The sequence below is a fragment of the Corynebacterium sp. UMB4614 genome (genome assembly GCF_030217065.1).
Taxonomy (GTDB): domain Bacteria; phylum Actinomycetota; class Actinomycetes; order Mycobacteriales; family Mycobacteriaceae; genus Corynebacterium.
Genome location: NZ_JASONC010000006.1, coordinates 1 through 57,671, shown reverse-complemented (window position 1 = coordinate 57,671; position 57,671 = coordinate 1). Strand labels below are relative to the sequence as shown.

The following is a 57,671-nucleotide window of genomic DNA, read 5'->3' as shown; positions in this document are numbered from 1 at the left end:
GCCGAAGCCACCGAAGTCTGCCGGTGAGAAGATCACCGATGAGGGCGACGGCGGCAAGAAGCTCGTCGAGTTCCTCGCTAAGGAAAAGCTGATCTAGCTCACCGCTTTTCACGTTCCATAACCCGACATTCCCTGCCACATTAGGAAAGAGGAAAATCCATGACCAACGTATTGGTACTGGTTGATCACGTTGAAGGTGAGCTGCAGAACTCCACTCGCGAGCTCATCACCGCTGGTCGCGTATTCGGCCAGGTCGGCGCCGTCGTTGTTGGCAAGCCGGGCACCGCTGAGGGCCTGAAGTCCGAGCTGGCTGCTGCTGGCGCGGAGACCATCTACGCTGCCGAGTCCGACGAGGCTGACTCCCTGCTCATCACCCCATCCGTCGACGCCCTCTCCGGGCTCGCCGCTCACCTGCAGGTTCCGGTCCTGGTCTCTGCTTCCGCTACCGGCAACGAGGTTGCTGGCCGCGTGTCCGCACGCGTGGGCTCCGGTGCGGTCTACGGCATCACCGAGATCGACGCCGAGCGCAACGCTAAGAAGCCGGTCTTCGGTGGCGAGTACATCGTCGACTCCGGTGCCGCAGGCGTGGCCCCGGTCTTCACCTGGCAGGCCGGCTCCATCGATCCGGAGCCGCAGGACGCTGCCGGTGAGATCCAGGCAGTCGAGCTGCCGGGCGCTGGCCCGACCGCTGTGAAGATCACCAGCTTCGCTCCGGCTGAGGCCGGCGACCGTCCGGACCTGGCTGAGGCGAAGATCGTCGTCTCCGGTGGTCGTGGCGTGGGCGGCTCCGAGGGCTTCACCGACGTTGTCGAGCCACTGGCCGACGCGCTCGGCGGTGCCGTTGGTGCATCCCGTGCCGCAGTCGACGCGGACTACTACCCGGGCAAGTTCCAGGTCGGCCAGACCGGTGTCACCGTGTCCCCGAACCTGTACATCGCACTGGGCATTTCCGGTGCTATCCAGCACAAGGCTGGTATGCAGACCTCCAAGACCATCGTTGCGGTCAACAAGGATGACGAGGCATCGATCTTCGAGATCGCAGACTTCGGTATCGTTGGTGACCTCTTCGACGTTGCCCCGCAGGCAACCGAGGAGATCAAGAACCGCTAAGGTTCCCGAATCCAATCAGCTGCCCTGAGCGCAGCTAAAAATAAAAAGCCGGTGTTTCCCGTTATGACGGAGCACCGGCTTTTTTATATCCGTCCATAGTGTGCCTAAGAGCTTTGGGAAGCAGTAAATACCACTTCGAGTTGAGGGGACTTTTTAAGATGTGGGCACGACGTTCAGTTGGGGCCATTCTGGCGTTTGTGGTGGGGACGATCCTCGCTGTAGCGGTTCCCGTTGGGGTAGCCAACGCCGATATCGACAAGCCAAAGAAGCAGCGAGTACACCTGGTCATGGACTCATCCGGGTCGATGGCGGAGAAGATCGACGGCGGGAAAACCCGGATTGATGCAGCCAAGGACGCCCTGAACTCCCTGGTCGATTCAACACCGGAGGAGACCGAGCTGGGGTTGCGGGTGTACGGCGCGAATGACAAGAACAAAGGCAGCGAAGAATCCTGCCGTGATTCCGAGCTGGTGGTCCCGATTGCGACGGAGAATCGCGAGGACCTCTCGAAGGCCATCGAGGGGTACAGCCCAGCCGGGTGGACCCCGATCTCTTATGCCCTGAAGGAAGCCGGCAAGGACATCGACAAGCCAGGGGAGGATGAAGAAAACACCATCGTCCTGGTCTCCGACGGCGAGGAAACCTGCGTCCCGGACCCCTGCGATGTCGTCGATGAACTTCAGAAGCAGGGCATCAACGTGACCATCAACGTGGTGGGCATGAACGTGGATGGCAAGGCGCGCAATCAGCTGCAGTGCATCGCGAAGAAGGGCAACGGAAAGTACTACTCGGCGGATAACGCCGATGAGATCAAGACAGCCATCGAGGAAGCTGCGATGCGCACGGGCCAGGCCTTCCAACTGGACGGGGACCCCATCACTGGCGGGGACTCCCGATCTGAGGCCCCCGACATGAGGCCGGGAACCTACCTGGACAAGTTCGGTTTCAACGAGACGCGCTGGTACCGCGTGCCGAAGCAGGCCAAGGATTCCGTGGTGTGGGCAGGTGCCGCGATGAGCCTGGCGGAAACTGACAAAGAACACGGCTCCATCGCCGTCGAACTGGTCGATCCCACCAGCGAAGAAAAATGTGCCCAAGAATCCGACTATGGGCACAGCAGCGGCCCCGAGGGGCTGCTGGCCACCAGCCTATCTAGCAGGGAGTGCGAAGACGCCGAAAACCTGCTGCTGAAAGTCACCACGGACGTCAAGGGCGAAGGCGAGCTCCCGGTGCGGATCCACTTGGAGGAGCGTGGCACGGTCCAAAGCCTCGACGAGCTGCCAGAGGCTGCCAAGAATCCCGAGTGGGAGGAAATGGAGGCAGCAAAGGCGCCGGAAGGCGTGTCCTACGGCGGTGACTCATTCGGGAACGCCAAGGTGATCGAGCCTGGTGCCCACAACATCGCGGTGACGATGGGTGAAAGCCAGGTATTCGCCGTGGACCTGGACTGGGGGCAGCACGTACAGGTGCAGACCGACCTGGAAACGGTGCAGAAGCGCTTCATGGCATGGAACACGAGGGTGCTTTCTCCCTTCGGAAGCGATGCCCTCGTTAACGACACTGATAGCTCGGACTTCGGCAGCTCCAAGAGCGTCAGCCTCCAGGCCCGGACATTCCCCATCCGCTACAAGAACAGCGGCGAGATCTACCCGAACGAGAACTCGGTGCCGGGCCGCTACTACATCATCGTCTCTGGCGGCGATCGGGAGGACACAGCCGATAAGCAGGGGGAGGCCAAAGGCACGATGACCGTGGAGGTCCTGGGCAAGGCTGGCGAGGGGGCGCCGGAGTTTGCTTCCCTCGAGAAGGATCTGGACCAAGAGCAGGATGACGGCGCTGCCGATGCCGATGCCAAGAATGTGGCCGCAGAGCAGGAAGACACCGGGATGAGCTGGCCGATGATCGGAGCCGCCGGGGTCGGGATTATCGCCCTGCTGGCAGCCATTGTGTTGGCGGTGACGGGCCGGAAGAAGTCCTAACCCAGCTTTTTATATCGAGCGCAAAAATACTCGTACGCTCGATGATTGTGCTCCAGTTTGGGGTGTCTGTCACAATGTGACGCACGACATAGGCGCGCTGAAGGCGCGCCACCCCTCACTGGAAAGGACGTGGGCATGCAGTCAGCCCTCGGGCTCACCATCGCTGGGCTCGCCATCATCTTTCTCACCGTCGCAATTCTGATTCGCGGCAAGGTGAGTCCGATCGTGCCCATGGCCCTCATCCCAGCGATCGGCGCCCTGATCCTGGGCTATAGCTTTGAGGAACTCTCGGACTTCTTCAGCGACGGGCTGAAATCCGTCATGAGTGTGGTCGTGATGTTCATCTTCGCGATCATCTTCTTCGGAATCATGCAGGACGTCGGGCTGTTCACGCCCGTGATTCGAGCGCTGATCAAGGGCACCAGGGGCAATCCTGTCTTCATCACGCTGGGAACCGCGGCCATTGGCGTGGTCGCCCACCTCGACGGCTCGGGCTCGACGACCTTCCTGCTGACGATCCCCGCGCTGCTCCCGCTGTATAAGGCGATGCACATGAGCCGCTACACCCTACTGATGATCGTCGCACTGGCAGCGTCGGTGATGAACATGGTGCCGTGGGCAGGCCCGGTGGGGCGAGCGGGCTCGGTCATCGCGCAGGACCCGCACGATATCTGGATCCACCTGCTGCCGGCCCAGGGGATCGCGCTGCTCGGCGTGTTCGCAGTAGCTGCGGCCCTCGGTGTTCTCGAGCTACGCCGTGCCCGCAAGCGCAGCGCGCAGAAGGTGGGAGCCGGGGCAGACACCCCAGGCCCGGCTAACGTCGATGTCGAGAAGATGGCCGCCAACTTCGCAGAGAACCAGCGCCAACAGCAGGCGGAGATCGGCCTGTCCTTCCGCACTGGCAGGGCGGTGACGGTGATTAACGTCGTGCTGATCCTCGCGGTGCTGGTCGTGCTGCTGGCGGGCCTGCTGCCACCGGCTCCGGCCTTCCTCATCGCCACCACCGTGGCCATGCTGGTGAACTGCCAGGGCAAGGAGGCTCAGACCGGGGTGCTTAACCGGCACGCACCGAATGCGCTCTCCATGGCCGGTGTGATCATCGCGGCCGCCATGTTCCTGGGAGTGCTCAACGGCAGCGGCATGCTCGAGGAGATCGCCCTGCAGCTCATCGCGATCATGCCTGAGGGAGTGGGGCAGTACCTGCACATCATTGTCGCGTTCTTCGGCGTCCCACTGGACCTTCTCACGTCCACCGACGCCTACTACTTCTCGGTGCTGCCCATCGTTCAGGAGACTGCTGCGAACTTCGGTGTGAGCGGCATGGGGGCTGCCGCAGCGCTCATCGTGGGTAATGTCATCGGCACCTTCGTCTCCCCGTTCTCGCCGGCGCTCTGGCTGGCGCTCGGCCTCGCCGAGGGGCAGATGGGCCACTATCTCAAGCGCGCACTGCCGGTGGTCTGGGCATTCTCCATCGTGCTGGTTGCCATCTGCTGGGGCATGGGGATGTTCGCTTAGCTTGCCAGGTGCTATGCCACACTAGAAACCATGACAAGCCAGCCCCGCATCTACGCCGACCACGCCGCCTCGAGCCCGTTGCGCCCGGAGGCAGCCGAGGCGATGCGGGAGGCAGAATCCGCGCTCAATCCGGCCGGTCAGTACCGCACCGGCCGGGACGCCCGGCGGGTGCTGGAGGAGTCCCGCGAGCAGATCGCCGAGTTCCTCGGCGCCGAACCCGTGGAGGTGATCTTCACCGCCTCGGGCACGGAGGCCGACAACATCGCCGTGCAGGGGCTGGCCTTCGGCTCCCGGAAGCTGCACCCGACTGCGGGCGACATTATCGCTCCTGGCATCGAGCACCCGGCGGTGGGGGAATCCATCGATTGGCTGTGCACCGGCCCGCTTGACTTGGGGTACCGCCGGGTCGAGCTGCCCGTGGACGAACACGGAGTCGTTGATCTTGAAGCGGCCGAGGAGATCGGCGTCCTAAAAAACATGGCTCCCGAGCAGACGGCGCTGATCACCTGCATGTGGGCGAATAACGAGACCGGGAACATCCAGCCGGTCGGCGAACTTGCCACAATCGCAGCGGACAAGGGAGTGCCCATGCACGTGGATGCCGTGCAGGCAGCGGGGAGGGTGCCGATCGACTTCCACGGCCTCGGGGTCGCCACCCTCGCAGCGAGCGCGCACAAGTTCGGCGGGCCGCGCTCGACCGGGGTGTTGCTCGCGCGCCGGGATGCGAAGATCCTCTCGCCGTTGAAGGGCGGGAACCAGGAACGCGGGCTGCGCTCTGGGACCGTCAACGTCCACGGGGCGGTGGGCACCGCAGCAGCACTGGCGGCGGCACATCGGGATATGGCTGCGGAGAACGAGCGGCTACGGAACATCCGCGAGCGGGTGCTGGAGGCCGTCCGTGGCATCGAGGGGATAAAAGTGTGGACCCACGAACCCTCGTTGCCCAGCCACCTGCACCTGAGCATCCCCGGTGCGGAGGGGGATAGCCTCATCATGCTGCTGGACGCTGCGGGGGTGGATGCCTCCACGGGTTCGGCGTGCGCGGCCGGGGTGAACCGCGCCAGCCACGTGCTCGCTGCGATGGGTGTGGACGTGGAGGTGGCCCGAGGTGCCCTGCGGCTGACCTTCGGCGCGGAGACCACGATGGCGGACGCTGAACGCATCGCCGAATTGTTGCCGCGCGTGGCCGAGCAGGCTCGCGCCGCCGGAATGGCCTAAGCCCGCTAAACCCGAGTAGGGTGCCACCCATGCGAGTAGTAGCAGCAATGAGCGGTGGTGTGGATTCGGCGGTCGCGGCCGCCCGGGCACTCGAAGCAGGCCACGAGGTTATCGGCGTGCACCTGGCGCTGTCCCAATCCCCGGAGGCCGTGCGCGCCGGTTCCCGCGGCTGCTGCTCCCTGGAGGATTCCGCCGACGCCCGGCGGGTCGCCGACAAGCTCGGCATCCCCTTCTACGTCTGGGACTTCTCCGACCGCTTCAAGGCCGATGTGATCGATAACTTCGTGGACTCCTACGCCATCGGCGAGACCCCGAATCCGTGCCTGCGCTGCAACGAGAAGATCAAGTTCGAAGCCCTGCTGGACCGCTCCATCGCGCTCGGCTTCGACGCCGTGGTCACCGGCCACTACGCGCAGCTCCACGACGGCGTGCTGCGCCGGGGCGTGGACGCGGACAAGGACCAGTCTTATGTCCTCGGCGTGCTAACCGACGAACAGCTGGCACACTGCATGTTCCCGGTCGGGGACACCGTCAAGCCCGAGATCCGCGAGGAGGCCGCCGACGCCGGCTTCGGGGTCGCCAATAAGCCAGATAGCCACGACATCTGCTTTATCCCGGATGGCCGAACTCAGGCATTCCTGGGCTCGAAGATCGGCTTGCGTCCCGGCCTGGTGCGGGACACCGGCGGGGAGACCGTGGCGGAGCACGACGGCGTGTACGGCTTCACCGTTGGTCAGCGCAAGGGGCTTGGCCTGCCGCGCGAAACCCTGGACGGCCGCCCACGCTATGTCACGGATATCGACGCCCACACGGGTACCGTCACCGTTGGCACCCGGGAGGACCTGCGGGTCGGCGGGATCATCGCCGACCGCCTCAAGCGCCTCGACCCGGAGGTACACGGCCGCGAATTCGACTGCGAGGTGCAGGTGCGCGCCCACGGCGGGGTGGTTCCTGCCCGCGCCCGGCTCGTCGACGACCCAGCCCCGGTCACCCCGGCGGGTCGCGTGAAGGAGGCCGACGAGCTGCCGTGGCGCCTGGAGCTGGAGCTGCTGCAGCCCCTGGAGGGCGTGGCGCGCGGCCAGGCCGCCGTGGTCTATCGCCCCGACGAGGACGGAGACATCCTGCTGGGCTCCGGCACCATCCGCGCGACCACCGCCCTCGGCGCCCCGATTGAGGAGCAGCCCGCACCCGGCACCGTCGGCGCGGTGGACGCCGACGCCATCGAACAGGGCGAGGACGCCCAGGGATGACACGTCTCGGCTGGTGGGAATCCTTCGCCACGACCCACCCGGACCAGAACAGTGCCCTGGAGGCCGCGCTTCTCCGCGGCGTCGATGTGGATGAGGATACCGGCGCGCCAGGCGGGATCTCCCTGCCCCGTATCCAGCCTGCAGGCGAGCCCGGGGTGAAAGACGTCGCCCTGGACGTCACCGCCCTGACCGCCGGTTTCGCACAGCTCAGCCTCGCCGCGAACCCGCGGGGCTGGGAGATTAGCCACGGGGCCAGTCTGATCGGCCGCCAGACCCGGTCTTATCTCTCGGAGCTCCGAGACCTGGTGCCCGCGGTGCTTGCCGAACGTCGGGCCCCACGGATCATGCTGAACGTCGCCGGGCCCTGGAGCTTTGGCGCCACTGTGGAGCTGGCGGGGCATCCCATCGTGGCCGACCGGCCCGCATTCCGGGACATCGCCCTCACGTTGGGGGCGGGGCTGGCGGAGACCGCCGAATGGCTGGCCAGCGCGACCGGCTCGGAGGTGCTCATTGGTCTCCACGAGCCCGCCGTGCCGCAACTGTTGGCCGGGCTGGCCGGGGCCACGCGCTGGGATCGGCTGGCCCCGGTGGATCCCGAGCACATCTTGGGCGTGTGGCAGCGGCTGCTCGGCCAGTTGCCCGAGGGTGTGGGGGCTGTGCTGCACGAGTGCCCGCCCGAGCTATTCCGCGACATCCCGCAGGTGGGCTTTGATCGCGTCGGGGTGGCCGCCGGGCACCTCTTCGGCGAGCAGTCCACCTCGGAGCTCAAGGACGCCATTGGATCCAGCGTCGGGGCGGGCCAGGGGATCGGCATCTGCGTGCCGCGCCCCACAGAGCCGCAGGGAGCCGCGGCGATCGAGGACAGTGCCGCCACGTACGCGGGTGCCGTCCAACGCCTGTGGCAGCAGTGGAGCTTCCCCGCGGAGCAGCTGGTGCAGCAGGTTGACCTCTGCGCGATCACCCCGGGGCTGGACGAGGTCGCTGTGAGCCCTGCTGTTGCAGCCACCTGGTCGGCGACCGCGCGGATCGCCGCACGCAACCTCGCTGCAGGCTAAGCCTCACCCAGCAGGGCAGCCCAGGAATGACCAGGCTCGCAGCAGCGAAGTGTTGACCCCAGCGCTCCGGGACTAGTCCTCCTCGGCGTCGCCCTCGCCCGGCCCCTCGCTCAGCAGCTTGTGGAAGCCGGCCTCATCGAGCACCGGGATGCCCAGCTCCTCGGCCTTCGTGAGCTTCGAGCCGGCTTTGGCCCCGGCGACCAGATAATCCGTCTTCTTCGACACGCTGCCGGTCGCCTTCCCGCCGCGGGACTCGATGGCCTCCTTCGCGCTGGAACGGTCGAAATCCTCCAGCGTGCCCGTGACAACGATGCTCAACCCGGCCAGCAGGTCGGCCTGAATAGACCCGGCCGCGTCGGCAGAAGGCTGCTCGGTGACGTCCTGCTCCATCCGCACCCCAGCGGCCGCCCAGGCGTCGACGATCTCCTTATGCCAGGAGACCGCAAACCAGTCGCGGACAGATTCGGCGATGATGGGCCCCACCCCATCGACAGTGGACATCGTCTCCACATCGGCGGCGGCGACGTCCGGAATGGAACCGTAGTGATTGGCCAGGGCCTTCGCCGCGGTCGGGCCGACGTGCCGGATGGACAGAGCGACGATGACCCGCCACAGGTCGACCTCCTTGGCCGCCGCGAGCGTCGTCAGCAACGTCTCACCTTGCTTATTCAGCGCGCCGGACTTCGTCGTATACGCGTCCGTGCGGCGCAGATCCTCCTCCGTGAGCGAGAACAGCTCCGTCTCGTCGGGTAGCACGCCGGAATGGATGAGGTCATAGGCGGCCTTCTCGCCGAGCGCGTCGATATCGAAGGCCCCGCGGCCGGCGATGTAGGTCAGGCGGGTGTGCAGCTGGCCGGGGCAGTAGCGGGTATTCGGGCAGCGCCAGTCCGCATCGTCTCCGCGGGCCGGGGCCAGGGGAGTGCCGCACTCCGGGCACAGGCTGCTGAAGAGGAACTCGCGCTCCGCACCATTTCGGGCGTCCTCCACCGGGCCCAGGACCTCCGGGATGACCTCCCCGGCCTTGCGGATCATGATCTCATCACCCAGGCGCACGCCCTTGCGGTGGGCCTCGGAAGGGTTGTGCAGGGTCGCCATGGTCACGGTGGAGCCCGCGACGTACTTCGGCTCCATCACCGCATACGGGGTCGCCCGGCCGGTGCGCCCGATCCCTAGGCGGATGTCGTGCAGCCGGGTGCGGGCCTCTTCCGGCGGATACTTATAGGCGATCGCCCAGCGCGGGGCGCGGCTGGTTGTTCCGAGCCGCTGCTGGGACTCCGTGTCGTCGACCTTGATGACGAGGCCGTCCATCTCGTGATCCGCATCGTGGCGGTGGTCCGCCCAGTAGGCGACCTGTTCCAGGACCTCCTTGGCGCTGTGCACCTGCTTGGTATACGGGCTCACCGGCAGGCCCCAGGCTGCCAGCGCCTCGTAGGCCGCGTGCTGGGAAGCGGGGGTGAAGCCCTCGCGGGCACCGATGCCGTGACAGATCAGGCGCAGCGGGCGGCGTGCGGTCTCCGCCGGGTCTTTCTGGCGCATCGCGCCGGCCGCGGCATTGCGCGGATTCGCAAACATTTTCTGCCCCTCCGCCTGGCGCTGGGCGTTCATCTTCGCGAAGTCCTCGACGCGGATGAACACCTCGCCGCGGATCTCCACGATCTCCGGCACTGGGAAGTCCTCGGAAGGTTGCAGGCGCGCCGGGATGTCGGAGAGGGTACGGGCGTTGTGGGTGATGTCCTCGCCGGTCGTGCCGTCGCCGCGGGTGAGCGCGAGTTCCAGGACGCCGTTACGGTAAAGCAGGTTGATCGACGCGCCGTCGATCTTCAGCTCGGTGAGGTAGGTCTTGGCCGGGGTGCGCTCCAGCCAGGAGCTCAGCTGCTCGGTGTCGAAGACGTTATCGAGCGAGAGCATCGGCTCCTGGTGGTCCACGTTGCGAAACGGGCTGGACTCCGGAGGGGCCGGGGCGACCTCGGTGGTGGGGCTGGGGCCGGTTACCGCCTCGGGGTGGGCGTCCTCGAACTCCTGAAGTTGGGTGAGCAGGGCGTCGAACTCGGCGTCCGAGATCTCAGGATTGCCGTAGTAGTAGACCTCGCGGTGGTGCCTGACCTGGTCCGCGAGGGACTGCCACTGTTGGCTCAGTTCTGCAAGCGCAGGATCGGAGGTCCCGGGATTGGCGGCGGGCGAGGAATCGGAATCGTATTGAGTGCTCACGGGATCCAAGTCTATCGAGGATCCGCTCTGGCCTGTCTGGTGCTCCGGTTAGAGTAAGGATCATGACCGCAGCGCATTTCAATCCGGCTCACATGTTGAGCTTCGACCTAGAGACCACCGGCACCAATCCACTGTCCGCCCGCATCGTGACCAGCGCCATGGTGCGCATCCGTGGCAGCCAGGTGGAAGACGTCGAGCTGCTCGCCGACCCGGGCGTCGAGATCCCCGAGCAGGCCAGCGCGGTGCACGGCATCACCACCGAATACGCCCGGGAGAACGGTCAGCCGCACGACGAGGTCCTGGCAGAGACGATCCGGGCGATCCGGCAGGGTTGGGAGGAAGGCGCGACCCTCGTGGTCTTCAATGCGCCCTATGACCTGACGGTGCTGCGCAGCCAAGACCCGAGCTTCACCGTGGACGGACCAGTCATCGACCCGCTGCTGCTGGACCGCCACTTCGATCAGTACCGCAAGGGCAAGCGCACCCTGGGGGCGGTGTGCGAGCACTACGAGGTGGCGCTCGACAATGCGCACGAGGCCACCGCCGATGCGATCGCCGCGGCCCGCGTGGCGTGGAAGATCGCCCGTGAGCACCCGGAGCTGACCCAGATGAGTGCCGATGAGCTCATGTTGAACCAGTCAACCTGGTACTACGAGCAACAGTCCAGCCTGGCTGAGTACTTCCGCTCCAAGGGGCGCGACGCCAACGTGAACACCAGCTGGCCGCTGCAGTAGGCCGGTTGCCTATAATTTCTAAACATGTCTTCCTCACCACAGCGCACCGCAGCCGATTACCTCAAGGACATCGTCGCCGCCCCCGTCTACCGGGCCGCGAAGCACACGCCCACCGACGCGATGCCCGTGCTGTCCAAGCGCCTGAACAACCGCGTGCTCGTCAAGCGCGAGGACCTGCAGCCGGTGCACAGCTTCAAGATTCGCGGTGCTTTCAACCGCATGGCTCAGCTGAGCTCCGAGGAGCGCAATCGGGGCGTGGTCGCCGCGTCCGCTGGTAACCACGCGCAGGGCGTGGCTCTGTCCGGCCGAGAACTGGGTATCCAGACCACCATCGTGATGCCGGAGATCACCCCGCAGATCAAGGTCGCCGCGGTACAGGGCCTGGGCGGTGGCGTGCTGCTGCACGGCGCCAACTTCGACGAGGCCAAGGCGAAGGCCATCGAGCTCTCCGAGACCGAGGGCATGGTCTTCGTCGCCCCCTTCGACGACGAGGCGGTCGTTGCCGGTCAGGGAACCATCGGCCTGGAGATTTTCCAGGACGTCCCCGAGATCGACCGCGTCTTCGTCCCCATCGGGGGCGGTGGCCTGGCTGCCGGGGTGGCGATCCTGCTCAAGCAGCTGAACCCCACAATCCAGGTCATTGGCGTGGAGCCGGAGGAATCCGCCTGCTTCGTCGCCGCGAAGAAGGCGGGCGGTCCGGTGGACCTGGCCTACACCAGCCTCTTCGCCGAGGGCGTGGCGGTCAAGCGCATCGGGGATGAGAACTTCCGCATCCTGAACGAGTGGCTGGATGACGTCGTGACCGTCACCTCCGACGAGATCAGTGCGGCGATCAAGGACATCTTCGACGACACCCGCGCAATCGCCGAGCCCGCCGGCGCGGTGGCGCTGGCGGGGCTCAAGCGCTACTGCGCCGAGAACGAGATCGCCGATGAAACGCTCGTCCACGTGCTCTCGGGCGCCAACGTCAACTTCCACTCCCTGCGCTATGTCTCCGAGCGCGCGGAGCTCGGCGAGGGCAGCGAGGCCCTGTTCGGCGTGACGATCCCCGAGGCCAAGGGTGCCTTCCTGGACTTCTGCACCGTGTTGGGTAGCCGCGCGGTCACCGAGTTCAGCTACCGCGTGGGGGAGACCGACGAACCAGCGAAGATCTTCGTCGGTGTGCAGCTCAAGGGAGGCCACCAGGAGCGGGAGTCCATCCTCACCGACCTGGCTGCTGCTGACTATGGGGTGGTCGACCTCTCCGAGGACGAGGTGGCCAAGGAGCACGTTCGGTACATGATTGGCGGTCAGCCACCACACGCCGTGACCGAGAGCGTGTTTGCTTTCGAGTTCCCGGAGCACCCGGGCGCCCTCATCCGCTTCCTCGAGGTGCTGGGAACCCGGTGGAATGTGTCGGCCTTCCACTACCGCAGCATCGGCATGGACTATGGCCGCGTGCTCGCCGCGTTCGAGAACGTGGAGGGTGACCCGGAGTTCGCCGAGCACCTGGAGAAGCTGGGTTATCACGCCACGGAGGTCAGTTCCAGCCCGGCTTATCAGTTCTTCCTGAAGGCCTAAAACACCTCAGCCCCCGACGGTCGCCCGCCCGGCCGCGGGGCGTTGTATTTCGCCGGCGAGGGATCAGTCGGCGAAGAACGCGCCCAGGATGCTGCCCAGCTGCCGCAGGTGCTCCACCTCGGAGAGCAGGAAGTCCGGGCCGCCCGGGCGACCCACGATGAGGATCAGCGAGGAACCCTCGATGGGGGTGGCGGCAAGCGAGGAGTCCATGACCGCCCAGGGCTCGGGGATCCAGTCCTCCTGCTCGGGGTTGAGAACCCGCGCCTCGAGTACGGGCGCGGAATCCAGCTCCTGGCCGTTGTCCTCAGGAGCAGCGCTCGAGGCCGCGATGCGATGGGTGCGGGGCGCGGTATCCAACACGATGGCCCAGCCCGCGGACATGGAGCGCGGCAGATCCGCCATCAGCGTCTCCAGGGCCTCAGCGCGGCGGGAGCGCAGCGCCGCGATGGAGGCCAACATCTGCACCTGGCCGCGGCGGTCGATCGAGCCGGAGAACGGGCGGATGGAGTCGACGAACACGCCCTCGACTTCCTGGGCTGCGGTGATCAAGACGTCCGGCAACGTGCCGTGGGGCAGGTCCACGACGATGTCGTCAACGACGACGATCTCGTTGTTCAGGGAGTCGTCTTCGTCGTAGCCGACGATGTCGACGCCTTGGATGTTGCCGTCGACGTTGCCGAGCGCCTGGGCGATCTTGCCAAGGGCGCCGGGCGAATCGGGTACGCGCACGCGCATCAAATAAGACATGCCTAAAGTGTAGCGATCCGTGCGAAAAACTTAAGGAGCTCTTTTCCGGCCGGGGCATGCTAGGTGAACGTGCACGGCCTTGACTAGAGTTATGGGCATGTCTGAAATTTCCCGCGAAAATGTTGCCCACTTGGCCAAGCTGGCACGCCTCGAGATCCCGGAGGAGGAGCTGCAGAGCTACGCCGACCAGATCGACGACATCATCGAGCACGTCGCCGCGATCTCCAAGGTCGATACCGAGGGCGTTGAGCCGCTGAGCCACCCGACTCAGAACGTCGACGGTGCCGTCTCCGTGATGCGCGAGGACGTCGTCATGCCCGTGCTAACCGCCGAGCAGGCCCTGGATCAGGCACCGGCAGTGCAGGATCAGCGCTTCCAGGTTCCGCAGATCCTCGCCGATTAACCTGCCTTAGCTTTGTGCCTGGCTGGCACGCCGGAATAACAACACCAACTCCACGCAGCGCACCCACGCTGCCGATGATTACAGCTCAAAGGATTATTGATGACTGAAGCTCAGCGCCTGACGGTCGGGGAGCGTACGGACTCCGACTTCACGACCTGGACCGCCGCCGAACTGGCAGAGAAGATTCACTCGCGGGACATCAGCTCTGTCGAGGTGACCCAGGCTCACCTGGACCGCATTAGCGACGTTGATGGGGAGATCAACGCTTTCATTCACGTCAGCGCCGACGAGGCACTGGCTGCCGCCCACAACGTCGACGCCGCCATCGCCGCTGGTGATACGCCGACCTCGAGCCTGGCCGGTGTGCCGCTCGCGCTGAAGGATGCCTTCGTCACCACCGACGCGCCCACCACCTCCGGTTCGAAGATGCTCGAGGGGTACATGAGCCCCTACGACGCGACGCTGACCCTGCGTCTGCGCAGCGCTGGCATCCCGATCCTGGGTAAGACCAACATGGACGAGTTCGCGATGGGGTCCTCCACCGAGAACTCCGCTTATGGCGTGACCCGCAACCCGTGGGATCTGGAGCGTACCCCGGGTGGCTCCGGCGGTGGCTCCTCCGCCGCGCTGGCTGCGGGCATGGCGCCGCTGGCCATCGGCACCGACACGGGCGGCTCCATCCGCCAGCCGGCTGCACTGACCAACACCGTGGGTGTGAAGCCGACTTACGGCACCGTCTCCCGCTATGGCCTTATCGCCTGCGCCTCCTCCCTGGACCAGGGTGGCCCGGCGGCCCGTACGGTCGAGGACACCGCCCGCCTGCACCAGGTGATTGCGGGCTTCGACCAGAACGACGCCACGTCCTCCCGCCACGAGATCGCCGACGTGGTCGCAGCCGCCAAGCAGGGTGCGAACGGTGACCTCAAGGGCGTGAAGGTTGGTGTGATCAAGCAGTTCCAGCAGGCAGAAGCCCTGCAGGCGGGCGTGCGCGAGCGCTACGAGGCCAACCTGGAGCAGCTGAAGTCCCAGGGCGCGGAGCTCGTGGAGGTCGACTGCCCGAACTTCGACCACGCGCTGAATGCCTACTACCTGATCCAGTTCTCCGAGATCTCCTCCAACCTCGCCCGCTTTGACGGGATGCGTTACGGCCTGCGCGCCGGTGACGACGGCACCCGCAGCGCCGATGAGGTCATGAGCCTGAGTCGCGCGCAGGGCTTTGGTCCGGAGGTGAAGCGCCGCATCATGTTGGGCACCTACGCGCTCTCCGTTGGTTACTACGACGCCTACTACCTGCAGGCACAGCGCGTGCGTAACCTCGTCGCGCAGGACTACGCCAAGGCCTTCGAGCAGGTGGACGTCATCGCCGCGCCGACGACCCCAACCACCGCGTTCAAGCTCGGCGAACTGGTCGACGATCCGCTGCAGATGTACCTCTTCGATCTGTTCACCCTCCCGCTGAACCTCGCCGGTGTCTGCGGCATGTCCGTTCCGGGCGGACTGAGCAGCGATACCCAGCTGCCAACCGGTCTGCAGCTGATGGGCCCGGCCCATGGTGAGGAGAGCATCTACCGCGTCGGCTCCGCCTTCGAGGCAGGCCGCGAGAACTAAGGCTCCTTGAACTAGGCATACCGAGCGGCCCCGCACCCAGATTCGATTTGGGTGCGGGGCCGCTGGCGTACAGTAGACCCTATGGTTACTACGGGTGATGGCTGGGCAATTGGCGTCGATGGCTCCCGCAGGTGGGGGACCCTGGGGGCAGCCGGGCTGTTCCTGTGCGCCCCGGCCGAGGACTCCGCCGAGCCGGTCGTCCTCATGCAGCACCGTGCCTGGTGGACCAACCGCGGGGATACCTGGGCGTTGCCGGGTGGGGCGATCGACCACGGTGAATCCCCCGAGCAGGGCGCGCTGCGCGAGACTCAGGAGGAGACTGGGATCGACCCCGCGGACGTCACCGTCCTGGACACGCTGGTCACCTCTCGCGTCGAGCTGAACCACGTGCTGCGCCGCGAAGCCGTCCTCCCGGAGGAGGAACACCTGTTGGATCCTGTGCGCGCCATGATCGAGCGCGACGGCGATGTCCGCCAGGCACTGCAGGAGCAGCCCATTTACCACCCAGAACACGGGGGACGGGCGGTCTTCGGGCTCGGCGCCAAGTTCTGGTGGGAGGTGCTCGATGAGACCGTGACTGAATGGCGGTATAGCACCGTCATTGCGCGCGCTGAGCACCCGCTGGAGTTCGTCCTCACCGAGGAATCCACGGACCTGCGATGGCAGCCGCTCTCGAAACTGGAGGAGCTCAACCTCATGCCCGAATTCCGGGCCACGCTGCCGGAGGTGCGGCAGCGGGTGGCGCAGCTCTGGGGCTAAAACAGCTCTTGGACTAAGACACAGAGCCCGCTCCACAACTATTCCCGGCGGAGGCTGGTAACTGACCCGGCCTTCCCGCCCGGCGTGGCCCGGGGAGGGGAGAGCGGACCGGGGAGGTGATTAGATGGTGCCTGTGACTGAGCACAAGTATCCGACCCTCCCGCTGAACAGCGTGGCGGCCTGGCGGGCGCTGACCGCCCTCTGCATCGGTTTCTTCATGATCCTGCTGGATCAATCGATCGTGGCCGTTGCCACCCCGGATCTGCAGGCACAGCTGGACGCCACCTATAACCAGGTCATCTGGGTGACCTCGGTGTACTTGCTCTTCTTCGCCGTCCCGCTGCTGGTCACCGGGCGGCTGGGGGACCGCTACGGGCCGAAGAACGTCTACATCGTGGGCATGGTGATCTTCACGCTGGCCTCACTGGCGTGCAGCTACTCCGCGACGATCGAGTGGCTGATGATCTCCCGGGCGGTGCAGGGGCTCGGCGCCGCACTGCTGACCCCGCAGACCATGTCGGTGATCAACCGGGTCTTTCCGCGAGAGAAGCGGGGTGCGGCCATGGGGGTGTGGGGTGCCGTGGCAGGCCTATCCACCATGATGGGGCCGATCCTGGGAGGGGTCATCACCTCCACGCTCTCGTGGCACTGGATCTTCTTGGTCAACGTTCCCATCGGCATCCTGTCCATCGGAATGGTCGCAGCCTGGGTGCCGCCCTTCGAGCCCACCGATAAGCCCATCGACGGGATCTCGATGGCCCAGTCCATGCTCGCGGTCAGCTGCCTCATTTTCGCGATTCAGCAGGGCGAGACCGTGGCCTGGGCTTGGTGGATCTGGGCCGTGATGGCTGCGGGTATCGCCATCGGCGTGCTCTTCTTCCGCCGCCAGGCCCGGCTCACGCACGGCGCGGAAGGCAAGGATCCCGTCTTGCCCACCACGCTGTTTTCCCGCCGCAGCTTCTCGATGGGAAACCTCGCGATCTTCACGATGGGCTTTGCCACCGCGAGCATGATGCTGCCGCTGATGATGTACTTGCAGCAGGTCCACGGACTCTCCGCGATGACGGCCGTGGCCTATGTGCTGCCCATGTCCGTCCTGGCGCTGCCGCTGTCGCCCTGGATCGGTTGGCTCATCGACCGGAAGGACGCCCGGCCCATCGCCGTGGCCGGTTTCGTGTTCATGATCGCCGGGATTCTCGGGTTGTTTTTCTGCCTTCGCCCGGGAGGATCGGCCGGGGCGATCATCGTGCCCATGCTGCTGATGGGGGCGGGTAACGCTGCCTTCTGGTCGCCCAACTCCGCGATGACGCTGCGGGATTTGCCGCCCCACCTGGCCGGTGCCGGATCGGGGGCATATAACACGATCCGCCAGGTCGGTGCGGTCACCGGCGTGGCCGTGGTGGGCGCCGTCCTCCAGGTGCGCTTGAGCCACTACGGCGACGGTGCGGGGGAGCAGCTTGCTTATGCCTTCGGCCAGTCCTTCCTCCCGATCGCCGCTGCGCTGCTGGTCGGGCTAGTAGCCACGGCCGTCTCGGGAAGTGCTAAGCCAGGACCTGCCCCGCGCAACTAGTGTTGCTGGCGTAAGGCTGCAACGGAAGCACACGTGCCGGTGGCACAGCTCGGGAGGAGAGCTTAAGGATATGCGTATCGCGATTTTGACCAGTGGTGGGGATTGCCCCGGCTTGAATGCAGTGATTCGTGGTGTCGTGCGCACCGCGGGTGCCGCCGGTGTCGAGGTTATTGGCTTCGAGGATGGTTACCAGGGGCTGGTGGAAAACCGCGTGGTCCCGCTCTACGACGACGCCTATATCGACCGCATCATTCGTTACGGCGGCACGATTCTCGGCACTGGTCGGCTGCACCCGGATAAGTTCAAGGCGCAGATCGACACAATCAAGGCCAACCTTGCGGAGCACGAGGTCGACGCGTTGATCCCGATCGGCGGCGACGGCACCCTGCGGGGTGCACAGTTCTTGCACGACAACGGCATCCCGGTCGTCGGCATTCCGCAGACCATCGACAACGACGTCGACGGCATGGATTACACCTTCGGCTTCGACTCCGCCGTCGCCGTGGCCACCGAGGCCATCGACCGCCTGCACACCACGGCGGAGTCCCACAAGCGTGTCATGATCGTTGAGGTCATGGGGCGCCACACCGGTTGGATCGCGCTGCATGCGGGCATGGCCGGTGGTGCCCACGACGTGCTGCTGCCGGAGTTCCCCTTCGACATCGACGAGGTCTGCGCCCGCATGGAGAAGCGCTTCGAGCAGGGCGAGCGCTACGGGATCATCTGCGTGGCAGAAGGCGCGGAACCGAAGGGCGGCAGCCTGGACGGCCAGGGCGACGGGGAAGAGGAGCTCGACGAGTTCGGGCACGTCAAGCTCCAGGGCATGGGCTACCAGGTGGCTCGAGCTGTGGAGAAGCGCCTGGGAGTGGAGGTACGTTCCTCGGTGCTGGGGCACATGCAGCGCGGCGGGACCCCGACTGCCTTCGACCGGGTGCTGGCCACCCGCTGCGGGGTCAACGCGACCAAGGCAGTGCTGGAAGGAAAGACCGGAAAAGTGGCCGCCCTGCACGGCGAGAAAATCGACCTCATCGACTTCGAGCAGGCCGTCGGGCGGGTGAAGTCCGTGCCGGACTACCGCTACCAAAACCTCCAGGGCCTGCTGGGCTAAAAGCACCCGAGCCGATTACAGATGCCCGGTGGCAAAGGTACTAAGATGGGCGCCATGACTGCGCAGTTGTATGACTATTCCGACGATGTGATGGATTTCGACGAAGTGCTGGAGCGCTTCGAACCCGTGATGGGAATGGAGGTCCACGTCGAGCTGTCCACGAACACCAAGATGTTCTCCACCTCGACCGCTGCCTTCGGCGGGGATCCGAATACCCACGTGGACCCGTGCAGCCTGGGTCTGCCGGGCGCATTGCCGGTCGTCAACAAGCAGGGCGTGGAGTGGGCCATCAAGATCGGGCTTGCGCTGAACTGCAAGATCGCGCCGTACTCCCGCTTCGCGCGCAAGAATTACTTCTACCCGGACCAGCCGAAGAACTACCAGATCAGCCAGTACGACGAGCCGATCGCCTACGACGGCTACCTGGACGTCGTCCTCGATGACGGCACCGAGTGGCGCGTCGAGATCGAACGCGCCCACATGGAGGAGGACACCGGCAAGCTGACCCACCTCGGTGGCGCTTCCGGTCGCATCCACGGCGCGACTGCCTCCCTGGTGGACTGCAACCGCGCCGGTGTGCCGCTGATCGAGATCGTCACCAAGCCGATCGAGGGAGCCGGCGAGCGCGCCCCGGAGATCGCGCGCGCCTACGTCACCGCGCTGCGTGACCTGGTTAAGGCCCTCGGCGTGTCCAATGCCCGCATGGACCAGGGCTCCATGCGCGTGGACTCGAACCTCTCCCTGCGCGAGAAGGGCAGCACCGAGTTCGGCACCCGCACCGAGACCAAGAACATCAACTCCCTGCGCTCCGTGGAGCAGGCCGTGCGCTTCGAGATGCAGCGCCACGCCGCCTGCCTCGTCAACGGGGTGGAGATCCAGCAGGAGACCCGCCACTACCAGGAGGACGGCACCACCTCGAAGGGGCGCCCGAAGGAGTCCATGGCGGACTACCGTTACTTCAACGACCCGGACCTGCCGCCGGTGCTCGCGCCGGAGGAGTGGGTCGAGGAGATCCGCGCGACCCTGCCGGAGATGCCGTGGATCCGCCGCGCCCGCATTCAGAAGGAGTGGGGCCTGCCGGACGCGGAGATGCGCGACCTCGTCAACGCTGGTGCGCTCGACCTGATCGTGGAGACCACCGAGGCTGGCGCGGATCCGGCGGATGCCCGCAGCTGGTGGGTGGCCTACCTGGCGCAGAAGGCTAACGAGCAGGGTGTGGAGCTCGAGCAGCTCGACATCACCCCAGCGCAGGTCGCCCGCATCATCGAGCTGGTTAAGGAAGGCAAGCTGACCACCAAGCTCGCCCGCCAGGCCGTGGACGGCGTGCTGGCAGGGGAGGGTGACGTCGACCAGGTGGTCAAGGATCGTGGCCTGGAGGTCGTCCGCGACGACGGAGCGATTGAGGCCGCCGTCGACGAGGCCCTGGCTGCAAACCCGGACATCGTGGAGAAGTACCGCGCGGGCAATAAGAAGGTCACCGGCGCGATCGTCGGTGCGGTGATGAAGGCGACCAAGGGCAAGGCTGACCCGGCTCAGGTCAACAAGCTGATCGCCGAGAAGCTGAACTAGCACCGCACGCGGCCACTGCTCGCGTGCGTGACGCGCGGTGATTCGCGTAGAAGCCTCCGGGCCCCGGGAAAACGGGCTCGGAGGTTTCTTATTTTCTCTCGCTTTAAGCGGGCACGGGAATGTAGCGTGTTGGTTATGGAAACTAAGTATCGAGGTCTGAATGTTCCCCTGACTCCGCTGCGGTTCCTGGAGCGCAGCGCCAATATCTTCCCAGAAGCCACGGCCTGCATCGACGGAGTGCGGCGCATCAACTTCAGGCAGTTCCGAGAGGATGCGGAAGCCTTCGCGCGTGCGTTGCGGGCCCACGGGTTGGGGCTGCACGACCGGGTAGGGGTGCTTGCCCCGAATAGCTACGAGGCGCTGCTGGCGCAGTTTGCCGTGCCTCTCGCTGGGGGAGTGACCGTGCCTATCAACACCCGGCTCGCGGCGGCCGAGGTGGCCTATATTCAAGGTCATGCGGGGTTTAATATCCTCATCGGTGCAGCTGACCTGCTAGCCGGCGTGGTTGAGGAACTGCCAGAAGAACTGCGGTTGTTGGAGATTCCAGAGTTGGACGGCACCCAGCCCGGGAAGTTCCCCTCTTTCGCGGATTTCATCGCGCCCCACCGGGAGGGCGAGGATCTGAGTTACCGAGTGGCCGACGACAATCAGCCCATTGCGATCAACTACACCTCGGGCACGACCGGAAAGCCGAAGGGTGCCGTGTATACGCACCGCGGAGCCTACCTCAACGCTATCGGCGAGGTTAACGCGCAAAAATTCGCCAGCGACAGCGTCTATCTGTGGACGCTGCCCATGTTTCACTGCTCTGGCTGGTGTACCGGCTGGGCGACGATGGCAGTTTCGGCAACCCAGGTAGCGCTCCGGGCGGTGCGAGGGCCAGAGATGTGGCGCTTGATCGCAGAAGAGGGGATCACTCACATGTGTGGCGCTCCCGCGGTGCTCACCACGCTGGTCGATGATGAGAACAAGCGGCGCGTGAAGAACCTCAGGATCGTGACCGCGGGAGCCCCGCCGAGCCCCACCATCATCACTCGGTGTGAGAATCTCGGCATCGAAGTCACACACGTTTATGGGCTGACGGAATCCTATGGGCCGTTTACCGTCTGCGAGCCGCAGCGCGAGTGGTCGGATATGACTGTCCGGCGTCGCGCGGTGCTCAAGGCCCGGCAGGGCGTTGCAATGATCACCAACGAAGAGGTGCTGGTCATCGAGCAAACCGCTGAAGATGATGATTCGATTGTCGAGGTGCCTAGTGACGGTACGACGATGGGCGAAATCGTCATGACTGGCAATGGGGTGATGGCGGGATACTTCGAGGATGAGGAAGCCACCCGCATCGCCTTCCGAGGTGGGTACTTCCACACCGGCGATCTCGGTGTCAAGCATCCCGATGGCTATATCCAGCTGCTGGATCGGGCCAAGGATGTGGTGGTTAGTGGCGGTGAGAACATTTCCACCATCGAGGTGGAGCAGGGCATCGTCAGTTACCCGGACGTCTCCGATTGTGCGGTCATTGGAGTGCCGGACGAGAAATGGGGCGAGAGGCCGCGTGCGTACGTGGTGCTGCGGTCGGAGGCTCGAGGGGATGATCCGGAGGCGATTTCTGAGGCGATCATCGCCCACTGCCGGGTGAATATGGCGGGCTATAAGGTTCCCAAGGATATCGTCATTCTCGACGAGCTGCCCCGGACCTCTACCGGCAAGGTGCGCAAGAGGGAACTGCGTGACGAGGCGTGGCAAGGGCAGGAGGCCAAAATCCACTAACTGCTGCTCGGGGTCCTAAGGTGAGCGTAGGGTCGGCGACCTGTGCAAATATTGAAAATGGCTACCAGTTACGGTAGGTTCGCGGTGTGCAGAAACGTCGTCTTAGCTCGCCGGCGGTAGCAATCGCCATCGCGGCGATCCTGGCGGCAATTCTCTTTATCGCAGCGCTCGCCATCGGGCCGGTCACCATCGCGGTGCCGGATGTGCTGGCCAGCGTCTGGGCGCAGATCACTGGGCGTGGAGAGATCGCCCGGCAGGATCCGGCGCTGGGGAGCGCTTACAACGTTGTGGCGACCATCCGCCTGCCCCGCGCAATCATCGCCGCTCTCGTGGGCGCGGCCCTGGCCGTGGCCGGAACCGTGATGCAGGCGGTCTTCCGCAACCCGCTGGCAGACCCGGGCATCATCGGTGTGTCCGCCGGGGCGGCGACGGCCGCGGTGCTGGCCATCGTCACCGGATTCAGCGCGGTGGCCGCCTGGGCACTGCCGGCCTCGGCTTTCCTCGGGGCGCTGGGGGCCGTGGCCATCGTGCAGCTGGCCGCGGCGATGCGCGGGGGAGGGCCGGCTACCCTCGTGCTCGTCGGTATTGCGCTCAGCGCGTTTTTGGGTGCGGTCACCGCGGCGGCGATCGCCAACGCACCCTCGGACTCGGATATTCGCGGCGTGGCGTTCTGGCTCAACGGCGATCTTGTCGCCCGCACCTGGGAGCACGTCGCCATCGCGAGCCTGCCCATTGTGCTCGGCATTGTGCTTCTGTTGTTCTTTAGCCGGGACCTCAACATCCTGCTGATGGGCGACCAGGCTGCCCGCACCACGGGAGTGAATGTGCGCCGGGTTCGCGTTGTCACACTCACGGTTGCTGCATTGATCACCGCGTCGGCGGTGGCGGTCTCCGGTGTGATCGGCTTCGTGGGGCTCGTGGTGCCGCACCTCATCCGCCTGATCATCGGCCCGAATCACAAGTCCTTGCTGCCCACCGCTGCGCTGGCCGGTGCGGCCTTTCTACTGGCAGCAGACACGATCGCCCGCATGCTCTTCGCCCCAGTCACGCTGCAGACCGGAACGGTCGTGGCCTTCATCGGTTCGCCGATCTTCTTCTGGCTGCTGCTGCGTGGCCGTCGTCCGGCGGGGTGGTCGGCATGATCGACGCCCGCATCACCGTCCCCGGCATCCTCGCCGACGTCGCCTTCTCGGCCGAACAGGGCCAGGTCACCGGGATCATCGGCCCCAACGGGGCCGGCAAGTCGACGCTGCTGCGCGGGGTCTGGCTGGATGCTGGAACCTCCGACCGTCAGCGCGCCCAGCAGATGGCGGTCGTCCCCCAGGACACGACGATGAGCTTCGACTTCTCCGTTGCCGAGGTCGTCCAGTTCGGACGCCACCCCCACGTGTCCCGGTTCCAACAGTTCACGGATTCCGACCGCCAGATCGTGGAAGACTCGCTGGCGAGGGTGGGGATCGAGCACCTGAGGGAGAAATCGGTAACCAGATTTCTGGTGGCGAGCGCCAGCTCGTTCATGTCGCACGCGCGATCGCGCAGGACACCCCGGTTCTGCTGTGCGACGAGCCCACCAGTGCGCTCGACCTTAAACACCAGGTGCGGGTGCTCAACCTCCTGAGGGAACAGGCACAGGACGAAAAGACCGTGGTGGTCGTCCTACACGATCTGACTCTGGCGGCGCGGTACTGCGACCGGCTCGTCCTCATGGCGGAGCGGAACGTGGCTGCCACGGGGCCGCCTGAGTCGGTGCTTTCCCCGGAGCTGGTATCCGATGTCTACGGCGTCCTGGTGGACATTAGGCCGGACCCGGTGACGGAGAGCCTGCGAGTCACCCCGCTGTGACACCCCGGTGTGACACCGCGTGGCGGCGGGTTGGCCGCTGCTTCCGGATGCGCCGTAAAACCCGAATCCCACGGTGGCGGAGCGCTGAAACGCTACGCCCCGAGACCCAAGACAAAAGACTTTAAGGATGAGAATGACTACTGCCCGTAAGCACTGGCGCCACGCGCTCGTCGCGCTGACCCTCCCGCTGTTCACTTTCGCCGCGGCCTGCTCCTCGGCCGAGGACAACGGCGCTGCGCAAGCTACGCAGAGTGCGGAGGAAAGCCGCAGCGCGGAGTCCACCGAGTCCGGAGAGGCGGTAACCAAGCCGCAGCGCATCGCCTCCTTGTCTTCCGATGCGACCAGCGTGCTCGCGGAGCTCGTCGATCACGAGCGCATCGTGGCATCCCCGGCGACCCCTGGCAGCAAGCCGGTCGGCGAGACCGCGCTTCCCGATGGGGTGCACGCGGACCCGGAACAGGTGCTGGCGCTCAACCCGGATCTGGTCGTGCTTACCGAGCGGCACGGCTCCGAGGGCTCCGCCGCGGAGCTGCTCGCCAACAGTGGGGTGAAGGTTCACACCTTCAAGGACTCCGACTGGAGCTCCATCGACAGCCTCATGAAGAGCATGACCACCCTCGGCGAGCTGACCGGCGAGCAGGACAAGGCCCAGGAGCTGAGCGCGAAGATCGGCGAGCGACGCGATGAGATCGTGGGGTCGCTGGACAAGGAAGCCAAGCCCCGCGTCCTGCTGCTCATGGCTCGCGGCGGCAAGGAGATGATCATGGCGCCGTCCACGATGGCCAGCGGCCTGGTGAAGGAGGCCGGTGGCGAGCTGATCTCCGAGGCTGAGGGCATGCGGGGTGCGGCACCGGCAGACCCGGAGCGCATCGCCGCGCTTGCTCCGGACGTCATCCTCGTCGAAGACTTCCGCGGGCAGGGCAAGGAGGCCTTCGCGGATCTTCTGGACCAGCCGGCGATCGCCGAGCTGGGCGCCCGGGTGGAGCTGATTTCCCCGGCAACCACCGGTGCCTCCGCGGGTTCGAAGATCACCGAGGGGCTGGAGGACGTCGCCGAGAAGATCGGCACCAAGCGTTAGTGCCGAAGCGTAACTAACGAACCGCCGGGTTAGGTGAAGGCCCCGGCCTCGTCGCCGTCTAGCAGGTCCTCCCCTTGGGGAGCGCCCGGGGCGGTGCCCTCGCCGAACGGGCTGCCCGGGAGCTCCTCGCGGCCGTGCTCGGTGTAGAAGATCTCCGGGTTTGGGCCGACCGGGACCACTCCGGTGGGGTTGATGTCCGTGTGTACCAGGAAGTAGTGGTCCTTGATCTGCTGGAAGTTCGTGCTGTCGCCGAAGCCCGGTGTCTGGAAGAGATCCCGCAGGTAGCCCCACAGGTTCGGCATCTCCGAGATCTTGTTGCGATTGCACTTGAAGTGGTTGTGATACACCATGTCGAAGCGAATCAGGGTGGGGTAGAGGTACACATCCGCCAACGTGATGTGATCGCCGACCAGGTAGCGGCGGCTGCTCAGTCGTTCCTCCAGCCAGTCGAGGGTGCTGAAGAGCTCGTTGAAAGCCTTCTCGTAGGCCTCCTGCGAACCGGTGAACCCTGCGCGGTAGACGCCGTTGTTGACGGTGCGGAAGACGCGCTCGTTGATCTCGTCGATCTCCGCGCGCAATGCCTCCGGGTAGAGGTCCGGGGCGCCGGGGCGCTGATAATCGGTCCACTGGGTGGCGAGGTCCTCGACGATGCTGAAGAAGTCGTTGCTGACCACGGATTTCGACGCGACGTCCACCATCGCCGGCACGGTGATCCCGCGAGGGTAGTCCCGGTAGCGGTTGAAGTAAGCGTCGCGGAGCTTGCCGATCTTCAGCACGGGGTCGACGGAGTCCTCGTTGAGGTCGAAAGTCCAGGACTTCCAGTCGTGGGTGGGGCCGGTCAGTCCCAGGGAGATCACGTCCTCCAGCCCCATCAAGCGCCGGGTGATCACCGCGCGGTGTGCCCACGGGCAGGCGCGTGCTGCGATCAGTCGGTAGGTATTGGGCTTCACCGGCCAGGCCTGCCCTTTGCCGGAGGCGGTGGTGCTGGTGTCGAAGTTTTCGACGTCCTTGACGATGCGGTCGTCGATGTAGTTCATGTCGCGGTCGAATTCGCCGCCCGATTCAACGTAAGCCATATCCCTCACTGTCTTCTATATTTGTGCGCTCTGTTGGAGACCTGAGCCGCTAGGCCCTCCTCCATTATTGATGATATGTCAACAAACGTCAGTCACTTGGGGCGGCTGCCCTGAACTGCGAGTTTCACAACTTCATACCAGGGAAGTTGCTCGATTGAGCAGGTGCAGTGTTCTCCGACACTCCGCGTCTGTTCGGTCTGTTCCTGGGGAAACTCGTTTAGGCTGGGGACATGACTGACGCATCGAATAATGGCAAGAAGCCCCAGAAGGGGGCGCTTGGAGGTTCGCCCTTCGGGCACAGCGACCGCGCATCGGAACCGTACGCCGATATCGATGTGCCAGATTACGAGGGCGCAACCCCGGAGCCGGCCACCAAGGACGCCCCGAAGGCGCCGGGCGCCCCGAAGGCTCCGGCTGCTCCAGCAGCGAAGGCTACGAAGAGTGGCGCTGCCCCCGCAGATAAGAAGCCGGCTGCGAAGGTTACCCCCACCGCGAAGGCTGCGGCCAAGCCCAAGGCGAAGTCGAGTGACGACAAGTCCCCAGCCTCCGCTCAGGCGAAGTCTGCCAAGGGCGATGCCCCGAAGACAGCAGCCAAGACGGCTAGTCCGCAGCCTGCCGAGGCTAAGAAGGCCGACACCGCAGCGGCTGACGCTAAGGCCACGGCCAAGGGCAAGGACGCAGCGGAGCGGACTGACACTGCAGGAGTGGCAGAGCGGGGGACCGCTGAGCAGAGCCGTCCGCGTGATATTTATGCCCTCGCGGGCCGCGCCCGGCCCCAGCGCATCGAGGCACCTGCGCCGGAGCCAGCTCCCGAGGCTGAGTCCATGCCGGCAGCCGATGTGCCGGATGCGGCTGGTAAGCAGCCGGACGCCGCCGAGGACCAGCGCACTGAGGTGCTCGACCTCTCTGGCGCTGGTGCGGGCACGGGCTCGCAGGGCACGGGTTCGCAGGGCACACTGGCGCAGCAGCAGACTCAGCCACAGACCGGCACGAACACCGCAGCGCTCGGCGCTGGGGTGGCCGGGGCAGGGGCCGCGGGAGCCGCCGGCGGGTACGCCGCGGGCGGCGGCGCTCCGAAGAACGATGCCGACACCGGCGCGCAGGGCTACCCCGCGCAGCCGGGCGACGCTCACCCCCAGGGGACCTTCGACGTGGACGCGCAGTGGGATCCGAACGCGCAGCCGGTGGGTCCTGAGGGCGAGGTTGCCTACGGACCTGACGGCCAGCCACTTGCCCCCGTCGCCGAGCCAGTGGAGACCCGCCGCGGTACCCAGTCCCTCGGCCTGGCCATCCTGCGCATCGTCGCGGGCGCGGTGCTGCTGATCTCCGGCCTGCAGACCCTCTTTGGCTTTGCCGGGGATCCGGGCATCAGCGCCCTCGAAAGCCGACTTAGTTTCTTCAGCGGATCTGGGGTGCTCGCCGTCGCTATCCCCGCCGCCGAGGTCATCGCCGGTGGGCTGCTGATCCTGGGTCTGCTCACGCCGTTCGCCGCCGCCCTCGCCTTCGTGGTCTCGGCCTTCATGGCGACCTTCCACCTTTCCGGTCACCAGGGATCGCTGTGGCCCTACGGGCTGAACCCGGTGATCCACCAGTGGGCGCTCTACGCGCTGATCAGCCTCAGCCTGATCTTCACGGGCCCTGGCGGGGCATCCCTGGATCGCTCCCGTAGCTGGGCGACCCGACCGCTAGCCTCCTCCTGGATCTTTGCGGTCCTGGGGATCGCCGGGTTCGCCGCGCTCTGGCTGCTCACGGGCGGTCGCAACCCCTTTTAAATTTCGCGGTACGGCGCGCTCAAGCGCCAGTGAAAGCAGAACCCGAGCCCACCAGGGCTCGGGTTTTCTTATGCCTTTGGGCAGTCCTTAGGCGTTCAGGCTCAAACCAATCCGGCTCGTTCGGCCAGAACCTGGGCCGTCACCGAGCGGGAATCCGGCTGCATACCCTGCTGAGCGACTGCCGCCGGCGTCCCGGTGGCTAGGATCTGGCCACCCTCGTCTCCGGCTCCCGGGCCGACGTCGATGACGTGGTCTGCCTGCGCGACCACCCGGAGGTCGTGCTCGACGACGACCACCGTCGCGCCGTCGTCGACCAGACGACGCAGCTGGGCGAGCAGCAGGTCCACGTCCGCCGGATGCAGTCCTGTCGTTGGCTCGTCCAAGAGGTAGAGGCTGTGCTTGTGGCCCGATCCGCGTTGCATCTCCGAGGCCAGCTTGATGCGCTGCGCCTCGCCGCCAGAGAGCTCCGGGGAGCCCTGCCCCAGTCGCAAGTAGCCCAGGCCGAGGGCGTGCAGAAATTCGACGGAGCGAAGAATCCTCGGCTCCTCGGCAAAGACCTCCAGTGCCTCGTCCACGGTCAGCGCCAAGATGTCGGCGATGCTGCGACCGTTCCACTCAATCTCAAGGATTTCCGGCTTATAGCGCTTGCCGTGGCAGGCCGGGCAGGTGGTGTACGTGCCAGGCAGGAAGACCAGCTCGACCTCGATGCTGCCCGCGCCATCGCACTCCGGGCAGCGCCCCTTTGTCGTGTTATAGGAGAAGTCGGAGACCGACATGCCTCGCTGCTTCGCCTCTGGGGTAGCAGCAAAGAGCCTGCGGACGTGATCGAAAAGGCCCGTATAGGTCGCGACAGTGGAACGCACCGTGCGCCCGATAGGCTTCTGGGTGATGTGCACCAACCGGCGGATCTTATCGACCCCCGTGGCGCTCTCCACGCGGAAATCCCCGTTGGCGCCCGAACCGGCCGTGAGCTCGGCATCCGGGTCTTCGTCCGAGACCTCGTCGGCGCCGATCACCTGCTTGGCCGAGCGGGACACCACATCGGCCAGCACCCCGATGACCAGGGTGGATTTGCCGGACCCAGAAACGCCCGTGACCGCGGTCAGCGCCCCCAGCGGGAAGTCCACGTCGGCCCCGTCGAAGGCACGTGCGTGCACGCCACGAAGTCCGATCGCTTCACCGGTGCCGGCCGGAGTGTCCGTCAGCTCGGGGAAGTCCTCGTTCAGCGCGGTGGCTGTGGGGGAGCCCAGCTGCTCGGCGGTGGCTCGGAACTGGTCAGTAGGGCCGGAGAACACCAGCTGCCCGCCGCGCTCGCCAGCGCGGGGGCCGATGTCCACGATCCAATCGCAACCGGCTACCAGGGACATATCGTGCTCCACCAGAAGCACCGAATTACCAGCAGTGATGAAGCGTTGCAGCAGCTCGGACACCGCCTTGCGCTCCACGACGTGCAGACCCGCTGAGGGCTCGTCCAGCACGTAGGTCGTACCGAACAGGCTCGAGTTCAGCTGGGAGGCCAGCCGCAGGCGTTGGTGCTCGCCCGCGGACAAGCTTCGTGCCGGGCGGGAGAGGCTTAAGTGCCCCAGCCCCAGCTTGATCGCAGCGCGCACCGTGGGCAGCACCTGATCCAGCAGCAGCTCCTCGGCCTCGTCGTGCTCGGTCCACTGCTGCTTGGCGATGCCTGCCAAATACTGGAGGCGTTCCTCCAACACAGCAAGAACATCCTTCAACGCCAGATCATTAAACTCGTCGATGGCATAACCGGCGTAGGTGACCTGCAAGGTATCCGGCTGGAAGCCACGGCCCTGGCACGTCGGGCAGGTCGATGAATGCATGAAGGAAAGCACCCGGCGGCGGTTCTTATCCGACTCCGTCTCCGCCAGGGTGTCGGTGAGGTAGGTGGCAACCGAGCGCCACTTGCCCTTATACGATCCGTTCACGGCGTTTTCATCCCGCACAGGGTGGACGGTCACCACCGGCTGCTCATCGGTGAACAGGATCCAGTCGCGGTCTGTTTGCGGAATATCCCGCCATGGGATGTCCAGCGGATAGCCGAGGGTTCCCAGGATGTCCCGGAAGTTCTTGCCCAACCACGCTCCCGGCCACGCGGCGATCGCGCCGTCCCAGATGGACAGGCTGGGATCCGGCACCATCGACTCTTCTGTCGGCCGGTGCACGGTGCCGGTTCCCTGGCACTCGGGGCACATGCCGGCAGTGGTGTTGGGGGAGAAGGCATCCGAATCGAGCCTGCCGTACTCCAGCCGCTCGCGCATGCCGTCCGGGTAGCTGCCCGAGCGGGAGAAGAGCAGCCGAATACTATTCGACATATTCGAGATCGTGCCCACCGAGGAGCGCGCCCCACCCAGGGTGGTGGACTGCTGCAGCGCCACCGTCGGCGGCAGGCCCGTGACCGATCCCACTCGAGGGTTGACCGCGCCGCCGATGAGACGGCGGGCGAAGGGGGAGACGGACTCCAGATAGCGGCGCTGTGCCTCCCCGTGGATGGTGCCGAAGGCCAGGCTGGACTTGCCCGACCCCGACACGCCAGTGACCGCCACGAGGGTGTCCCGCGGCAGGTCGACGTCGATGTGCTTCAGGTTATGCAGGTGCGCATCGCGTACCCGGATCATCGGATCGTGACCCGCGCGCTCCGGAGTGTGCGGAGCCGGGGACCCGGACGTGGCGTGAGCCATGGCAGCTACTTCACCTCGCGGACTGCGCCCTTATCGGCTGAGGTTGCCATCGCTGCGTAGGCGCGCAGGGCCTTGGTGACTCGGCGCTTGCGGGTGGTGGGCTGCCACGGGGTGTCGGAGGCGTCCATCTGCTCGCGACGGCGCGCGATCTCTTCCTCAGAGATCTGCAGCTCCAGCGTGCGGTCATGGACGTCGATGAGGATCGGGTCGCCGTCCTCAACCAGGCCGATCAGCCCGCCGTGGGCAGCCTCGGGGGAGATGTGGCCGACCGAGATGCCGGAGGAACCGCCGGAGAAGCGCCCATCCGTGATCAGTGCGCATTCGCGCCCCAGGCCGGAGCCCTTCAGGAAGGCGGTCGGGTGCAGCATCTCCTGCATGCCCGGGCCGCCAGCCGGGCCCTCGTAACGGACGACGATGCAGTCACCTGGCTTTACCTTCTTGTCCAGGATCACGCGCACCGCGTCCTCCTGGGATTCGACGACGAGGGCCTTGCCCTCGAAGCGCCACAGTTCCTCGTCGATGCCAGCAGCCTTGATGATCGCACCGTCCTCGGCGAGGTTGCCGCGCAGCACGACCAGGCCGCCGTCGGCGGTGTAGGCGTGCTCAACGTCGCGGATGCAGCCACCAGCGGCATCAGTGTCCAGCGAAGACCAGCGGTTCTCGGTGGAGAAAGCCTCGGTGGTGCGCACCCCGCCCGGAGCGGCGTGGAAGAGGTCGATGGCGGCATCGCTCGGGTTCTCCGCGCGGATGTCCCAGGCCTCCAACCACTCGGAGAGGCTGTTCGCATGCACGGTGTGGACATCCTCATTGAGCTTTCCGCCGCGCCACAGCTCACCCAGGATCGCGGGGATGCCGCCGGCACGGTGGACGTCCTCCATGTGGAAGTCAGAGTTCGGGGAGACCTTGGACAGGCACGGCACCTCGCGGGAGAGATCATCGATGTCCTGCAGGGTGAAGTCCACCTCGCCCTCCTGGGCGGCGGCGAGGATGTGCAGCACGGTGTTCGTGGAGCCACCCATCGCCATGTCCAGTGCCATCGCATTCTGGAAGGCGTGCTTGGTCGCGATATTGCGCGGCAGGACGGACTCGTCGCCCTCGCCGTAGTAGCGGCGGCACAGGTCGACGATGGTGTGGCCGGCCTGGGTGAACAGACGGCGGCGGTACTCGTGGGTCGCCAGGGTGGAGCCGTTACCCGGCAGGGACAGGCCCAGCGCCTCGGTGAGGCAGTTCATGGAGTTGGCGGTGAACATACCGGAGCAGGAACCGCAGGTCGGGCACGCTGCGGACTCGACGTCCAGCAGGCCTTGGGCGTCGACCCTGTCGGATGCGGAGGCGGAGATCGCGGTGATCAGGTCCGTCGGGGCCTGGACCACGCCGTCGACGGCGACGGCCTTGCCGGCCTCCATCGGGCCACCCGAGACGAAGACGACCGGGATGTTCAACCGCATCGCGGCGTTCAGCATGCCCGGGGTGATCTTGTCGCAGTTCGAGATGCACACCAGCGCATCCGCGGCGTGCCCGTTAACCATGTACTCCACGCTGTCGGAGATGATCTCGCGAGAGGGCAGGGAGTAGAGCATTCCGGCGTGGCCCATCGCGATGCCATCGTCGACCGCGATGGTGTTGAATTCGCGTGCCACACCGCCGGCCTCCTCGATGGCCTCAGCGACGATGTCGCCGACGTCCTTGAGGTGGACGTGGCCCGGAACGAACTGGGTATAGGAGTTCGCGATGGCGATGATCGGCTTGTGGAAGTCATCATCCGTCATGCCCGTCGCGCGCCACAGCGCACGTGCGCCTGCGGCGTTGCGGCCCTGTGTGGTGACGTCGGAACGCAGTGGGATCGAGGCTCCGAAAGAAGTGGTGTTGTCCTGAGATGTCATGATCGACGTGCTCTCTTCAATATCTCTATGGGTGAAAGTGGCTTTCCGGCCCCGTACGGTCCCCGACAGCGGGGGAGGCGAAGCCGGCGTTGTGTTCTTTAGTTATCGCGAGCGCGCTCGGAGTTGCGGCCGGTACCCGGATCATCCGCGTTCTCTGGGGAAGCGACGGAATCCGCCTGAGACTCTGGGGCGGCCGTGGGGTGCTCGGCCTCGTGCTCCGCGCGACGCTGCTTCTCGTACTCAGCGTAATCCTCGGAGTCCATCAGGACCGCCGAACCGTCGCGGTGGACGACCTGGACCTTATTGTGAATGTCCAGGCGCGCCGGGGTGAGAGGGTCCGGGATGCGGCCTGCAGTGGCCTCTGCGAGGGCGGGGAGGCTGTTGAAGCTGATGCCAGGCAGCCAGAATTGAGAGTCATCTATTGCGGCTGCGTAGGCCTTACCCGCCTTGTTGAAACGGATGCCCTGGAAGTCCTGCCAAGCCACGGTCTTGGATGGTCGGATCAGTGGCTTGGCCGTAATACCCTGCTCATCCACGCGGGTCCCCGCCTTGATCACCCACACGATGAAAAGCAGCGGGAGCAGGGGAATCCAGAAGAACGCTGCGACGTTGTATCCGGTGAAAATGAGGCTAATCAGGAACATGACGAACCCGACGAGGATGTTTTCCCGGCTCGGGTGGAACGTCTGGGGGCGCACCGCCGGTCGACCGTGGTTGTGGTCGGGACGGGGCCGGTTCGTGGTGTTGTTGTCCTGGGCGCTCATGTGAGCCATTTAACCAGGTGCGCGGGGTGGGGCTTAAATCCCTTTTTCTTCGCCGTGAGGCCGGAGGGGGATCGTGCTAGAAGCCTCCGGTGTTCCCACCGGAGTCTCCCGTGGCAGTCCCGGAATCAGCGCCAGTGGTCGCCGGAGCCGCGGCACCGCGATTCCCGTCAGGTTGCTGATTCTGATTCTGGTTCTGCTGCTGCGACTGCGGCGCCCGATTCTGCGGTTCGCGCTGTGAGTTGTTGGCGTTCGGTTCCTGCGTGGATTGGGGCTCGGGGGTCTCCGCCTGGCCAGTTTGCTGCGGTTGCTGCCCCTCTTGCTCCGAGGAATCCTGGGTTGCGGGCTGTGATGGCTCCGGGGCCGGAGACTCGGTCTGTTCGCTGGTCTTCGCCGGCCGGTCGCTCCAATAAGCGGGGTTGAGCACGCCGGCGCGACCGTCGTCCGGGTTTGAGGACGCTGCGGCAAGCAGCCCCAGGATTGCGAGCGCGATGAACAGGAGCGTCGTGGAGACCCGTGTTCGGCCACCGAAGGTCAGCCAGCGCTGGAAACGCGAGCTGTAGTCATAGCGCTTGAATACCCCGGAATCGAGGTCTTCTTCATCGTCGTCCTCGGTGCCGACGATGAGCGCGCCATCGGAGGCGGACCCAGGGCCATCGTCCTTGGATCGGACGATCGCGACCTCCTCCGCCGGGTCCAGTGGGGTGCCGGAATCATCGTCATCGGACAGACGAGACGTATCCGTGCTGTGGACACCGTCATGTGGCGAACTCTGCGGAGAAGCGCTTGCTTCCTGCCGGGTGGCGAACACGGTCGTGGGGGCGGAGTCGTCCGCTGCCGTGGTCGGGGCTGCTCCCGGCACCGTGCTGTGTGGGATGGAAGTCCCGGAGGCTTCCTTTGCTCCGAACGGCGAGGCGGGAACGGTTTCCATGCGCTCCCAGAAGGTGTTCAGAATGGCCGAGCGAATGGCGCGTTCCACGGCCCACTGTTTGGCGGGGATGACGTCGACGGTGACGCGGAAGGTCACGGCCCACGGCTGACCGGCTGCCTGGGGTTGGACGACGGCGATGGCGGGCATGACGTCGACGTCGCCGGTGACGTTGGGCTTGACGTCGGGGGCGGACACGGCGCGTTTGGTTGCCTTTTCGACCTGTGAGACCAGGTGGTCGTTGTTCTCACCGGGGCGCAGCGGGATATCGATCTCGACGAAGGCGCGGGACCAGTCCTGGGAGAAGTTGGTGATCGCGCCGACCTTGCCGTTGGGGACGGTGACCATCTCACCGCTAGCGGTACGCAGTTTCGTGGCGCGGAGGGTGAGCGCGACGACGGTGCCCTCCACCGCATTATTTGTGCCTTCGAAGCTCACGTAATCGCCGACGCCGAACTGGCGCTCGGTGATGATGAAGACACCGGAGAGGAAGTCCCCGATGATGTTCTGCGCGCCGAAACCGATCGCAGCGGAAACGACGGTGGCGGGAACGGCTGCCGAGGCCGCCGGTACGCCGAGCAGGGTCAGGGCCCGGATAGCGATGATGAAGTAGACCACCGCTTCGACGAGGTACACCAGCGCGCCAGCGAGGGCGAGCTTGGATTTCGTGGACTCCTCATCGGCATCCAGCCGCTGGGCGACGACGCGGACGCATAGTCTGCCGATTCGCGGGATCAGAACCGCCAGAACCGCGAGTGCGGCTAGCGGCAGGCCGGGGTGGATCAGCCACTCCCATGCCTTGATCGCGTAATGCGTGAGGAAATAGGTCGATGCGTGCATAGCGAACAACCCTAGCGAGGCAGCCTGTGACCTTGCCGGGTCTCTGCTGATAATTCAGGCAGCATGCTGGCTATGAAACGAGGGCGGGGTTGCTGCGCAACAGGGATGGTTTTCCGGCGTGGCTAACGACGAGCATGCAGTCACTCTATGGGAATAAACATTTCAGCCATTGGGAACATGCAGGTCGCGAAGTTTGCCATCCCGGGTCTATATTGTTAGTATCATCACAATGCTCAGCCGGCCGGTCGCCGAGATTCGGGGAAATGCGGCAGGCTGCAGTGTTCTTGTTTTGTCCCCGATGAAGTAGAAGCGAGTAACAATCTCGCGTGCCGAGCAAGGAGCGATTGAAACCGTGAACAACACTTCACGCTCACAGCCCACGCCCGCCACGGTCGCTGCGGCCAGCCGTGGCATCGCGCAGGTCAGTAAGCCCGAGCGCATTAACGGCGCAGAGGCGATCGTGCGTTCCCTTGAAGAGCTGGGGACCGGCGTGGTCTTCGGCCTCCCAGGTGGCGCCGTCCTCCCGCTGTATGAGGCCCTGTATGGCTCCGAAAAGCTCCGCCACGTTCTCGTGCGCCACGAGCAGGGGGCCGGCCATGCCGCCACGGGGTACGCCCAGGTCACCGGTGAGGTCGGCGTGTGTATCGCTACCTCCGGCCCAGGTGCGACGAACCTGGTCACTCCGATCGCTGATGCCAACATGGATTCCGTGCCACTCGTGGCGATCACCGGTCAGGTTGGCAAGGGTCTGCTGGGTACCGATGCCTTCCAGGAGGCCGATATTCGGGGCGTGACCATGCCGATCACGAAGCACAACTTCATGGTGACCCGCCCGGAGGACATTCCGGCAGCGATGGCGGAGGCCTTCCACTTGGCATCCACCGGGCGCCCGGGTGCGGTGCTGGTTGATGTGCCGAAGGATGTGCAGAATGCCGAGCTGGACTTCGTCTGGCCACCTCAGTTCGACCTGCCGGGCTACCACCCGGTCACTACGCCCCACGGTCGCCAGGTCGAGGAGGCCGTGCGCCTGATCAGTAAGGCCAAGCGCCCAGTGCTCTACATCGGCGGCGGCGTCATCAAGTCCGAGGCTCACGAGGGGCTGCGAACCTTCGCCGAGGCCAATGACATCCCGGTGGTCACCACCCTGATGGCACTCGGTGCCTTCCCGGAGTCCCACGAGCTGCACATGGGCATGCCGGGTATGCACGGTTCCGTGCCAGCTGTGGCGGCTCTGCAGCGCTCCGACCTGCTCATCGCTATCGGTACCCGCTTCGACGACCGTGTGACAGGCAAGCTGGAGAGCTTCGCCCCGAATGCCAAGGTCATCCACGCGGACATCGACCCCGCGGAAATCGGCAAGATTCGCGAGGTCCAGGTGCCGATTGTCGGTGACGCGAAGGAGGTCCTCGCGGCGCTGCACAAGGCGATCGATACCCACGGTCTTTCTCGTCCGGATACCACCGAGTGGCGTGAGTACCTGGGGGAGATGAAGGAACACTTCCCGCGCGGCTATGAGCACACCCCGAACGAGAAGATGGCCCCGCAGTTCGTCATCGAGACCCTGTCCAAGGAGGTTGGCCCCGACGCGATTTACTGTGCCGGTGTCGGCCAGCACCAGATGTGGTCTGCGCAGTTCGTCGACTTCGAGCACCCGCGCACCTGGCTGAACTCTGGTGGCCTCGGCACCATGGGCTACGCGGTGCCGGCGGCCATGGGAGCCAAGGCCGGCGCTCCGGATAAGGAGGTCTGGGCCATCGACGGCGATGGTTGCTTCCAGATGACGAACCAGGAGCTCGTGACCTGTGCGGTCGAGGGTTTCCCAATCAAGATCGCGCTGATCAACAACGGCAACCTCGGGATGGTGCGCCAGTGGCAGACCCTGTTCTACGACGGGCACTACTCTCACACCAACCTCAAACCTAAGGAGGCCTACCTCCCGGACTTCCTGCAGCTCGCGGAGTCCATGGGCTGCGCCGCCTTCCGCGTGGAGAAGGAGGAGGACGTCCTCCCGACCATTAAGAAGGCACGCGAAATCAATGACCGCCCGGTCGTGATCGACTTCATCGTCGGGGAGGATGCCCAGGTGTGGCCGATGGTTCCGGCCGGTACCTCCAACGACGAGGTGCAGTATGCGCGTGATCTGCGCCCGCTTTTCGACGACGAGGAATCGGCAGCGGAGACCCCGGCCGAGATCCACGAGACCATGCAGGAATTTCAGGACACCGAAGTCGACAACATCGACGCCCAGGAAGGGGAACAGAACTAATGTCCAACCTTCACACTCTGTCGGTCCTGACTCAGGACGAGGACGGCATCATCTCCCGCATCTCCGGAATGTTCACCCGGCGTGCGTTCAATATCGTCTCCATTAGCTCGGGGCGCACTGAGGTCGACGGCGTCAATCGCATCACGCTCGTCGTCGAGGGCGAGGAGATCGTTGTCGAGCAGATCACGAAGCAGCTGAACAAGCTGGTTCCGGTGCTCAAGGTCTCGCGTCAGGATCCGGAAACCACGGTGCAGCGGGGTCTGCTGCTGGTCAAGGTCGCTGCCGGCAATAGCAACCGCACCCAGGTTGTCGAGGCGGCGAAGCTCTTCCGTGCGCACGTTGTCGACGTCAGCCCGGACTCGCTGATTATCGAGGCCACGGGCACTCCGTCCAAGCTGCAGGCGCTGCTGGGTGTTCTGGAACCCTTCGGTATTCGCGAGCTCATCGAGTCCTCCGTCACCGCGATGTCCCGCGGTCCACGGTCGATGGCGCCGAACCGTTAAATCGGGGGCACCCGCCCGGGTAAAATTTCATAGAATGGTAAATTTCATCTCAAAGAGTGAAATTTCTGTTATACTCTCAACATGCTCATCGATAGCGAGCCGCGGGCAGACGCGGCTGGCGAGAAAGGTTGAAAACTTCATGGCAATTGATGTTTTTTACGACGACGACGCTGACCTGTCGATCATCCAGGGTCGCAAGGTTGCGATCATTGGCTACGGCTCCCAGGGGCACGCTCACGCGCAGAACCTCCGCGAGTCCGGCGTAGAGGTTGCCATCGGCCTGCGCGAGGGCTCCAAGTCCCGCGAGAAGGCCGAAGAGGCCGGCTTCAAGGTCCTGAACAATGCCGAGGCCAGCGAGTGGGCCGACGTCATCATGCTGCTCGCCCCGGATACCTCCCAGGCGCAGATTTACGAAAACGACATCGCCCCGAACCTGAAGGACGGCGACGCCCTGTTCTTCGGTCACGGCCTGAACATTCACTTCGGCATGATCAAGCCGGAAGACAACATCACCATCGGCATGGTCGCGCCGAAGGGCCCGGGCCACCTGGTGCGCCGTCAGTACGTCGACGGCAAGGGTGTTCCGTGCCTGATCGCCGTCGAGCAGGACCCGAAGGGTAACGGCCGCGACCTGGCTCTGTCCTACGCTGCGGCAATCGGCGGCGGCCGCGCGGGCGTCATCCCGACCACCTTCGAGGCGGAAACCGTCACCGACCTCTTCGGCGAGCAGGCCGTCCTGTGTGGTGGCACCGAGGAGCTCATTAAGACCGGCTTCGAGGTTCTGGTTGAGGCGGGCTACGAGCCGGAGATGGCTTACTTCGAGTGCCTGCACGAGCTGAAGCTGATCGTCGACCTCATCTTCGAGGGCGGTATCAAGAACATGAACTACTCCGTCTCCGATACCGCGGAGTTCGGTGGTTACATCTCCGGCCCGCGCGTCATCGACGCCGATACCAAGGAGCGCATGAAGGGCATCCTGTCCGATATTCAGGATGGCACCTTCACCAAGCGTCTCGTCGCCAACGTTGAGGGCGGCAACAAGGAGCTCGAGGAATTGCGCGCTAGCTACAACGATCACGAGATCGAGAAGACTGGCGAGAAGCTGCGCGACCTGATGAGCTGGGTGAAGAACCCGCTGAACGAGACCGCCTAAGGTCTCGTTATCCCGCGGGGTATAGCCCCGCGACCGCGCCTCCCGACTATTTTCAATAAGTTGTCAATAAGGGGGGCGCTCGCTAAGCTTGAGGGCATGAGCGAGCACATTGACGCAGCCCCCGAGCGCCCACAGAACCGTGGTGGTGCCGATCCGCACCGCCACGGTTCTTCGCATTCTCACTCCCATTCCGATGCGCACGGGCATTCTCACTCCCACGCCCCAACCGATGCCCCGCTGCGCGCACTGCTCATCGTGCTCGTGGTGACCGGAACGATCTTCTTCGCCGAGCTCATCGGTGGGCTGGTCACCGGCTCCGTCGCGCTGCTGGCCGACGCGATGCACATGCTCTCCGACGCAGCGGGGATCATCATCGCTGTGATCGCCATCCTCATCGGGCGCCGGGCCTCAAATGCGCAGGCGACTTTTGGCTACCGGCGCGTGGAGGTGCTAGCCGCACTCGTCAACGCGGTCACCGTGCTGGGCATCTCCGTCTGGATCGTGGTGGAGGCCATCCGCCGCCTACGCGAGCCCGTCGAGATCCTCGCCGGCCCCATGATGATCATCGCCGTGATCGGTCTCATTGCCAACGTGGTCTCCGCATGGATCCTGCACAGCCAGCGGGACAACTCCGTGAACGTCCAGGGTGCCTTCCTGCACGTGTTGGCGGACATGTTGGGCTCCGTCGCCGTCCTGATCGCTGGTGGCGTCATTATCGCGACCGGCTGGCAGTACGCGGACGTCATTGCCTCCCTCGTCATCGCGGCACTCGTGCTGCCGCGCGCCTGGCAGCTGATGATGCACACGCTGCGGATCCTGCTGGAGCAGGCCCCACCCGGCTACGATCCTGCCGAGATCGACGCGCTTCTCCGCGAGGTGGACGGTGTGATGGATGTTCACGACCTGCACCTGTGGTCGCTCGACGGGACGAGCGCGCTCGCCTCGGTGCACCTGGTCGTTCCGGAAGACCGCGACCCGGCTGCCGTGCTGTGTGTGGCCCAGGAGGCCCTGCAAGAGCGGGGGATCGCCCACTCGACGATTCAGGTGGAGCGCCCGAATCACGTTGAGCACGAGGGGCCACACAACGTCTGCTAGCCAGCGAGCGCTGGTTGTACGTGGGCGGGTTTACCAGCTGGAGGAGCCGCCGCCACCGGAGAAACCACTGCTGAAGCTGGTATTCGCAATACCACCGCTGCTGCTGGAGCTTTCAGCAGCACGCGTATCCGCGCTGTGCCACGAGGCCAGCAGGTAGTAGGGCACCCAGTTGGAGTACACGTAGCCGGGACGCCAGTCGCGGTCGGTGAGGGAGGGGCGCTCGTCGCGGTGAGCCTCGCGATCCAGGTGCTTCATATCGCGGGAGGCCAGCTCCAGAGCGTGCGCCTGGTCACTGACGATGCGCGCCAGCCGGTCCATGAAATCCGGGGCCTGAAGGTCCCGCATCAACGCCTCGACTTGCGCCTCAACATTCTTTAGCTGGCGGATCGCCTCCCGATTGCGCACCTCGAACAGGGCCTCGGAGAGATCCTGCTTGATGGAGCGCAGCTCTCGCTCGCGCTTGATCTGATCGCCGTTTTCCAGCTCGAACATCAGGTTGATGTTGTCTTCGGCATTGCTCATCGACTCGAGGGTTTCGTGCGCGCTCGCGACCTGCTTGTGCTTGGCGTAGAACTCCTTGTCATCGCTCGTGAGCGTCAGGTTTAGTGCCCCCACTCGGTTGTTGAGGTTCAAGAACTCGTCGCGGATCGTGGTCCACTGCGAGCGCAGCTCGACATTCGCCAGCGGGGAGCTCAGCGAATTGGCGCGGATATCCAGTGCGTCCAGGCGCTGCGAGAGCTCGGAGTAGCGGGTGGAAAGTTCGTAGAACTGCTGCTTCGCAGTGGCCGTCAGCTTCTTCTTTCGGCGCTGCCAGGCAGCCGCCCCCACACCTGCAGCTCCCACGCCCACCGCGCCGATGCCGAGCATGGCGTTGCGGTCTTCGCGAGCCTGCTCCTCGGCCAGGCGCGCGCCCAGCTCCGTATCCGCGGCGACCTTGGCGCCCTCGACGAGGCCGTTGGCGAAATTCCCGCGGCGGAAGCTGTCCTTCATCGCCTCCAGGGAGGCGTCCAAGTGGGGGCCTTCGAAGATATCCAGGTCCTGGCAGACGTCGTTGCCGCAGTAGACACCGTTGGTCCGGGTGCTGGTACCCACTCCCAGGATCAGCGTTCCGTTTTCCCATGCAGCACCCTTGCCGGTGCCGTCGGGCACCAGCTCCGGCATGTTTCGGCCTGCCCAGTCGAGGACGTCGTCGTTGAAGTTATCGCTACTGCCCGGGATGAGGACGTAGACGACCTTCTGGACGGAATCGGGGAAATCGATCCTTGCAGTCTGTTCGATCATTCCCTGGCGTGCGGCGTCGCCCAGCACGCCGGAGCCGTCGGCGACCTGGACGTCCACCGTGGCGTGGGGAACCGCCGGTGCTGCTTGAGCCTGCACGATGCTGTGGGCTACCGGCTGTTCCGCAGCAGCCGTTCCGGTGACAAGCCAGGGCGCTGCTCCGGCGCACGCGATGCCCATGAGGGCCAGGATCGGGGCGGTGGGGTGGCGTCGCGAGTGCATCATGGCACCAATCATGCCACAGGGGTCTAGCCCCTGAGGTGCTGTGAGCGACCACGAAGGAGAAGGTGGAACCCGAGCTTTTCCCATAGCTTCCACACCAGTGGAGCCAGCGTGAAGGAGAAGATAATGGCCCCGGCAGCGTCGCTGGGGAAGTGGACGCCGCGGGCCATCACGGTGGTCACGATGAGAGCGATGGCGACACAACCGACCGCAGCGATGATGCTGAGCCCCCTCCAGCTCACCGGCGAACGGGATCGACTCGGGTCGAGACCGCGATACGTCGCGATGAGGCTGACAGCCACCGTGACGGCGATGAACGTCGTATGCCCGCTGGGAAAGCTCATATCGCTGGGCAGGCTGTGTGGCGGGTGCGCGAGAAAGTCCCAGTCGGGGCGGGGGGCTGCGGACCAGAGTGCGGGCCAAGCATGGAGGCATTCACGGGGAATCATTCTCGCAGAGCGTGAATCGAACGCCACCGGTCCGCTGAGCGACTGCTAACGGGGGTGCTAAAGAATTCTTAAAAGCGCTGGCAGCGGGGGAATCAATAGAACATGCAGGGGGTGGTGAGGGGAAAAGTTGTTCGCAATTACGCAAAAGGTGAAACGAATGCTCACCAAATTTCCTAGGTTAGTTTTTGTCAGCAAGATGCACCGCTGCGGCGGGGCTCGGCTGGCGACCTTTCCGGCAAGCCCGATTCCTGGGTGTCCGCGGGGTTGCGGACCAGGGGTGGGGCTCAGATCAACTCACGTTGGTCGCCGCTGCAAGGGGGTGCAGTGAGGTCGACGTGAGTGGGCGAGAGTGAACAGCCGCGACATGGTTGGGCTGGTTACTGGAGCTCGTGCCTACTGGGTGAGGGGCAGATGATCTGGGCGAATCCAGGATTCGGGCTCGCCGGTGAAGGCACTGCCGGGGGTGGGGTTCCCAATAGATGCAAAACCACCGCCCAGCGGGGGGATTTTAAGGGTGGCCTACGACACACACGCCACCGCCAAGGGATATGATTGTGGGGTCATGCGCCATACACGGTCAGGCGTGGGCCCCCTCGGGTGACGCGGTCGTTTCACCCGCTGGGGAAGTGAAAATTTTTCAGGAGAATTCCCTTGAGCACCACCAACCGCCCGGTTGTACTAATCGCAGATAAGCTCTCTCAGTCCACCGTCGATGCACTCGGCGATTCCGTCGACGTCCGTTGGGTGGATGGCCCGGACCGGCCAGAACTCCTTGAGGCCGTCGTCGATGCCGACGCCCTGCTCGTGCGCTCCGCCACCACGGTGGATAAGGAAGTGCTCGAGGCCGCCAAGAATCTGAAGATCGTCGGTCGCGCCGGCGTCGGGCTCGACAACGTGGACATCGAGACCGCGACCGAGCGCGGCGTCATGGTCGCCAACGCGCCGACCTCGAACATCCACTCCGCCTGCGAGCACGCCATCAGCCTGCTGCTGTCTACCGCCCGCCAGATCCCGGCAGCCGATAAGACCCTCCGCGACGGCGAGTGGAAGCGCTCTTCCTTCAAGGGCGTGGAGATCCTCGGCAAGACCGTCGGCATCGTGGGCTTCGGCCACATCGGTCAGCTGTTCGCTCAGCGCCTCGCCGCTTTCGAGACTGAGATCATCGCCTACGACCCCTACGCCAACCCGGCCCGCGCCGCGCAGCTCGGCGTGGAGCTCGTTGAGCTTGAGGAGCTCATGGGCCGCTCGGACTTCGTGACGATCCACCTGCCGAAGACCCCGGAGACCAGCGGCATGTTCGACGCTGACCTTCTGGCGAAGTCCAAGAAGGGTCAGATCATCATCAACGCTGCCCGCGGCGGCCTCGTCGACGAGCAGGCTCTCGCCGATGCCATCAAGTCCGGCCACATCCGTGGCGCGGGCTTCGACGTCTACGCCTCCGAGCCGTGCACGGATTCCCCGCTGTTCGAGCTCGACGAGGTCGTCGTCACCCCGCACCTGGGTGCATCCACCGTTGAGGCGCAGGACCGCGCAGGCACCGACGTCGCTGCCTCCGTCCTCAAGGCCCTGGCTGGCGACTTCGTCCCGGATGCCGTCAACGTCTCCGGTGGCAAGGTCTCCGAGGAGGTCGCCCTGTGGCTGAACCTGGCCACGAAGCTGGGCGCGGTTGCCGCCAAGCTGCTGGACGGCGCCCCGGCCTCGGTGGTCGTCACCGCCCGCGGCGAGCTCTCCAGCGAGTCCATCGACGCACTTGGCCTGGCTGCCCTGCGCGGCACCTTCTCCGGCGTGCTGGACGAGCAGGTCACCTTCGTTAATGCCCCGTCCATCGCTGAGCAGCGCGGCGTGGCTCTCGAGGTGAACTCCCAGGACGAGTCCGTCACCCACCGCAGCGTGCTGGAGGTCAAGGTCGTCGCCGCTGACGGCTCCTCGGCCACCGTCGTTGGTGCGCTGACCGGCCTGGAGCGCGTCGACAAGATCGTCCGCATCAACGACCGCGGCCTGGACCTGCGTGCCGAGGGCACCAACCTCTTCCTGGTCTACGCAGACCAGACCGGTGCGCTGGGCCGCATCGGCACCCTGCTGGGCAAGCAGGGCGTGAACATCGCTGCCGCAGCTCTGTCCCCGAATACCGAGGACGGCACCGCAACCCTCGTGCTGCGCATCGACCGTGCGCTGACCGAGGATGAGCTGGAGGCTGTTAACGCGGAGCTCTCCGCCGAGAACGCCTTCCAGGTTGCCTTCTAAGAGGCACTCCTCACATCGCCTCCCGTCAACCGGCGGGCAGCGAACGGAGCCAAGGCTCTCTTCAGCAACCGCCCCCGGCGCAGGATTAATGTTCTGCGCCGGGGGCGGTTTGCCATGTGTTGGGCGGGGCCTACAGGCTTAATCGGCTGGGCGCCGGACACGACGCTGCAGGCGAATGAACCAGGAAAGCCGAGGCTAAACCCAGTTTCGGACCTTCGCGAAAGCCTTGGGCCAACGCTGGGAGGTGTTCTTCACCGCCCAGAGGTAGCCGAAAAGCCCGATAGCTCCGCTGATCAGCACCTGCACCCCGATGCCAATGGCGCTAAGTCGGGATGCATCTGCCCAGGAATCGGCGTCGTGGAGGTCGATGACCAGCAGCGCTGTTCCGGGAATGAGCGGCAGGAACAGCCCCAACAGGCCGACGATGGAAAGAATGAACGCGTTGCTGGACGTTCCGGAGCGGTTCTTCATCGGGCTCGTGCCCGGTGCGGCGCTGGGGAAGGGGAAGCGCAATGCGAAAGCGGGACTGAGCCCCAGAGACTGCACCAGGGAACACACGGCGAGCAGGCTGATACCCGCCCAGAGGGGGCGGAAGTTTTCGATGGCCCCAAGCCCGATCACGATGAGGAGGAAAATGGGGCCGATGGCCGTCAGCGAGGCCAACAGGCGGCCAGCGATGAGGTCCTTCGGGCGCACCCCTGAGACCATGTTCACCCAGTTGGAGGGTCCATCCAGGCCGAAGTCATTGCCGTTGATCATCAGCACGCCCTGCGCGACGATGAAGGGCGCGTACCACTGCACCCCAGTGCCCTGGAGCGCGCCAAGGGCGAGAAACATGGCGCCGATCAAAATAAACACCACGGCCTGATAGGAATAACGCACATCGCGGCGCCAATACCGCAGCGTGCGGGAATAGACTGCGTCGCGCGGACCCGCAGTGGCCCACCGCAGCATGACCCCACCGGTGTGCTTCGTGGCCTGATCAGAACTACTGCGGATCGGGTGGGTCAGCTCGAAACGCAGGGCGGTGCGCCAGAGCCACAGGCAACCCAGAATCGTCGCGGCGGCAATGAAGCCCTGGGCGATCGCCGCGCCGGCGTTGCCCTCGATGGCGGAGGCTGCCGCGCCAGCCGCTGCGCCAAACGGCGTCCAGCTAAAGACCATGCCCAACTCCAGCAGCTTATCCAGGCTTTGTACACCATTGGTGGTGAAATTCAGCCCCATGATGGCGATGAGAAAAAGGAAGGAAAATGCGTAACCCAGGCGCTCCGACCACACGCGGTTCGCCATTGCCGAGCTCAGCGATCCTAAGGCCTCGCCCAGGAGTACGGCGACGATGCCCTGCGCGAGGCAGGCAATGACCCAGAGCGCGGAGAGCAGACCCGCGCCGGATGCAGCACTCGCCTGGATTCCGGCCACGCCGAAGCCAGCCATGATCAGCGAGCAGATGAGGGATAGTAGGGCGCGGGATTGCAGGAACGCCGCGCAGGTCAGCCCGGGAAATAGTTGGCGCTCAGTGACCGGCAGTGTGGCAAACTTCTGCGGGGTCAAGTGGTTTTCCGGGCTGGGCCACACGAACACAATGAGGAGGTAGGCGAGGGCGCCGGCAGCCATGGTCAGCGGTAGCAGACGCACCTCATGTTCTTGCGTGAGCATCGCGTAGCTGAACGCGCCGAGCCCGATGGCACCGGCGATCCCAAAAACAGCCATGAAGATGGCGTTGAAAATGAGGACCCAATCTTTTTTGAAGCTCCGGCGCCACATTGTCAGGTGGAGCCGGATCAGGTGCCTGGTCAGTGACTTTGTGGCACGCGCGGGGGCGGGTTGTTGGCGTGGGGAGAGGCTCACTGGGCGTCTCCCTGAGTGCCGAGCCAGCTGAAGGAACCCTGCGATAGGCTTCGGCCACCCACGAGGGAGACGAAAACCTCGTTGAGGGGTTGGCCCTGGCGGACCTCGTCGATTGTGCCGTCCCGCAGCACCCGACCGTCGGCGATGATCGCCACATGATCACACAGGCCCTCGACCAACTCCATGACGTGCGAACTCATGACGACGGTGCCGCCGGCCGCGACATAGCGGCGCAGGATGTCCCGAATGACCTGCCCGGAGACCGGGTCGACGGCCTCGAAGGGCTCGTCCAAGATCAGTACTTCCGGGCCGTGGAGCATGGCGCCGGCGAGCAGGATCTTCTTGGTCATGCCCGCGGAGAAGTCCACGATGTACTTACCCTCTGCGCCGGTGAGGTCCATCGCCTCCAGGAGCTCCTCGGTGCGCTGCTCGATGACCTGCGGGTCCATTCCGCGCAGGTGGCCCAAGTAGTCGAGGTATTCCCGGGCGGTGAGCCGGTCGAAGATGGGCAGCCCATCCGCCAACAGCCCGAAGCGCTGCTTCGCTGCCATGACCTGCTCGGCAGAGGCGTGATCCCACATCGGGATGCCGCAGATCCAGGCGTTGCCGCTGGTGGGCTCCAGCAGCCCGGTCGCGATGGTCAGTGCGGTGGTCTTTCCGGCACCGTTGGGTCCGACGACGCCGTACATGCTGCCCCGCGGGATGCGAAGGTTGAGGTTATCGACGGCGCGGGTGTCGCCGAAGCTCTTGCTCAGTCCGCTCATCGTCAGGGCGGTGGAGGCCACCTCGCTCGCGTCGGAGCGATCGGTGGAGCTGCCGGGGTAGGGGCGGATGTTGTGGGCTTCACTCATGTTTTCAAGCTAACAAAGTGGCCCCGCGTGCCCTGGGATGAGAGCGAATTTCCGCCACGGCCATAGAGATTCTTTTAGCTCTAAGCTGTGAGGTGATACACTCGCAATGTTCAAATAGTGAGATGAAGGGGTTCATTCTATGAAACTCGCGGTTATTGATGGTGACGGCATTGGCGTTGAGGTCACCGCGGAGGCCTTGAAGGTTCTCAAGGCGGTACGCGATGACGTCGAGACCACGGAATACGACCTCGGCGCCCGGCGCTACCTACGCAATGGCGAGACACTGACCGACGCCGACCTGGAGAGCCTCAAGCAGCACGACGCGATCCTGCTGGGCGCGATTGGCGACCCGCGCACCGTCCCGGCCGGCGTGCTGGAGCGCGGCCTGCTGCTGCCGCTGCGCTTCAAGCTCGACCACGCGGTGAACCTGCGCCCCTCCAAGCTCTACCCGGGGGCGAGCTCGCCGCTGAAGAACCCCGGCGACATCGACTTCGTGGTCGTCCGTGAGGGCACCGAAGGCCTCTACTGCGGCAACGGCGGTACCCTGCGCGAAGGCACCGACCACGAGGTCGCGAGCGAGGTTAGCCAGAACACCTGGTTCGGCGTCGAGCGCGTCGTCCGCGACGCCTTCCGACGCGCCCAGGAGCGCCGTAAGAAGCTGACCTGGGTCCACAAGACCAATGTCCTCGTCAATGCCGGTGGCCTGTGGCAGCGCGCCATCGAGACCATTGGTGAGGAATTCCCGGACGTCGAGGTGGACTACAACCACATCGACGCCGCGACCATCTACATGGTCACCGACCCATCCCGCTACGACGTCATCGTCACCGATAACCTCTTCGGCGACATCCTGACCGACCTGGCGGGTGCGGTCACCGGCGGCATCGGCCTGGCCGCCTCGGGCAATATCGACCCGACCCACAAGAACCCCTCCATGTTCGAGCCGGTGCACGGCTCGGCCCCGGACATCGCCGGGCAGGGGATCGCCGACCCGTGCGCCGCGATCCTCTCCGTGGCCCTGATGCTGCGCCACCTCGGCGATGAGGCCAACGCTGAGAAGATCGAGAAGGCCGTGCTGGACGAGGCTGCTGGCCGGGATGGTTCCCCGATCCGCACCGCCGAGGTCGGCGACCGCATCGCCGCAGCGGTCCAGGCTTAGCCCCACACTCACTCCAGCTCGCCCGCCCGGGTTTTCCGCATGTGAAGACCCGGGCTCCGTCATGTTTGGGCGCGTCGGTGAGAAACACTTCGGTGGTTTGGCGCCCAAACCTAGGTCCGAATGGGTAGGTTGAGGCCATGAATGCGCCAGTCAGCGTCGAAGTCGAGGAGATCCGTAGCTTCCTCGCCGCCCACGAGCCCTTCTCCCGGCTTCCCGAACCCGCACTGAACGCCCTCGCCGCGGGAACCCAGATCGGCTACGCCCGCAAAGGCGAGGTCCTCATCCGCCACGGGGAGGTCAACGACGAGCTCGGCGTGATCCGCTCCGGGGCCGTGGACGTCATCGATGAGGACGGCATCCTCCTGGACCGCCGGGATATCGGCCAGACCTTTGGCTACTCCACCCTCGTTGCCGAGCCCGAATCCCACTATCAGATGGAGGCTGTGGAGGATAGCCTCATCATCTACATCTCGCGGGAGACCTTCGCCCCGCTCGCAGAAGAGTTCGCCGACTTCCTGCGCTACTTCTCCAGCCTCTCCGAGCGCATCCGGCTCGCAGCGGAACAGACCCGCAGCAACACCAGCTCTGAGGTGCTGCGCACCCCGCTGGGGGCGTTTGCCATCACCGATCCCGCCGCCACGACCTCACAGACCACGCTGCGGGACGCCGCGATCAGCATGGGAGAGCACAACGTCAGCTCGCTGCTGGTCATCGACGACCGCGAGCTGCGCGGCATCATCACCGACCGCGACATGCGACGCTCCGTCGCCGCGGAGATCAGCGGGGACTCGCCGGTCGCCGAGGCCATGACCGCCAACCCCATTTCCCTGGGGTCGGATGCGCTCGTCTTCGAGGCCATGCTGCTCATGGCGGAGCGCGGGATCCACCACATCCCGGTCGTCGACGACGGCAGGGTTGCGGGCATCATCGCCGCGGCCGACATCATGCGCCTCATGCAGTCAGACCCGCTTTATCTTTCCGGCCAGCTCGCGCGCCAGAGCACGCCGGAGGAGCTGGCCGAGACCTATCGCTCCGCCAAATCCGTGGCCATCCGCTTCTTGGAGCGCGGGGCCAGTTCTGAGGAGGCCCAGCGGCTGCTCACCGTGGCCACCGACGCGCTGACCAGGCGGCTTCTCACGCTCGCTGAGGAGGAACTGGGCCCAGCCCCTGTGCCCTTCGCCTTCGCCGTACTGGGCTCCCAGGGGCGCCGTGAGATGGGGACAGCCAGCGACCAGGACAACGCCCTGGTCATCTCCGATGAATACCAGCCCGAGGCGCACGGCGAGTACTTCCGGCGCCTTGGCGAGATGGTCTGCCAGGGTCTGGCCACCGCCGGGCAGCCGCTGTGCCCCGGCGACATGATGGCTTCCAACCCGCAGTGGCGGATGACGGTCAGCCAATGGCGGGCGACCTTCCACCACTGGATCACCGCCCCCGAACCCGACGCCCTGTTGCACGCGCAGACCTTCTTCGACATGCGAGCCGTCGGCGGCGGGGAGGAGATGGTCGATGAGATCCACGACTACGCAACTGCTGCGGCCAACCAGGCACCCCGGCTGCACGCGCACCTCGCCGCTCTCGCGGTACGCCGGGAACCCCCGCTCGGGGTTTTCCGCGGCCTGATCCTGGGGCGGCGCGGCGAGCACGCGCACACCCTTGACATCAAGAAGGGCGGGCTGGCCGCCGTCGTGCAGATCGCGCGCCTGCACGCGATTCTGAGCGGCAGTCACGAGCTCTCCACCCGGTCCCGGCTGGCCGCGGCGGCGGGGGAGTCGCTCAGCCGATCGGCCGCGGCAGACCTCACCGATGCTTTCGATTTCCTGTCTTCCATCAGCCTTCACCACCAGGCGAAGCAGGACGCGGCAGGGGAGGCGCCGGACTACCGGGTCGACCCGGGGGAGCTCAAGAAGATGGAGCGGGAGCATCTGCGGGATGCCTTCCAGATCATCAAGAAGGCCCAGTCGGGGCTCTCGGTGCGTTTCCCCGTGCGCAGCGTGTAGTGCAGCAACGAGCGAGAGGATTATTAAAGGAGCAGCGATGGCGAAGTGGTGGCAAGCTCCCTGGCTGGGGACCTCCTGGCGGACCCGCAAGGCGACGGGCGCCCTGGCGGAGTACTACGACGTCCCCCGCGCCAAGGTGGACCAGCCCATCGGAGAGGCCCCACTGCTGGCCGTGGACGTCGAAACCACCGGCCTGGACCCGAAGAAGGACCTCGTCCTCTCCATCGGTTGGGTGCCCATGACCGGCGGGCGCATCACCCCGGCCGAGGCGGACTACGCGGTGATCCACCACGAGCCGGAGGCTCTGGAGCGCGTACCCGCCGGCATGGAATCGGCGAAGATCCATGGCATCACCCACACGGACATCGAGGCAGGGGAGCCGCTGCGCGACGTGTTGAGCAGGTTGCTGTTGGCGCTCCGGGGCCGGGCGATGGTCGTGCATTTTTCGCCCATCGAGACCCAGTTCCTAGGGCAAGCGTGCAGGCAACACTTCGGTTCGGGTCTTTCCGTCCCGGTCATCGACACCTTCGCCATCGAACGCCGGTACTTCGAGCGCATGGCGACCTACCCGCGCGGTGAGGATCTGCGGCTACCACGGGTGCGGGAACGCTACGGGCTACCGCACTACGGTTCCCACAACGCGCTCAGCGACGCGCTGGCCTGCGGGGAGCTGCTGCTCGCGATGCTGAAACACGAAAGAAATAATCTTTCGATAACAAGTACCCTAAGCGACATCATCGAGCGCACAGCCAGGTAGGGTTGGTACCTATGCGTATCGCCCGAATTGCTCACCCAGAAGGAATGACATTCGCGGTGCTTGAGGGTGGCCAGCCGGACGGCACCGGCGCCACCTGCCGCGAAATCGCTAATCACCCATTCGGCGAGCCGGAGTTCACCGGCAAGTCGTGGCCGATCGAGGAGGTTCGGCTGCTCGCGCCGATCCTTCCCAGCAAGATCGTTGCCGTGGGCCGCAACTATGCCGACCATGTCAAGGAGGTCTTCAGGCAGGGCGCGGAGCACCTCCCACCGACCATCTTCCTGAAGCCCCCGACAGCCGTCGTCGGCCCCGAAGCCCCGATCCGCATCCCGGAGTGGGCCACCCGTGTCGAGTTCGAGGGCGAGCTCGCCATCGTGATCGGACGACCGTGCAAGGACGTCAACCGTAACAACTGGAAGGACGTCGTCCTGGGCTTCACCATCGTCAACGACGTCAGCTCCCGCGACCTGCAGTTCGCTGACGGTCAGTGGTCCCGCGCGAAGGGCCTGGACAGCTTCTGCCCGCTGGGCCCATGGATCGAGACGAACGTCGACGGCATCGACATCGACAGCCTGCCCATCAAGGCACACCTGACCCACGACGGGAAGACCGAGACCAAGCAGGACTCGAACTCTAACCAGATGATCAAGGATATCCCGGAGATCGTCGAGTGGGTGTCCTCCGCGTTCACCCTGCTGCCGGGCGATGTGATCTGCACCGGTTCCCCGGCCGGAACCGCGGAGATGGTGCCGGGAGACCGCATTGCGGTGGAAATCCCAGGCCTGGGAACGCTGGCGAACCCGGTTCAGGCGTACTAGAAGATACGGAGTCGGCGGCCTCGGGGGAGGCTCGCCGCGCCGTGGGGGCGGGGGTTAGACGTTTCGCATGCCGGCGGGGACGTTGAGCGCGCGCAGCGCGGTTTGCAGCTTGGCGGTGGTTTCCTCCGCCTCCTCGTGGGGATCGGAGTCGGCGACGATCCCGCCGCCGGCCCACACGCGCGCAGAATCCCCCTCCACGCAGGCACAACGGATGGCGACCATCCACTCGCCGTCGCCGCTGGCATCACACCAGCCGACCGCGCCGGCATAGAACTCGCGGGGTTCCTCCACGGACTCGATGATCCCCACCGCCTCGTCGGTGGGGGTGCCACCGATCGCCGGGGTTGGGTGCAGCATCAGGGCCAGATCAAGGGCGGAGTATTCCGCGTCAGCCAGGGTGCCGACGATCGGGGTTCCCAGGTGAATCATCTCGGTGGTCTCGTGAATGAGGGGCTCGGCGGGGATATCGAGCTCCGAACACAGCGGCTCCAAGATCCTGCGGTAGTGCTCCACCACAAGAGCGTGCTCGACGAGGTTCTTCTCGCTGGAGCGCAGCTCTTCGGCGGTCGCGTCGTCGCGCGCTGCACTGCCCGTGCGCGGCGCTGAACCCGCGAGCGGGAAAGCTCGAACCGTCCTGCCCTTCCGGGAGACCAACATCTCGGGGGAGGAGCCCACGAACATCGACCCCTGGTCCTCCTTGCGCCCGGTCGCGGACAGGTCCACAGCGTAGCCGTCACGGTTGGCGGAAAGATCGATGAAGCGGGCGGCGACGAGCAGCGGGTCGATGGTGTCAGCGAAGTACACGTCCGCAACGCGGGCCAGAACCACCTTTTCCAGGCTGGTCCGGCGGATGGTCTGAATCGCCGCGGCGACCCGGGCCTGGTGTTCTTCCTTCGTGGTCGCGACGGTGACCTCGACCGCCTCGAGGGACTCGGCGGCCTCTCGTCCGCGGAAATATGCGGGCGGCTCGAGCGGGCCGTCGAAGGTGACGACCTTCTCCGGCTCCATGAGCGCGGCGCGGAAGCCAGTGTTGAAAGGAATCGCGCCGACCAGCAGCTCAGCGGTGCCCTCGCGCAGGGCCGTGCTGGCCTCGAAAGGGTCCGGGAACGTGGCCTTACGCCCTTGAGTCCGAATGCTGTGATGTGGTCGTGACAGCAAAAAGTCCGGAGCGGTCACCGGCCTTTTGTCTGAATCCATACCCGCCAGTCTACCGACCGCCCCCGCGGGCTCCTCGATGGCCACCTCAAGCACCAATTTTCGGGGTAGCTAGGTTTCCTAGGGAGCATAGAGTACATTTGCCGCATGAACTTTCTTCCCCATTTGTCTCAGCGCGCCGGTGAGCCCGCTGAGCAGCCGGCACAGTCCCGCCGCATTCTCCGCCGCGGCCTGACCGGAGCACTCGCCGCAGCAGCAGCCCTCTCCCTCTCCTTCGTTCCGCAGGGATTCCCCGAAGCCCAGGCTCAGTCCTCCATGGGCAGCCTCAGCTCCTCCGCAGGCGACCTGGAGGACCTCGCCGGCATCATCAACGGCATCGTCGGCGGCTTGGAAAACGGTGGCGGGGGCGGGGCGGGTACCGCCCCGAACAATAACGCCAACCTGAGCGAGCGGACCTTCAGCGTCAACGGCAAGACCCGCAAGGCGATCGTCAAGATGCCGAAGTCCGGCCTGCGGAGCAACCTGCCGGTCGTGTTCATGTTCGGCGGTTGGCAGCACGACGCGAACAAGGCCCGCAGCTACGCCGGCCTGGAGAACACCGCAGCCGGTGACTCCGCGATCATCGTGTACCCGGAGCCCGTGCGCAGCACCTTCAAGGGTGAGACCTACCCGGCCTGGGGCGGGGCCCCGTACGCCACCAACACCAGCCGCAGTGCCGACGTGGCCTTCGTCCGCCAGATCGTCAACATCCTGGTCCGCGAGGGCAAGGCAGACCGCAACCGCGTCTACGCCACCGGGCTATCCAACGGCGGCGCCATGGCCCTCGGCCTCGGCTGTGCGGCACCCGACCTGGTCAAGGGCGTCGTGGGCGTGTCTGGCGCGTACTACACTCGGACGGTGAGCAACTGTGTGAATGCCTCGGTGCCGACCATGATCATCCACGGCACGGGCGACGACATCGTGAACTACAACGGCGGTTCCCGTCACGGTGAAACCTACCTCTCCATCAACCAGGTGCACCGTCAGTTCGCTGCCCGGAACAAGTGTGACCTCTCCAAGGCGCCGAGTGCCTCCACGAACGGCAACATCACGACCTACCGCTACAGCGGCTGCGCCGCGACGACCGTGCTGAAGAAGGTCGCAGGTGGCGAGCACACCTGGTACCCGAGCCGTCCAGATGCTGCGCAGGAGTCCTGGAACTTCTTCAAGTAATTCATGTGCTACGCGCGGGAAAATAACCCGCGCCCGCCCCGGGGTGTGCGATGCACAGCCCGGGGGTTTGCGCTCTCAGGGCGGATCCTGTGGTTCGGCCCCGGCGCTCGATCTTGCGACGGGGCAGCGCGGGTAGGATAAGAGCCCATGAGTGAAGTTCGCGTACGTTTTTGTCCATCGCCCACCGGCACCCCGCACGTCGGCATGGTGCGCACCGCGCTGTTTAACTGGGCTTATGCTCGCCACACCGGTGGCAAGCTGATCTTCCGCATCGAGGATACGGATGCTCAGCGCGATACCGAGGAGTCCTACCAGGCCATCATCGACTCCCTGAAGTGGCTCGGCCTCGACTGGGACGAGGGGATCGAGACCGGCGGCCCGCACGAGCCCTACCGCCAGTCCCAGCGCATGGATATCTATGCCGAGGTCCTGGAGAAGCTGAAGGCCGCCGGCGAGGTCTACCCGGCGTACTCCACCCCGGAAGAGGTCGAGGAGCGCCACAAGGCCGCTGGCCGCGACCCGAAGCTGGGCTACGACAACTACGACCGCGACCTCACCGAGGAGCAGATCGCCGCGTTTGAGGCGGAGGGCCGCAAGCCGGTCTGGCGCCTGAAGATGGACCACGACCGCCGCTACACCTGGACCGACCTGGTCCGCGGGGAGATGGACGTCGACGGTAAGACGATGCCGGACTTCGTCGTCGCCCGCTCCAATGGGCAGCCGCTGTACACCCTCGTCAACCCGCTGGACGACGCGCTGATGGGCATCACCCACGTGCTGCGCGGCGAGGACCTGCTGCCGTCGACCCCGCGCCAGATCGCGCTCTACGAGGCGCTGATCCGCATCGGCGTGGCCAAGGAAGTGCCGACCTTCGCGCACCTGCCGTTCGTCACGGGGGAGGGCAACCGCAAGCTGAGTAAGCGCGACCCGGAGTCGAACCTCTTCAACCACCGCGACGCCGGCGTGATCCCGGAGGGCATGCTCAACTACCTCTCGCTGCTCGGCTGGTCGCTGTCCGCCGACGAGGACATCTTCACGATGTCCCAGCTGATCGAGAACTTCGACATCGCCGACGTGAAGCCGAATCCAGCACGCTTCGATCACAAGAAGATGGAGGCCATCAACGCCGACCACATCCGCATGCTGGATCTGGCGGACTTCACGCAGCGGCTGCGCACCTACCTGGAGGAGTTCAAGGACTGGCCGGCGGACTACCCGGCGGAAAAGTTCGCCTTCGCCGCCGAGCTGGTGCAGACCCGCATCAAGGTGCTGGGTGATGCCGACGGCCTGCTGCGTTTCCTGTTGACCAAGGATGAGGACCTTGAGCTGGAGCCGAAGGCGGCGCGCAAGAACCTCAAGGAGGCCGCGAAGGAGCCGCTGGCTGCGGCGATCGAGGAGCTCGAAGCTATCGCGGAGGAGGACTTCCGCACCGAGGCGATCGAGAATGCCCTGTCCACCCGACTGATCGAGCAGATGGAGCTCAAGCCGCGCGTGGCCTACGGTGCGCTGCGCGTCTCGATCTGTGGTCAGGCCGTGTCCCCGCCGCTGTTTGAGTCCATGGAGCTGCTGGGCAAGGACTCCACGCTGGCCCGCCTGCGCGCCGGGCTGGAGCAGACCCCATTCCAAGCTGAACAGCCTGCGAACTAGGCGTTAAAAATAGGCGACGACCTGCCAATTTGTGTGTGATGATGGCTTCTGGCTATAGTAGTCATCGTTGCACAGCGCAGGGCTCCTCAAGAAGGAGATGCTCGCAGTGTTAACGATTGGCCTATGGTGTAATTGGCAACACTACGGTTTCTGGTACCGTCATTCTAGGTTCGAGTCCTGGTAGGCCAGCAGCGAAGATTAACTTTAAGTTTCTTTCGCGTCCTAATGCCCCGTTCGTCTAGCGGCCTAGGACGCCGCCCTCTCACGGCGGTAACACGGGTTCAAATCCCGTACGGGGTACAAATCAACAGCCTCACCGGTTTTCCGGTGAGGCTGTTTTGTTTTCTGCAGAGCCCCAAGCCTGATGGTCTTGTAGAGGGGCTAAGCCTCAGATGCAAGGAAGGTCCCTAGGGACCCTGAGGAGGGCGATCAGAAGCGCGTCTCAGGTGGTGCGATGGGAAGAGTAATAGCCGCTCCGCTAGTCGTCTTCGGCGTTCCGTACGCGGTTTTGGAAGCGTTCGGCTTCAGCCTGGAGCGTTTCGGCGAGCTGCTTCTCACCATCCGCGGCACCCGAGGCTCGGGGCGGGGCGAGGATGAGCTCGGTGGAGTCGTAGCCGGCCGCGAGCTCCCGGGCGCGCGCGAGCTCGGCGTCCAGCTGCAGGCCTAGCAGCAGCACGTTATTGGCCATGAAGAGGCAGAAGAAGCCGCCGATGATGCCGCCAAGAGCCCCGTACATTCCGATGTGCAGAAAGTTGTTGAGGTAAGTCCGGAAGCCCACGCCGATCAGCGTGAGCACAATCAGCGCGCTCACAGAGCCCGCCGTGAACAGACGGAAACGCCCCTGCTTGACGTTCGGTGCGACGTGGTAGAGCAGCGCGATGAGCATCTGGGAGAGCCCAAAGATCACCGGCCACCGCAGCCATGCCCACAGGGGCAGGAAATAGTCGAGCATGAAGGTGCGTAGGCCAGCCAGCCCCAAGGGATCGGCGATATGGGTGAAGAAGGGGGAGAGGAGTTCCTCGCGGAGGAAGAACCCCGCCGCGATGAGAACAAGCCCCGCCACCAGGGCGATGGTCAAGCCCCACATCACGAGCCAGGTCCGTAGGATCGACCGGCCCTCCTCGCGGCCGTAGAGCGCGTTCGCGCTGCGGGAGAAGGCACGAACGTAGGCCGAGGAGGAGAAGAGCGCGAAGAGGACGGCGATGATCAGGGTGATCAGGGAACGCTGCGTGGTGCCGATGATCGCCTCGATGATGTTCGACGCCTGAGCCGCGAAGTCTGCCGGGATATTGCGGTTGATGAATTCGCCGGTCACGCCCAGCACCTGGTCGCGATTCTGGTCGAGCACAAGCATCACGATCGCATAGAAGGCCATGAGGGTGGGGATCGCAGTAAAGATGGAGTAGAAGCTCAGCGTGGCGCCCTTATCGGGAAGCCCACGGTAGAAAAATTCCGCGTACAGCCGCTTGGCGATCATGCCCCATGCCTTCGGGCCAGGAAAACGGTGCTCGCTGGTGACCTCTGCTGAGTAACGATCCGGAGAAATCGCCTGTCGACCCGTGCCACCGCCGGCCGGCATCACGAGCGAGTCGGGGGTGTCATTCTCGGAATGGGTCATTGGCATCCTCGGCGCATTGGAGACACTACTGCCCTCATGCTAACGCGAGAACTTCCTAAAACCCGGCATTGACCAGCGGATTAGGAGAGTTGAAGGAGTTGCCTGTAGGCTTTGTTCTCGATCACAGAGCTGGTCGTCGCCTCACCGGTCCGCCGGGAGGGAGCTAGTTTTGTGTGTCCTATGCGCCCCGTTCGTCTAGCGGCCTAGGACGCCGCCCTCTCACGGCGGTAACACGGGTTCAAATCCCGTACGGGGTACCACGAAGAACCTCCCACCACTTGATTGTTGAACTAGCCCCCGAAAGTTGGACTGGTTTAATTCTAGGCGGTGAGGGGTTCAAGGGTCTGATTCCGATATTGCATC

At 65.1% G+C, this 57,671-nt stretch carries 44 protein-coding genes, 3 tRNA genes and 1 pseudogene (1 of these 48 running past the window's edge); 35 read left to right on the top strand and 13 right to left on the bottom strand.

Going from position 1 to position 57,671, the window contains the following annotated elements:
• The 7 genes from QP413_RS04235 to QP413_RS04205 form a co-directional block, all read left to right on the top strand.
• A protein-coding gene (locus QP413_RS04235) for an electron transfer flavoprotein subunit beta/FixA family protein (RefSeq protein WP_148820430.1) crosses the window boundary here: on the top strand, window positions 1–97 show its end. The gene continues 692 nt to the left of window position 1, outside the view; only the last 97 of its 789 coding nucleotides appear in the window; its start codon lies off the left edge, out of view; the stop codon is at window positions 95–97.
• Between the two features lie 62 nt (window positions 98–159).
• On the top strand, window positions 160–1,110 hold the full coding sequence (locus QP413_RS04230; RefSeq protein WP_070759305.1) for an electron transfer flavoprotein subunit alpha/FixB family protein: 951 nt from the start codon (window positions 160–162) through the stop codon (window positions 1,108–1,110).
• A gap of 197 nt (window positions 1,111–1,307) precedes the next feature.
• On the top strand, window positions 1,308–3,089 hold the full coding sequence (locus tag QP413_RS04225; protein ID WP_284780767.1) for a VWA domain-containing protein: 1,782 nt from the start codon (window positions 1,308–1,310) through the stop codon (window positions 3,087–3,089).
• Between the two features lie 135 nt (window positions 3,090–3,224).
• Entirely contained in the window at window positions 3,225–4,604 is a 1,380-nt protein-coding gene (locus QP413_RS04220; protein WP_070759375.1) for an SLC13 family permease, read from the top strand.
• A gap of 30 nt (window positions 4,605–4,634) precedes the next feature.
• Complete coding sequence (locus tag QP413_RS04215; protein ID WP_070760870.1) at window positions 4,635–5,822, top strand: cysteine desulfurase family protein; 1,188 nt, start codon at window positions 4,635–4,637, stop codon at window positions 5,820–5,822.
• Window positions 5,823–5,851: 29 nt separating this feature from the next.
• The gene (gene mnmA / locus QP413_RS04210) at window positions 5,852–7,072 is read left to right on the top strand and encodes a tRNA 2-thiouridine(34) synthase MnmA (protein WP_070760868.1); all 1,221 of its coding nucleotides are present in this window, start codon (window positions 5,852–5,854) and stop codon (window positions 7,070–7,072) included.
• A complete protein-coding gene (locus QP413_RS04205; RefSeq protein ID WP_284780763.1) occupies window positions 7,069–8,127 on the top strand; it encodes a hypothetical protein in 1,059 nt (352 codons plus the stop codon). The genes mnmA and QP413_RS04205 overlap by 4 nt, the downstream gene beginning before the upstream one ends.
• Window positions 8,128–8,199: 72 nt before the next feature.
• On the opposite strand, the gene ligA is transcribed toward QP413_RS04205, so the two are convergent.
• Window positions 8,200–10,335, bottom strand: coding sequence for an NAD-dependent DNA ligase LigA (gene ligA / locus QP413_RS04200; protein WP_284780762.1), 2,136 nt, complete (start codon window positions 10,333–10,335; stop codon window positions 8,200–8,202).
• Window positions 10,336–10,397: 62 nt separating this feature from the next.
• Between ligA and QP413_RS04195 the strand changes: the two genes are divergently transcribed.
• Window positions 10,398–11,069, top strand: coding sequence for a 3'-5' exonuclease (locus tag QP413_RS04195; protein ID WP_284780759.1), 672 nt, complete (start codon window positions 10,398–10,400; stop codon window positions 11,067–11,069).
• A 24-nt stretch (window positions 11,070–11,093) separates the two neighbouring features.
• A complete protein-coding gene (gene ilvA / locus QP413_RS04190; protein ID WP_284780757.1) occupies window positions 11,094–12,629 on the top strand; it encodes a threonine ammonia-lyase, biosynthetic in 1,536 nt (511 codons plus the stop codon).
• Between the two features lie 63 nt (window positions 12,630–12,692).
• Here ilvA and QP413_RS04185 read toward each other — a convergent pair whose 3' ends face one another.
• Complete coding sequence (locus tag QP413_RS04185) at window positions 12,693–13,376, bottom strand: amino acid-binding ACT domain protein (protein ID WP_070759316.1); 684 nt, start codon at window positions 13,374–13,376, stop codon at window positions 12,693–12,695.
• Between the two features lie 97 nt (window positions 13,377–13,473).
• On the opposite strand from QP413_RS04185, the gene gatC reads away from it, so the two are divergent.
• The 11 genes and pseudogenes from gatC to QP413_RS04130 all read left to right on the top strand — a co-directional run bounded on the left by gatC (window position 13,474) and on the right by QP413_RS04130 (window position 25,080).
• On the top strand, window positions 13,474–13,779 hold the full coding sequence (gatC, locus tag QP413_RS04180) for an Asp-tRNA(Asn)/Glu-tRNA(Gln) amidotransferase subunit GatC (RefSeq protein ID WP_284780755.1): 306 nt from the start codon (window positions 13,474–13,476) through the stop codon (window positions 13,777–13,779).
• A 99-nt stretch (window positions 13,780–13,878) separates the two neighbouring features.
• Window positions 13,879–15,387 (top strand): Asp-tRNA(Asn)/Glu-tRNA(Gln) amidotransferase subunit GatA, encoded by a 1,509-nt coding sequence (gene gatA, locus QP413_RS04175; protein WP_070759318.1) that lies wholly within the window; start codon window positions 13,879–13,881, stop codon window positions 15,385–15,387.
• Between the two features lie 81 nt (window positions 15,388–15,468).
• Window positions 15,469–16,146, top strand: a complete 678-nt coding sequence (locus QP413_RS04170; protein WP_070759320.1) for an NUDIX domain-containing protein — start codon at window positions 15,469–15,471, stop codon at window positions 16,144–16,146.
• A 124-nt stretch (window positions 16,147–16,270) separates the two neighbouring features.
• Window positions 16,271–17,716, top strand: a complete 1,446-nt coding sequence (locus QP413_RS04165; protein ID WP_070759322.1) for an MFS transporter — start codon at window positions 16,271–16,273, stop codon at window positions 17,714–17,716.
• A gap of 70 nt (window positions 17,717–17,786) precedes the next feature.
• A complete protein-coding gene (locus QP413_RS04160) occupies window positions 17,787–18,824 on the top strand; it encodes a 6-phosphofructokinase (protein WP_148812430.1) in 1,038 nt (345 codons plus the stop codon).
• 54 nt (window positions 18,825–18,878) lie between these two features.
• Window positions 18,879–20,393, top strand: coding sequence for an Asp-tRNA(Asn)/Glu-tRNA(Gln) amidotransferase subunit GatB (gatB, locus tag QP413_RS04155; protein ID WP_173362309.1), 1,515 nt, complete (start codon window positions 18,879–18,881; stop codon window positions 20,391–20,393).
• A gap of 135 nt (window positions 20,394–20,528) precedes the next feature.
• A complete protein-coding gene (locus tag QP413_RS04150) occupies window positions 20,529–22,160 on the top strand; it encodes an AMP-binding protein (protein ID WP_284780753.1) in 1,632 nt (543 codons plus the stop codon).
• An 86-nt stretch (window positions 22,161–22,246) separates the two neighbouring features.
• The gene (locus QP413_RS04145) at window positions 22,247–23,302 is read left to right on the top strand and encodes an iron ABC transporter permease (protein WP_284780751.1); all 1,056 of its coding nucleotides are present in this window, start codon (window positions 22,247–22,249) and stop codon (window positions 23,300–23,302) included.
• Window positions 23,299–23,675 (top strand): annotated as a pseudogene (locus QP413_RS04140) (ABC transporter ATP-binding protein); the annotation flags it as partial. The gene QP413_RS04145 and the pseudogene QP413_RS04140, both read left to right, overlap by 4 nt.
• Before the next feature lie 87 nt (window positions 23,676–23,762).
• Entirely contained in the window at window positions 23,763–24,002 is a 240-nt protein-coding gene (locus QP413_RS04135) for a hypothetical protein (RefSeq protein WP_284780815.1), read from the top strand.
• A gap of 133 nt (window positions 24,003–24,135) precedes the next feature.
• Window positions 24,136–25,080 carry an ABC transporter substrate-binding protein gene (locus QP413_RS04130; RefSeq protein ID WP_284780749.1) on the top strand — a complete coding sequence of 315 codons (945 nt, stop codon included), beginning with the start codon at window positions 24,136–24,138 and terminating at the stop codon, window positions 25,078–25,080.
• A gap of 29 nt (window positions 25,081–25,109) precedes the next feature.
• On the opposite strand, the gene QP413_RS04125 is transcribed toward QP413_RS04130, so the two are convergent.
• Window positions 25,110–26,156: a glutathione S-transferase family protein gene (locus tag QP413_RS04125; protein WP_284780748.1), complete on the bottom strand. Its 1,047-nt coding sequence runs from the start codon at window positions 26,154–26,156 to the stop codon at window positions 25,110–25,112.
• A 230-nt stretch (window positions 26,157–26,386) separates the two neighbouring features.
• Here QP413_RS04125 and QP413_RS04120 point away from each other — a divergent pair, with 230 nt between their 5' ends.
• Window positions 26,387–27,928, top strand: a complete 1,542-nt coding sequence (locus tag QP413_RS04120; RefSeq protein ID WP_284780747.1) for a DoxX family protein — start codon at window positions 26,387–26,389, stop codon at window positions 27,926–27,928.
• A 101-nt stretch (window positions 27,929–28,029) separates the two neighbouring features.
• Here QP413_RS04120 and QP413_RS04115 read toward each other — a convergent pair whose 3' ends face one another.
• The 4 genes from QP413_RS04115 to QP413_RS04100 all read right to left on the bottom strand — a co-directional run bounded on the left by QP413_RS04115 (window position 28,030) and on the right by QP413_RS04100 (window position 35,033).
• On the bottom strand, window positions 28,030–30,621 hold the full coding sequence (locus tag QP413_RS04115; RefSeq protein WP_284780746.1) for an excinuclease ABC subunit UvrA: 2,592 nt from the start codon (window positions 30,619–30,621) through the stop codon (window positions 28,030–28,032).
• Window positions 30,622–30,626: 5 nt separating this feature from the next.
• Window positions 30,627–32,504 (bottom strand): dihydroxy-acid dehydratase, encoded by a 1,878-nt coding sequence (gene ilvD / locus QP413_RS04110; protein WP_148792152.1) that lies wholly within the window; start codon window positions 32,502–32,504, stop codon window positions 30,627–30,629.
• A 98-nt stretch (window positions 32,505–32,602) separates the two neighbouring features.
• Window positions 32,603–33,268: a PH domain-containing protein gene (locus QP413_RS04105; protein ID WP_284780744.1), complete on the bottom strand. Its 666-nt coding sequence runs from the start codon at window positions 33,266–33,268 to the stop codon at window positions 32,603–32,605.
• A gap of 76 nt (window positions 33,269–33,344) precedes the next feature.
• Complete coding sequence (locus QP413_RS04100; protein WP_284780742.1) at window positions 33,345–35,033, bottom strand: mechanosensitive ion channel domain-containing protein; 1,689 nt, start codon at window positions 35,031–35,033, stop codon at window positions 33,345–33,347.
• 352 nt (window positions 35,034–35,385) lie between these two features.
• Between QP413_RS04100 and QP413_RS04095 the strand changes: the two genes are divergently transcribed.
• From QP413_RS04095 to QP413_RS04080, 4 genes are all read left to right on the top strand, one after another.
• A complete protein-coding gene (locus tag QP413_RS04095) occupies window positions 35,386–37,299 on the top strand; it encodes an acetolactate synthase large subunit (RefSeq protein ID WP_284780740.1) in 1,914 nt (637 codons plus the stop codon).
• Window positions 37,299–37,802 carry an acetolactate synthase small subunit gene (gene ilvN, locus QP413_RS04090; RefSeq protein ID WP_284780739.1) on the top strand — a complete coding sequence of 168 codons (504 nt, stop codon included), beginning with the start codon at window positions 37,299–37,301 and terminating at the stop codon, window positions 37,800–37,802. The genes QP413_RS04095 and ilvN overlap by 1 nt, the downstream gene beginning before the upstream one ends.
• Window positions 37,803–37,941: 139 nt before the next feature.
• Window positions 37,942–38,955, top strand: coding sequence for a ketol-acid reductoisomerase (gene ilvC / locus QP413_RS04085; RefSeq protein ID WP_012360004.1), 1,014 nt, complete (start codon window positions 37,942–37,944; stop codon window positions 38,953–38,955).
• A 96-nt stretch (window positions 38,956–39,051) separates the two neighbouring features.
• Window positions 39,052–40,050: a cation diffusion facilitator family transporter gene (locus tag QP413_RS04080; RefSeq protein ID WP_284780738.1), complete on the top strand. Its 999-nt coding sequence runs from the start codon at window positions 39,052–39,054 to the stop codon at window positions 40,048–40,050.
• A gap of 30 nt (window positions 40,051–40,080) precedes the next feature.
• On the opposite strand, the gene QP413_RS04075 is transcribed toward QP413_RS04080, so the two are convergent.
• Together QP413_RS04075 and QP413_RS04070 are read right to left on the bottom strand one after the other, a co-directional pair.
• The gene (locus QP413_RS04075) at window positions 40,081–41,565 is read right to left on the bottom strand and encodes a DUF5129 domain-containing protein (protein ID WP_284780736.1); all 1,485 of its coding nucleotides are present in this window, start codon (window positions 41,563–41,565) and stop codon (window positions 40,081–40,083) included.
• 11 nt (window positions 41,566–41,576) lie between these two features.
• On the bottom strand, window positions 41,577–41,999 hold the full coding sequence (locus tag QP413_RS04070) for a phosphatase PAP2 family protein (protein ID WP_284780735.1): 423 nt from the start codon (window positions 41,997–41,999) through the stop codon (window positions 41,577–41,579).
• A gap of 651 nt (window positions 42,000–42,650) precedes the next feature.
• Here QP413_RS04070 and serA point away from each other — a divergent pair.
• A complete protein-coding gene (serA, locus tag QP413_RS04065) occupies window positions 42,651–44,243 on the top strand; it encodes a phosphoglycerate dehydrogenase (RefSeq protein ID WP_284780734.1) in 1,593 nt (530 codons plus the stop codon).
• A gap of 195 nt (window positions 44,244–44,438) precedes the next feature.
• Here serA and QP413_RS04060 read toward each other — a convergent pair whose 3' ends face one another.
• The gene (locus tag QP413_RS04060; RefSeq protein WP_284780733.1) at window positions 44,439–45,953 is read right to left on the bottom strand and encodes an ABC transporter permease; all 1,515 of its coding nucleotides are present in this window, start codon (window positions 45,951–45,953) and stop codon (window positions 44,439–44,441) included.
• 134 nt (window positions 45,954–46,087) lie between these two features.
• Window positions 46,088–46,942 carry an ABC transporter ATP-binding protein gene (locus QP413_RS04055; protein WP_284780732.1) on the bottom strand — a complete coding sequence of 285 codons (855 nt, stop codon included), beginning with the start codon at window positions 46,940–46,942 and terminating at the stop codon, window positions 46,088–46,090.
• A gap of 139 nt (window positions 46,943–47,081) precedes the next feature.
• Here QP413_RS04055 and QP413_RS04050 point away from each other — a divergent pair, with 139 nt between their 5' ends.
• The 4 genes from QP413_RS04050 (at window position 47,082) to QP413_RS04035 (ending at window position 51,676) form a co-directional block, all read left to right on the top strand.
• Window positions 47,082–48,101 (top strand): 3-isopropylmalate dehydrogenase, encoded by a 1,020-nt coding sequence (locus tag QP413_RS04050; protein WP_284780731.1) that lies wholly within the window; start codon window positions 47,082–47,084, stop codon window positions 48,099–48,101.
• 137 nt (window positions 48,102–48,238) lie between these two features.
• On the top strand, window positions 48,239–50,101 hold the full coding sequence (locus QP413_RS04045; protein ID WP_284780730.1) for a DUF294 nucleotidyltransferase-like domain-containing protein: 1,863 nt from the start codon (window positions 48,239–48,241) through the stop codon (window positions 50,099–50,101).
• 37 nt (window positions 50,102–50,138) lie between these two features.
• Window positions 50,139–50,858 (top strand): exonuclease domain-containing protein, encoded by a 720-nt coding sequence (locus QP413_RS04040; RefSeq protein WP_284780729.1) that lies wholly within the window; start codon window positions 50,139–50,141, stop codon window positions 50,856–50,858.
• Between the two features lie 11 nt (window positions 50,859–50,869).
• A complete protein-coding gene (locus tag QP413_RS04035) occupies window positions 50,870–51,676 on the top strand; it encodes a fumarylacetoacetate hydrolase family protein (RefSeq protein ID WP_284780727.1) in 807 nt (268 codons plus the stop codon).
• A gap of 54 nt (window positions 51,677–51,730) precedes the next feature.
• On the opposite strand, the gene QP413_RS04030 is transcribed toward QP413_RS04035, so the two are convergent.
• A complete protein-coding gene (locus QP413_RS04030) occupies window positions 51,731–52,873 on the bottom strand; it encodes an isochorismate synthase (RefSeq protein ID WP_284780726.1) in 1,143 nt (380 codons plus the stop codon).
• Window positions 52,874–52,978: 105 nt separating this feature from the next.
• Here QP413_RS04030 and QP413_RS04025 point away from each other — a divergent pair, with 105 nt between their 5' ends.
• The 4 genes from QP413_RS04025 (at window position 52,979) to QP413_RS04010 (ending at window position 55,990) form a co-directional block, all read left to right on the top strand.
• The gene (locus tag QP413_RS04025; protein ID WP_284780725.1) at window positions 52,979–54,043 is read left to right on the top strand and encodes a PHB depolymerase family esterase; all 1,065 of its coding nucleotides are present in this window, start codon (window positions 52,979–52,981) and stop codon (window positions 54,041–54,043) included.
• Window positions 54,044–54,190: 147 nt separating this feature from the next.
• On the top strand, window positions 54,191–55,690 hold the full coding sequence (gene gltX, locus QP413_RS04020; protein WP_284780724.1) for a glutamate--tRNA ligase: 1,500 nt from the start codon (window positions 54,191–54,193) through the stop codon (window positions 55,688–55,690).
• A gap of 117 nt (window positions 55,691–55,807) precedes the next feature.
• Window positions 55,808–55,879 (top strand) — tRNA-Gln (locus QP413_RS04015).
• Window positions 55,880–55,917: 38 nt separating this feature from the next.
• Window positions 55,918–55,990 (top strand) — tRNA-Glu (locus tag QP413_RS04010).
• A 178-nt stretch (window positions 55,991–56,168) separates the two neighbouring features.
• Here QP413_RS04010 and QP413_RS04005 read toward each other — a convergent pair.
• Window positions 56,169–57,308, bottom strand: a complete 1,140-nt coding sequence (locus QP413_RS04005; RefSeq protein WP_284780723.1) for a YihY/virulence factor BrkB family protein — start codon at window positions 57,306–57,308, stop codon at window positions 56,169–56,171.
• 184 nt (window positions 57,309–57,492) lie between these two features.
• Between QP413_RS04005 and QP413_RS04000 the strand changes: the two genes are divergently transcribed.
• A tRNA-Glu gene (locus QP413_RS04000) sits at window positions 57,493–57,568 on the top strand.
• Window positions 57,569–57,671: the final 103 nt, after the last annotated feature.

Excerpts from the sequence above, each read along its gene's own strand:
- QP413_RS04230 (WP_070759305.1), top strand. The coding sequence starts at position 160 with ATGACCAACGTATTGGTACTGGTTGATCACGTTGAAGGTGAGCTGCAG.
- QP413_RS04220 (WP_070759375.1), top strand. The coding sequence starts at position 3,225 with ATGCAGTCAGCCCTCGGGCTCACCATCGCTGGGCTCGCCATCATCTTT.
- QP413_RS04215 (WP_070760870.1), top strand. The coding sequence starts at position 4,635 with ATGACAAGCCAGCCCCGCATCTACGCCGACCACGCCGCCTCGAGCCCG.
- mnmA (WP_070760868.1), top strand. The coding sequence starts at position 5,852 with ATGCGAGTAGTAGCAGCAATGAGCGGTGGTGTGGATTCGGCGGTCGCG.
- QP413_RS04205 (WP_284780763.1), top strand. The coding sequence starts at position 7,069 with ATGACACGTCTCGGCTGGTGGGAATCCTTCGCCACGACCCACCCGGAC.
- QP413_RS04195 (WP_284780759.1), top strand. The coding sequence starts at position 10,398 with ATGACCGCAGCGCATTTCAATCCGGCTCACATGTTGAGCTTCGACCTA.
- ilvA (WP_284780757.1), top strand. The coding sequence starts at position 11,094 with ATGTCTTCCTCACCACAGCGCACCGCAGCCGATTACCTCAAGGACATC.
- QP413_RS04185 (WP_070759316.1), bottom strand. The coding sequence starts at position 13,376 with ATGTCTTATTTGATGCGCGTGCGCGTACCCGATTCGCCCGGCGCCCTT.
- gatC (WP_284780755.1), top strand. The coding sequence starts at position 13,474 with ATGTCTGAAATTTCCCGCGAAAATGTTGCCCACTTGGCCAAGCTGGCA.
- gatA (WP_070759318.1), top strand. The coding sequence starts at position 13,879 with ATGACTGAAGCTCAGCGCCTGACGGTCGGGGAGCGTACGGACTCCGAC.
- QP413_RS04170 (WP_070759320.1), top strand. The coding sequence starts at position 15,469 with ATGGTTACTACGGGTGATGGCTGGGCAATTGGCGTCGATGGCTCCCGC.
- QP413_RS04165 (WP_070759322.1), top strand. The coding sequence starts at position 16,271 with ATGGTGCCTGTGACTGAGCACAAGTATCCGACCCTCCCGCTGAACAGC.
- QP413_RS04160 (WP_148812430.1), top strand. The coding sequence starts at position 17,787 with ATGCGTATCGCGATTTTGACCAGTGGTGGGGATTGCCCCGGCTTGAAT.
- gatB (WP_173362309.1), top strand. The coding sequence starts at position 18,879 with ATGACTGCGCAGTTGTATGACTATTCCGACGATGTGATGGATTTCGAC.
- QP413_RS04150 (WP_284780753.1), top strand. The coding sequence starts at position 20,529 with ATGGAAACTAAGTATCGAGGTCTGAATGTTCCCCTGACTCCGCTGCGG.
- QP413_RS04130 (WP_284780749.1), top strand. The coding sequence starts at position 24,136 with ATGACTACTGCCCGTAAGCACTGGCGCCACGCGCTCGTCGCGCTGACC.
- QP413_RS04125 (WP_284780748.1), bottom strand. The coding sequence starts at position 26,156 with ATGGCTTACGTTGAATCGGGCGGCGAATTCGACCGCGACATGAACTAC.
- QP413_RS04120 (WP_284780747.1), top strand. The coding sequence starts at position 26,387 with ATGACTGACGCATCGAATAATGGCAAGAAGCCCCAGAAGGGGGCGCTT.
- QP413_RS04115 (WP_284780746.1), bottom strand. The coding sequence starts at position 30,621 with ATGGCTCACGCCACGTCCGGGTCCCCGGCTCCGCACACTCCGGAGCGC.
- ilvD (WP_148792152.1), bottom strand. The coding sequence starts at position 32,504 with ATGACATCTCAGGACAACACCACTTCTTTCGGAGCCTCGATCCCACTG.
- QP413_RS04105 (WP_284780744.1), bottom strand. The coding sequence starts at position 33,268 with ATGAGCGCCCAGGACAACAACACCACGAACCGGCCCCGTCCCGACCAC.
- QP413_RS04100 (WP_284780742.1), bottom strand. The coding sequence starts at position 35,033 with ATGCACGCATCGACCTATTTCCTCACGCATTACGCGATCAAGGCATGG.
- ilvN (WP_284780739.1), top strand. The coding sequence starts at position 37,299 with ATGTCCAACCTTCACACTCTGTCGGTCCTGACTCAGGACGAGGACGGC.
- ilvC (WP_012360004.1), top strand. The coding sequence starts at position 37,942 with ATGGCAATTGATGTTTTTTACGACGACGACGCTGACCTGTCGATCATC.
- QP413_RS04080 (WP_284780738.1), top strand. The coding sequence starts at position 39,052 with ATGAGCGAGCACATTGACGCAGCCCCCGAGCGCCCACAGAACCGTGGT.
- QP413_RS04075 (WP_284780736.1), bottom strand. The coding sequence starts at position 41,565 with ATGATTGGTGCCATGATGCACTCGCGACGCCACCCCACCGCCCCGATC.
- QP413_RS04070 (WP_284780735.1), bottom strand. The coding sequence starts at position 41,999 with ATGATTCCCCGTGAATGCCTCCATGCTTGGCCCGCACTCTGGTCCGCA.
- QP413_RS04060 (WP_284780733.1), bottom strand. The coding sequence starts at position 45,953 with ATGGCTGTTTTTGGGATCGCCGGTGCCATCGGGCTCGGCGCGTTCAGC.
- QP413_RS04055 (WP_284780732.1), bottom strand. The coding sequence starts at position 46,942 with ATGAGTGAAGCCCACAACATCCGCCCCTACCCCGGCAGCTCCACCGAT.
- QP413_RS04050 (WP_284780731.1), top strand. The coding sequence starts at position 47,082 with ATGAAACTCGCGGTTATTGATGGTGACGGCATTGGCGTTGAGGTCACC.
- QP413_RS04045 (WP_284780730.1), top strand. The coding sequence starts at position 48,239 with ATGAATGCGCCAGTCAGCGTCGAAGTCGAGGAGATCCGTAGCTTCCTC.
- QP413_RS04040 (WP_284780729.1), top strand. The coding sequence starts at position 50,139 with ATGGCGAAGTGGTGGCAAGCTCCCTGGCTGGGGACCTCCTGGCGGACC.
- QP413_RS04035 (WP_284780727.1), top strand. The coding sequence starts at position 50,870 with ATGCGTATCGCCCGAATTGCTCACCCAGAAGGAATGACATTCGCGGTG.
- QP413_RS04030 (WP_284780726.1), bottom strand. The coding sequence starts at position 52,873 with ATGGATTCAGACAAAAGGCCGGTGACCGCTCCGGACTTTTTGCTGTCA.
- QP413_RS04025 (WP_284780725.1), top strand. The coding sequence starts at position 52,979 with ATGAACTTTCTTCCCCATTTGTCTCAGCGCGCCGGTGAGCCCGCTGAG.
- gltX (WP_284780724.1), top strand. The coding sequence starts at position 54,191 with ATGAGTGAAGTTCGCGTACGTTTTTGTCCATCGCCCACCGGCACCCCG.
- QP413_RS04005 (WP_284780723.1), bottom strand. The coding sequence starts at position 57,308 with ATGACCCATTCCGAGAATGACACCCCCGACTCGCTCGTGATGCCGGCC.